Annotated in this window: 61 protein-coding genes, 1 pseudogene and 3 other annotated features (2 of these 65 only partly in view); of the genes and pseudogenes, 47 read left to right on the top strand and 15 right to left on the bottom strand. The window is 36.5% G+C overall.

All coding sequences use genetic code 11. The features are described 5' to 3' along the window. Positions 1-348, top strand: partial view of a tRNA threonylcarbamoyladenosine dehydratase gene (locus LCF45_RS21740; protein WP_000903181.1) — the final stretch only. 420 nt of this gene lie to the left of the window's left edge; the window shows 348 of its 768 coding nt (coding positions 421-768); its start codon lies off the left edge, out of view; the stop codon is at positions 346-348. 156 nt (positions 349-504) lie between these two features. Here LCF45_RS21740 and LCF45_RS21735 read toward each other — a convergent pair whose 3' ends face one another. Next, positions 505-1146: an RsfA family transcriptional regulator gene (locus LCF45_RS21735; RefSeq protein ID WP_002034101.1), complete on the bottom strand. Its 642-nt coding sequence runs from the start codon at positions 1144-1146 to the stop codon at positions 505-507. A 37-nt stretch (positions 1147-1183) separates the two neighbouring features. After that, positions 1184-2470, bottom strand: a complete 1287-nt coding sequence (locus LCF45_RS21730; protein WP_078206292.1) for a replication-associated recombination protein A — start codon at positions 2468-2470, stop codon at positions 1184-1186. Positions 2471-2864: 394 nt separating this feature from the next. On the opposite strand from LCF45_RS21730, the gene cymR reads away from it, so the two are divergent. The 7 genes from cymR (at position 2865) to LCF45_RS21695 (ending at position 9271) form a co-directional block, all read left to right on the top strand. Then, positions 2865-3281, top strand: coding sequence for a cysteine metabolism transcriptional regulator CymR (cymR, locus tag LCF45_RS21725; protein WP_000704117.1), 417 nt, complete (start codon positions 2865-2867; stop codon positions 3279-3281). A gap of 35 nt (positions 3282-3316) precedes the next feature. Further along, positions 3317-4462 carry a cysteine desulfurase family protein gene (locus LCF45_RS21720; protein ID WP_002129219.1) on the top strand — a complete coding sequence of 382 codons (1146 nt, stop codon included), beginning with the start codon at positions 3317-3319 and terminating at the stop codon, positions 4460-4462. Between the two features lie 16 nt (positions 4463-4478). After that, positions 4479-5594, top strand: a complete 1116-nt coding sequence (mnmA, locus tag LCF45_RS21715; RefSeq protein WP_002088752.1) for a tRNA 2-thiouridine(34) synthase MnmA — start codon at positions 4479-4481, stop codon at positions 5592-5594. A 110-nt stretch (positions 5595-5704) separates the two neighbouring features. Further along, positions 5705-6364, top strand: coding sequence for a tetratricopeptide repeat protein (locus LCF45_RS21710; RefSeq protein ID WP_002088750.1), 660 nt, complete (start codon positions 5705-5707; stop codon positions 6362-6364). A 107-nt stretch (positions 6365-6471) separates the two neighbouring features. Beyond that, on the top strand, positions 6472-8808 hold the full coding sequence (locus LCF45_RS21705; RefSeq protein ID WP_002184924.1) for an SF1B family DNA helicase RecD2: 2337 nt from the start codon (positions 6472-6474) through the stop codon (positions 8806-8808). 127 nt (positions 8809-8935) lie between these two features. Then, entirely contained in the window at positions 8936-9124 is a 189-nt protein-coding gene (locus LCF45_RS21700) for a hypothetical protein (protein ID WP_002015288.1), read from the top strand. A gap of 18 nt (positions 9125-9142) precedes the next feature. After that, positions 9143-9271: a YrzQ family protein gene (locus LCF45_RS21695; protein WP_002015286.1), complete on the top strand. Its 129-nt coding sequence runs from the start codon at positions 9143-9145 to the stop codon at positions 9269-9271. 36 nt (positions 9272-9307) lie between these two features. On the opposite strand, the gene LCF45_RS21690 is transcribed toward LCF45_RS21695, so the two are convergent. After that, positions 9308-9520, bottom strand: coding sequence for a hypothetical protein (locus LCF45_RS21690; RefSeq protein ID WP_002015285.1), 213 nt, complete (start codon positions 9518-9520; stop codon positions 9308-9310). A gap of 176 nt (positions 9521-9696) precedes the next feature. Here LCF45_RS21690 and LCF45_RS21685 point away from each other — a divergent pair, with 176 nt between their 5' ends. Further along, positions 9697-10764: an AI-2E family transporter gene (locus LCF45_RS21685; protein ID WP_002129216.1), complete on the top strand. Its 1068-nt coding sequence runs from the start codon at positions 9697-9699 to the stop codon at positions 10762-10764. Between the two features lie 38 nt (positions 10765-10802). Here LCF45_RS21685 and LCF45_RS21680 read toward each other — a convergent pair whose 3' ends face one another. Then, positions 10803-11147 (bottom strand): PH domain-containing protein, encoded by a 345-nt coding sequence (locus LCF45_RS21680; protein ID WP_002129215.1) that lies wholly within the window; start codon positions 11145-11147, stop codon positions 10803-10805. A 237-nt stretch (positions 11148-11384) separates the two neighbouring features. Then, positions 11385-11603: a binding site (T-box leader), on the top strand. Positions 11604-11644: 41 nt separating this feature from the next. Here LCF45_RS21680 and alaS point away from each other — a divergent pair. The 12 genes from alaS to LCF45_RS21620 all read left to right on the top strand — a co-directional run bounded on the left by alaS (position 11645) and on the right by LCF45_RS21620 (position 23774). Beyond that, complete coding sequence (gene alaS, locus LCF45_RS21675) at positions 11645-14287, top strand: alanine--tRNA ligase (RefSeq protein ID WP_002015283.1); 2643 nt, start codon at positions 11645-11647, stop codon at positions 14285-14287. A gap of 78 nt (positions 14288-14365) precedes the next feature. After that, on the top strand, positions 14366-14632 hold the full coding sequence (locus tag LCF45_RS21670; RefSeq protein WP_000348591.1) for an IreB family regulatory phosphoprotein: 267 nt from the start codon (positions 14366-14368) through the stop codon (positions 14630-14632). A gap of 3 nt (positions 14633-14635) precedes the next feature. Continuing rightward, entirely contained in the window at positions 14636-15049 is a 414-nt protein-coding gene (gene ruvX / locus LCF45_RS21665; protein WP_001221204.1) for a Holliday junction resolvase RuvX, read from the top strand. Positions 15050-15061: 12 nt separating this feature from the next. Continuing rightward, positions 15062-15340, top strand: a complete 279-nt coding sequence (locus LCF45_RS21660; RefSeq protein ID WP_002034112.1) for a DUF1292 domain-containing protein — start codon at positions 15062-15064, stop codon at positions 15338-15340. A 241-nt stretch (positions 15341-15581) separates the two neighbouring features. After that, positions 15582-16652, top strand: coding sequence for an endolytic transglycosylase MltG (mltG, locus tag LCF45_RS21655; protein WP_002129212.1), 1071 nt, complete (start codon positions 15582-15584; stop codon positions 16650-16652). A gap of 215 nt (positions 16653-16867) precedes the next feature. After that, the gene (locus tag LCF45_RS21650) at positions 16868-17509 is read left to right on the top strand and encodes an O-methyltransferase (protein WP_002129210.1); all 642 of its coding nucleotides are present in this window, start codon (positions 16868-16870) and stop codon (positions 17507-17509) included. A gap of 7 nt (positions 17510-17516) precedes the next feature. Then, the gene (locus tag LCF45_RS21645; protein WP_002129209.1) at positions 17517-18446 is read left to right on the top strand and encodes a peptidase U32 family protein; all 930 of its coding nucleotides are present in this window, start codon (positions 17517-17519) and stop codon (positions 18444-18446) included. Positions 18447-18464: 18 nt separating this feature from the next. Beyond that, positions 18465-19745: a peptidase U32 family protein gene (locus LCF45_RS21640; RefSeq protein ID WP_002015275.1), complete on the top strand. Its 1281-nt coding sequence runs from the start codon at positions 18465-18467 to the stop codon at positions 19743-19745. Positions 19746-19762: 17 nt separating this feature from the next. After that, the gene (udk, locus tag LCF45_RS21635) at positions 19763-20401 is read left to right on the top strand and encodes a uridine kinase (RefSeq protein ID WP_002015274.1); all 639 of its coding nucleotides are present in this window, start codon (positions 19763-19765) and stop codon (positions 20399-20401) included. Positions 20402-20677: 276 nt separating this feature from the next. Beyond that, positions 20678-21154 carry a transcription elongation factor GreA gene (gene greA, locus LCF45_RS21630; protein ID WP_078213491.1) on the top strand — a complete coding sequence of 159 codons (477 nt, stop codon included), beginning with the start codon at positions 20678-20680 and terminating at the stop codon, positions 21152-21154. A gap of 92 nt (positions 21155-21246) precedes the next feature. Next, complete coding sequence (locus tag LCF45_RS21625; protein ID WP_002129205.1) at positions 21247-23001, top strand: peptidoglycan D,D-transpeptidase FtsI family protein; 1755 nt, start codon at positions 21247-21249, stop codon at positions 22999-23001. A 116-nt stretch (positions 23002-23117) separates the two neighbouring features. Then, positions 23118-23774, top strand: coding sequence for a YrrS family protein (locus tag LCF45_RS21620; RefSeq protein ID WP_263894279.1), 657 nt, complete (start codon positions 23118-23120; stop codon positions 23772-23774). Positions 23775-23810: 36 nt separating this feature from the next. On the opposite strand, the gene LCF45_RS21615 is transcribed toward LCF45_RS21620, so the two are convergent. Continuing rightward, positions 23811-24026: a YrzA family protein gene (locus LCF45_RS21615; RefSeq protein WP_002015268.1), complete on the bottom strand. Its 216-nt coding sequence runs from the start codon at positions 24024-24026 to the stop codon at positions 23811-23813. A gap of 137 nt (positions 24027-24163) precedes the next feature. On the opposite strand from LCF45_RS21615, the gene LCF45_RS21610 reads away from it, so the two are divergent. From LCF45_RS21610 to LCF45_RS21550, 13 genes are all read left to right on the top strand, one after another. Beyond that, the gene (locus tag LCF45_RS21610; RefSeq protein ID WP_002129200.1) at positions 24164-24802 is read left to right on the top strand and encodes a class I SAM-dependent DNA methyltransferase; all 639 of its coding nucleotides are present in this window, start codon (positions 24164-24166) and stop codon (positions 24800-24802) included. A 14-nt stretch (positions 24803-24816) separates the two neighbouring features. Then, a complete protein-coding gene (gene mtnN / locus LCF45_RS21605) occupies positions 24817-25512 on the top strand; it encodes a 5'-methylthioadenosine/S-adenosylhomocysteine nucleosidase (protein WP_002015266.1) in 696 nt (231 codons plus the stop codon). Between the two features lie 82 nt (positions 25513-25594). After that, a complete protein-coding gene (locus tag LCF45_RS21600) occupies positions 25595-26518 on the top strand; it encodes an O-acetylserine dependent cystathionine beta-synthase (protein ID WP_002129198.1) in 924 nt (307 codons plus the stop codon). Between the two features lie 3 nt (positions 26519-26521). Continuing rightward, positions 26522-27655, top strand: a complete 1134-nt coding sequence (locus tag LCF45_RS21595) for a bifunctional cystathionine gamma-lyase/homocysteine desulfhydrase (RefSeq protein ID WP_002067265.1) — start codon at positions 26522-26524, stop codon at positions 27653-27655. Between the two features lie 259 nt (positions 27656-27914). Next, complete coding sequence (gene adhE / locus LCF45_RS21590; RefSeq protein ID WP_078422008.1) at positions 27915-30518, top strand: bifunctional acetaldehyde-CoA/alcohol dehydrogenase; 2604 nt, start codon at positions 27915-27917, stop codon at positions 30516-30518. Positions 30519-30644: 126 nt separating this feature from the next. Further along, complete coding sequence (locus LCF45_RS21585; protein WP_002034123.1) at positions 30645-30881, top strand: YrhC family protein; 237 nt, start codon at positions 30645-30647, stop codon at positions 30879-30881. A gap of 147 nt (positions 30882-31028) precedes the next feature. Continuing rightward, entirely contained in the window at positions 31029-31976 is a 948-nt protein-coding gene (locus tag LCF45_RS21580; RefSeq protein ID WP_002015260.1) for an ABC transporter substrate-binding protein, read from the top strand. A gap of 5 nt (positions 31977-31981) precedes the next feature. Further along, positions 31982-33010, top strand: coding sequence for a FecCD family ABC transporter permease (locus LCF45_RS21575; RefSeq protein ID WP_002015259.1), 1029 nt, complete (start codon positions 31982-31984; stop codon positions 33008-33010). Then, the gene (locus tag LCF45_RS21570) at positions 32997-33815 is read left to right on the top strand and encodes an ABC transporter ATP-binding protein (RefSeq protein ID WP_002129193.1); all 819 of its coding nucleotides are present in this window, start codon (positions 32997-32999) and stop codon (positions 33813-33815) included. The genes LCF45_RS21575 and LCF45_RS21570 overlap by 14 nt, the downstream gene beginning before the upstream one ends. After that, positions 33782-34177, top strand: coding sequence for an ankyrin repeat domain-containing protein (locus tag LCF45_RS21565; RefSeq protein WP_002129192.1), 396 nt, complete (start codon positions 33782-33784; stop codon positions 34175-34177). Before LCF45_RS21570 ends, LCF45_RS21565 begins: the two co-directional genes overlap by 34 nt. A 294-nt stretch (positions 34178-34471) precedes the next feature. Next, positions 34472-34999, top strand: a complete 528-nt coding sequence (locus tag LCF45_RS21560) for a GNAT family N-acetyltransferase (RefSeq protein WP_002129191.1) — start codon at positions 34472-34474, stop codon at positions 34997-34999. Positions 35000-35057: 58 nt separating this feature from the next. Next, complete coding sequence (locus tag LCF45_RS21555; RefSeq protein WP_002129190.1) at positions 35058-35516, top strand: GNAT family N-acetyltransferase; 459 nt, start codon at positions 35058-35060, stop codon at positions 35514-35516. A 110-nt stretch (positions 35517-35626) separates the two neighbouring features. Beyond that, on the top strand, positions 35627-36004 hold the full coding sequence (locus tag LCF45_RS21550) for a hotdog family protein (RefSeq protein ID WP_002129189.1): 378 nt from the start codon (positions 35627-35629) through the stop codon (positions 36002-36004). A 38-nt stretch (positions 36005-36042) separates the two neighbouring features. Here LCF45_RS21550 and LCF45_RS21545 read toward each other — a convergent pair whose 3' ends face one another. Continuing rightward, positions 36043-36588, bottom strand: coding sequence for a helix-turn-helix domain-containing protein (locus tag LCF45_RS21545; protein ID WP_002015249.1), 546 nt, complete (start codon positions 36586-36588; stop codon positions 36043-36045). A 156-nt stretch (positions 36589-36744) separates the two neighbouring features. On the opposite strand from LCF45_RS21545, the gene LCF45_RS21540 reads away from it, so the two are divergent. Then, positions 36745-37149, top strand: a complete 405-nt coding sequence (locus LCF45_RS21540; protein ID WP_002015248.1) for a DoxX family protein — start codon at positions 36745-36747, stop codon at positions 37147-37149. A gap of 21 nt (positions 37150-37170) precedes the next feature. Beyond that, positions 37171-38028, top strand: coding sequence for a VOC family protein (locus tag LCF45_RS21535; protein ID WP_002015247.1), 858 nt, complete (start codon positions 37171-37173; stop codon positions 38026-38028). A gap of 16 nt (positions 38029-38044) precedes the next feature. Here LCF45_RS21535 and LCF45_RS21530 read toward each other — a convergent pair whose 3' ends face one another. From LCF45_RS21530 to LCF45_RS21520, 3 genes are all read right to left on the bottom strand, one after another. Next, complete coding sequence (locus LCF45_RS21530) at positions 38045-38359, bottom strand: 4a-hydroxytetrahydrobiopterin dehydratase (RefSeq protein ID WP_002167644.1); 315 nt, start codon at positions 38357-38359, stop codon at positions 38045-38047. Next, entirely contained in the window at positions 38340-40094 is a 1755-nt protein-coding gene (locus LCF45_RS21525) for an aromatic amino acid hydroxylase (RefSeq protein ID WP_002167645.1), read from the bottom strand. Before LCF45_RS21525 ends, LCF45_RS21530 begins: the two co-directional genes overlap by 20 nt. A gap of 162 nt (positions 40095-40256) precedes the next feature. Next, positions 40257-40484: a binding site (T-box leader), on the bottom strand. Positions 40485-40535: 51 nt separating this feature from the next. Next, positions 40536-40764: a binding site (T-box leader), on the bottom strand. A 70-nt stretch (positions 40765-40834) separates the two neighbouring features. After that, a complete protein-coding gene (locus LCF45_RS21520) occupies positions 40835-43582 on the bottom strand; it encodes a S8 family peptidase (protein ID WP_088045153.1) in 2748 nt (915 codons plus the stop codon). 229 nt (positions 43583-43811) lie between these two features. Here LCF45_RS21520 and LCF45_RS21515 point away from each other — a divergent pair, with 229 nt between their 5' ends. Next, positions 43812-45050 (top strand): TolB family protein, encoded by a 1239-nt coding sequence (locus LCF45_RS21515; protein ID WP_002167647.1) that lies wholly within the window; start codon positions 43812-43814, stop codon positions 45048-45050. Between the two features lie 43 nt (positions 45051-45093). Here LCF45_RS21515 and LCF45_RS21510 read toward each other — a convergent pair whose 3' ends face one another. Further along, on the bottom strand, positions 45094-45216 hold the full coding sequence (locus tag LCF45_RS21510) for a DUF4023 domain-containing protein (RefSeq protein WP_000071861.1): 123 nt from the start codon (positions 45214-45216) through the stop codon (positions 45094-45096). Between the two features lie 72 nt (positions 45217-45288). Then, positions 45289-45627 carry a hypothetical protein gene (locus tag LCF45_RS21505; protein WP_002167648.1) on the bottom strand — a complete coding sequence of 113 codons (339 nt, stop codon included), beginning with the start codon at positions 45625-45627 and terminating at the stop codon, positions 45289-45291. Positions 45628-45796: 169 nt separating this feature from the next. Here LCF45_RS21505 and LCF45_RS21500 point away from each other — a divergent pair, with 169 nt between their 5' ends. The 3 genes and pseudogenes from LCF45_RS21500 (at position 45797) to LCF45_RS21490 (ending at position 47482) form a co-directional block, all read left to right on the top strand. Further along, positions 45797-46372, top strand: a complete 576-nt coding sequence (locus LCF45_RS21500; protein ID WP_263894278.1) for a histidine phosphatase family protein — start codon at positions 45797-45799, stop codon at positions 46370-46372. Beyond that, positions 46373-46657, top strand: a pseudogene (locus LCF45_RS21495) (delta-aminolevulinic acid dehydratase); the annotation flags it as partial. It abuts the gene before it with no gap. A gap of 324 nt (positions 46658-46981) precedes the next feature. Beyond that, complete coding sequence (locus tag LCF45_RS21490) at positions 46982-47482, top strand: DoxX family protein (protein WP_002015237.1); 501 nt, start codon at positions 46982-46984, stop codon at positions 47480-47482. A gap of 36 nt (positions 47483-47518) precedes the next feature. Here the strand turns inward: LCF45_RS21490 and LCF45_RS21485 are convergent, their stop codons facing one another. Both LCF45_RS21485 and LCF45_RS21480 read right to left on the bottom strand, forming a co-directional pair. After that, on the bottom strand, positions 47519-48403 hold the full coding sequence (locus tag LCF45_RS21485; protein WP_002129173.1) for an alpha/beta fold hydrolase: 885 nt from the start codon (positions 48401-48403) through the stop codon (positions 47519-47521). A gap of 15 nt (positions 48404-48418) precedes the next feature. Next, positions 48419-49258, bottom strand: coding sequence for a GNAT family N-acetyltransferase (locus tag LCF45_RS21480; RefSeq protein WP_002129172.1), 840 nt, complete (start codon positions 49256-49258; stop codon positions 48419-48421). A 269-nt stretch (positions 49259-49527) separates the two neighbouring features. Here LCF45_RS21480 and LCF45_RS21475 point away from each other — a divergent pair, with 269 nt between their 5' ends. Together LCF45_RS21475 and LCF45_RS21470 are read left to right on the top strand one after the other, a co-directional pair. Then, positions 49528-50913, top strand: coding sequence for an alkaline phosphatase (locus tag LCF45_RS21475; protein ID WP_002129171.1), 1386 nt, complete (start codon positions 49528-49530; stop codon positions 50911-50913). Positions 50914-50967: 54 nt separating this feature from the next. Next, on the top strand, positions 50968-51432 hold the full coding sequence (locus LCF45_RS21470) for a hypothetical protein (RefSeq protein WP_002129170.1): 465 nt from the start codon (positions 50968-50970) through the stop codon (positions 51430-51432). Between the two features lie 75 nt (positions 51433-51507). On the opposite strand, the gene LCF45_RS21465 is transcribed toward LCF45_RS21470, so the two are convergent. Beyond that, positions 51508-52158 carry a GTP pyrophosphokinase gene (locus LCF45_RS21465; RefSeq protein ID WP_002015229.1) on the bottom strand — a complete coding sequence of 217 codons (651 nt, stop codon included), beginning with the start codon at positions 52156-52158 and terminating at the stop codon, positions 51508-51510. 304 nt (positions 52159-52462) lie between these two features. On the opposite strand from LCF45_RS21465, the gene LCF45_RS21460 reads away from it, so the two are divergent. The 3 genes from LCF45_RS21460 (at position 52463) to LCF45_RS21450 (ending at position 55936) form a co-directional block, all read left to right on the top strand. Next, complete coding sequence (locus tag LCF45_RS21460; RefSeq protein ID WP_263894277.1) at positions 52463-53959, top strand: DUF4901 domain-containing protein; 1497 nt, start codon at positions 52463-52465, stop codon at positions 53957-53959. Positions 53960-54142: 183 nt separating this feature from the next. Then, a complete protein-coding gene (gene sigK / locus LCF45_RS21455; RefSeq protein WP_000051382.1) occupies positions 54143-54856 on the top strand; it encodes an RNA polymerase sporulation sigma factor SigK in 714 nt (237 codons plus the stop codon). A gap of 291 nt (positions 54857-55147) precedes the next feature. After that, entirely contained in the window at positions 55148-55936 is a 789-nt protein-coding gene (locus LCF45_RS21450; protein WP_002129166.1) for a phosphatidylserine decarboxylase, read from the top strand. A 152-nt stretch (positions 55937-56088) separates the two neighbouring features. Here LCF45_RS21450 and LCF45_RS21445 read toward each other — a convergent pair whose 3' ends face one another. Further along, positions 56089-56244 carry a sporulation histidine kinase inhibitor Sda gene (locus tag LCF45_RS21445; protein ID WP_002015226.1) on the bottom strand — a complete coding sequence of 52 codons (156 nt, stop codon included), beginning with the start codon at positions 56242-56244 and terminating at the stop codon, positions 56089-56091. A 246-nt stretch (positions 56245-56490) separates the two neighbouring features. Between LCF45_RS21445 and LCF45_RS21440 the strand changes: the two genes are divergently transcribed. Together LCF45_RS21440 and yqeH are read left to right on the top strand one after the other, a co-directional pair. Further along, complete coding sequence (locus tag LCF45_RS21440) at positions 56491-57003, top strand: YqeG family HAD IIIA-type phosphatase (protein ID WP_002015225.1); 513 nt, start codon at positions 56491-56493, stop codon at positions 57001-57003. Positions 57004-57006: 3 nt separating this feature from the next. Then, on the top strand, positions 57007-57671 hold the 5' portion of the coding sequence (yqeH, locus tag LCF45_RS21435) for a ribosome biogenesis GTPase YqeH (protein WP_002167651.1). The gene runs 442 nt beyond the window's last position; the window shows 665 of its 1107 coding nt (coding positions 1-665); the start codon lies at positions 57007-57009; the stop codon falls past the right edge of the window.

Here is a 57671-nt window from a genome sequence, read left to right as displayed (position 1 = left end):
ATTATCTCATGTATGGGTGCGGCAAATAAAATGGACCCAACTCGTTTCCGTATTGCGGACATTTCTAAAACACATACAGATCCAATTGCGAAAGTAATTCGTACGAAGCTTCGTAAAGATGGTATTAAAAAAGGTGTAAAAGTTGTCTTCTCTGACGAAAACCCAATCGTAATTCGTGAAGAAGTACGTAAAGAAATCGTACCAGACGAAAATGCAAAAATTCGTAAAGCGAAATTACCACCTTCTTCAAATGCGTTCGTACCATCTGTGGCTGGTTTAATTATGGCAAGTCACGTTGTACGTGAGCGTATTAAAAACGTAGAAGTGAAGCGTGTAGGGCAAGAATAAAAAGGAAGCATATATCGTTTAGGATATATGCTTTTTGTATGTTTTAAAGAAATGTCGATGTCGAATCGTTAATATAATTTCATTTACTGTGGTGCTTTTTCACTAAGGGAAAATAAACAGGGATGTCACTTAGTTGAAAAAGTGGCATCCCTGTTTTTAGTTTTCTGCAGAATATATAATATCTAAATTTCCATTTTGATCGGTTTTGAAAATCGGAGCAATTTGCTCTTCTTGTTCTTCGACCGAAACAAGTTTTCGAGCACGATCCATAATTCTAACAAGCATTGCATAATCTTCTTCGATTGCTTGTTGTTTTTTTGTGAGAACAGCTAATTTTGCTTCAAGTTCATTATTCATTTTTTGCAGGGAAGTGAGCTGATCTTGTAATACGTCATTTTCAGTTTGTAACTTTGCGAGTGAAGGGTTATTGTGCTCCAAGTTTTGCAAAAATGAGATGACATTTTGCATTGTAAGATCTTGTTTATTTGGGACAATATCTTCTGAAAACTCGGCATCGATTACGAGCTGCCGAGTTTGTGTGAACTGCTCTTTTTCTATTTTAGCTTCCGAACGCTTTAATTCTTTACGTTGTTTTTTTGCGATTTGCACCGCATCTTCATAATATGGTCTTACTTCAGCATTCCATCTAAAGCCACAAGCTGCTGAAGTTCGGTTTAATGTATCACCAACTTCATCGAATGCTTTTATTTGTGTACTTCCGCTGCGAATATGTCGTAAAACAGTTTCTGCTAAAAGGAGATCGTCTTCTTTTGTCCATGCATCTTGACGTGTTTTCATAAGCGAACCCTCCGTAATGGTGACGTTTTCGCTTATATTACCCTTTATTCTTCGTTTTATGCGAACTTTGTAATCTTTCATAAACAGTAGAAAGTACTTGTTCAAATTTTCCTGTCGTTTTCGGTTTATAATATTGCTTGTTTTTAATTTTATCAGGTAAGTATTGTTGTTGTACCCAACCGTTTGGGTGATCGTGTGGATATAAGTATCCGATGCCTCTTCCTAACGATTCGGCTCCTTTATAATGACTATCTTTTAAATGACTTGGAATATCGCCTGTTTGGCCATTACGTAAATCGTGTAGTGCGGCATCGAGTGCTTTATAGGCCGAGTTTGATTTCGGTGATAGACAAAGTTCAATAACAGCATTTGCAAGTGGTATGCGTGCCTCTGGGAAGCCGACCCGTTCAGCTGATTCAATCGCTGCAAGTGTACGTTGTCCAGCTTGTGGGCTAGCAAGTCCGATATCTTCATATGCCATAATAAGCAGACGTCTACCGATGCTTTGTAAGTCACCAGCTTCAATAAGACGTGCTAAATAATGAAGTGCGGCGTTCACATCACTTCCGCGTACTGATTTTTGAAAAGCAGATAAAACGTCATAGTGAGCATCGCCACCTTTGTCGTGAACGAAACTCTTTTTCTGTAAGCATTCTTCTGCGATTTCAAGTGTAATTTCCGCGGCTTTGTCGTCAGTTGTAAAGCTAGATAAAACAGCTAGTTCAAGTGCATTATAAGCTGAGCGCATATCTCCGCCTGACGCATTTGCAAAGTGATGTAATGCTTCATCCGTAACAGTTACATCATATTCCCCAAGCCCTTTTTCTTTATCTTCAAGCGCTCGTTTTAAGCCAATTAAAATATCATCTTCTGTTAATGCGTGTAATTCGAAGATTTGACAACGACTTCGAATAGCAGAATTAATAGCATGGAACGGATTGCTTGTCGTTGCACCAATTAAAGTAAGAAGTCCGCTTTCTAAATGGGGTAATAGAAAGTCTTGCTTCGCTTTATCTAGCCTATGAACTTCATCCAAAATTAAAACGAGGTGCTGATGCATCTTCGCTTCCTGTACGACAACTTCCATATCTTTTTTATTATGAGTAACAGCGTTTAAGAGGCGAAACAGGGTTCCAGTACTTCCTGCAATTGCGCTAGCGATTGATGTTTTTCCTGTGCCTGGAGGACCGTATAAAATCATTGATTGAAAATGATTTGCTTGGACCATACGCCATAAAATCTTGCCTTCACCAACTAAATGCTGTTGTCCGATAATTTCTTGAATATTTGTAGGGCGCATTCGATGTGCGAGTGGTTGTTTCATTTGACCCTCTCCCTTAATGTATAATCTCATTCTATCGTACCATTTTTTTTGATGAACTTTGAAATAGGATGCTGTTTTGTGGGGGGGATGAATATGAATATTCCTATTTTTCTTTCAATTGTAATAATTTCCGAGTTTTTCAATGTGATTTTATGTTATCATTTTGATACACAAGTTGAAATTTCTTATAATACTATATTATGCTATAATTTCATAGGATTTTAAATTGTGTTCTTTTATAAAGTGAAACTTTAATTAGTGGGGGTTTTGTTCATCCCCCACCTAACTTCTTTGCTCCAGCCGAATTTTGAGGTGGGAGTTTTACTGCCCGCAAATAGCGGGATAAATAAGATATAACCAATAGAAGTGAAAATTTGAAATGAGGTGCAAATAGATGAAGATTTCAACGAAAGGCCGCTACGGCTTAACAATTATGATCGACCTTGCAAAAAAGTTTGGTGAAGGCCCAATTTCATTAAAATCAATTGCACAGGCACATGACCTATCTGAGCATTACTTAGAGCAATTAATTTCACCACTTCGTAACGCTCGTCTTGTAAAGAGTACGCGTGGTGCATATGGCGGATATGTATTATCTGATCAGCCAGTCAACATTACAGCTGGAGATGTAATCCGTGTACTAGAGGGTCCAATTAGTGTTGTAGAAATGATAGAAGAAGAAGAACCAGCACAACGCCAATTATGGATGCGTGTTCGTGATGCAGTGCAAGAAGTATTAGATAGTACAACTTTAGAAGATTTAGTACGTTATGAGGAAGAAAATCACGGGGGCTATATGTTTTACATTTAATTCCTTGTGAAACGATTTGGAAAGAAGGAGATTTAATGGAACGCATTTACTTAGATCATGCTGCGACATCTCCGACTCACCCAGAAGTGGTCGAAAAGATGATTCCATATATGACAGAAACATTTGGAAACCCGTCTAGTATTCACTTTTATGGGCGTCAAACGCGCCATGCGGTAGATGAGGCGAGACGTGTGTGTGCACGTAGCATTCACGCGAGTCCAAATGAAATTATATTCACGAGCGGTGGTACAGAAGCTGATAATTTAGCACTTATAGGTGTAGCGCGTGCGAATCGTCATAAAGGTAACCACGTTATTACAACGCAAATTGAACATCATGCGATTTTGCATACGTGTGAATTGTTAGAGCGTGAAGGATTTGAAGTGACGTATTTACCTGTTGATGAAACAGGGCGTGTTCAAGTTTCTGACATACAAAAGGCACTAACGGAAGAGACGATTCTTGTATCTATTATGTTCGGGAATAATGAAGTAGGGACAATACAACCAATTGTGGAAATAGGTAAGCTGTTAAAAGAGCATCAAGCTTATTTCCACACAGATGCTGTACAAGCTTACGGTTTAATAGAAATAGATGTGAAAGAGTTTGGTATTGATTTATTATCGATTTCCGCTCACAAAATTAACGGCCCAAAAGGTGTAGGGTTCCTATATGCTGGTGCAAATGTGAAATTTGAACCGTTATTAATAGGTGGAGAGCAAGAAAGAAAACGTCGTGCTGGTACTGAAAATGTACCTAGTATTGTTGGACTTCAACATGCAGTTTCGCTAGCTGAAAAAACTCGTGAGCAAAAAAATGCCCAATATGAAGAGTTTAAAGATATAATGGTATCTGTCTTCAAAAATGAGGACATTCATTTCGAGGTAAACGGAGACTTGGAATATCGCTTACCACATGTGTTTAATATAAGTTTTACAGGAATGAATATTGAACCGTTTCTTGTAAACCTAGACTTAGCTGGTATTGCAGTATCAAGTGGTTCTGCTTGTACAGCTGGTTCGATTGATCCATCACATGTATTAGTGGCGATGTTCGGAAAAGACTCCGATCAAATACGTTCATCCGTACGCTTTAGTTTCGGACTTGGAAATACGAAAGAGCAAATTGAAAAAGCGGCGTACGAAACAGTGAAAATCGTGAAGCGATTAACACAAAATTAGCATGGGAGGTGACATGATGAACAAACTACCTCAAGAAACACGCGTTGTCATCGGGATGTCCGGTGGCGTCGATTCATCTGTAGCAGCTCTTTTATTAAAAGAGCAGGGTTATGATGTAATCGGAATTTTTATGAAAAACTGGGATGATACAGATGCAAATGGTGTCTGCACAGCAACAGAAGATTACAATGATGTAATTGAAGTGTGTAACCAAATCGGCATTCCGTATTATGCAGTAAACTTTGAAAAACAATACTGGGATAAAGTATTCACGTACTTTTTAGATGAGTACCGAGCTGGTCGTACACCAAACCCAGATGTAATGTGTAACAAAGAAATTAAATTTAAAGCATTTTTAGAGCATGCAATTGCACTTGGTGCTGATTATGTAGCAACAGGTCATTATGCACGCGTTGCTTATATGGACGGCGAATATAAAATGCTTCGCGGCGTTGATGACAATAAAGATCAAACATATTTCTTAAATCAATTAAGCCAAGAGCAACTATCAAAAACAATGTTCCCATTAGGTGAATTAAAGAAACCACAAATTCGCGAAATGGCGACAGAAGCTGGTTTAGCGACAGCGGCGAAGAAAGATAGTACTGGTATTTGCTTCATCGGTGAGCGTAACTTTAAAGATTTCTTAAGTAACTATTTACCGGCGCAACCAGGTGTGATGCAAACATTATCTGGTGAAGTGAAAGGGAAACATGATGGTTTAATGTATTATACAATTGGACAACGTCATGGCCTTGGTATTGGTGGTAATGGTGATCCGTGGTTTGCTGTGGGGAAAAACTTGAAAGAAAACATTTTATATGTTGATCAAGGATTCCATAACGAACTTCTATATGGTGATGAAGTTATTGCTACGAATGTAGGCTGGGTAAGTAATAAAGCGAAGGAAAAAGAATTTACGTGTACAGCGAAATTCCGTTATCGTCAAGCAGACAATAAAGTAACGGTTCAAATCGTTGATGAAAATACAGTTCGTATTCTTTGTGATGAGCCAATTCGTGCGATTACGCCAGGCCAAGCAGTTGTTTTCTATGATGGAGATGAGTGCTTAGGCGGCGCTACAATTGATGAAGTATATCATAGTGGTAAGAAATTAGATTATTTAGGATAACACGAGAAGCCTCTGCCGATTAGCGGTTAGAGGTTTCTTTTACATAAAGCGAATTTTTGTTCGCTTGGAAAATACATTCTTTGTTATAATTTGTTGTAGAGGTGAAGGATATGTCAAACAAACTTGAAACAGGTATTAAATATATGCAAGAAGGAAACTGGGAAGAAGCAGCTGAAAATTTCACAGAAGCAATCGAAGAAAACCCGAAAGATGCGCTTGGATACATTAACTTTGCGAATTTATTAGATGTATTAGGTGATAGTGAGCGAGCAATTTTATTTTATAAACGTGCATTAGAATTAGATGGTAAATCTGCGGCTGCTTATTATGGCTTAGGAAACGTATATTACGGTCAAGAGCAATTTGCAGAGGCGAAGGCTGTATTTGAACAAGCGATGCAAGTGGGATTACAATCAGCTGACGTAACATTTATGTTAGGTATCACACATGTGCAACTTGGAAATGATCGTCTTGCACTTCCATTTTTGCAAAGAGCGACGGAATTAGATGAAGGCGATGTAGAAGCTGTTTTCCAATGCGGACTTTGCTTCGCACGACTAGAACATATTCAAGAGGCAAAACCTTATTTTGAAAAGGTGTTAGAAATGGATGAAGAGCATGCAGATGCGTATTATAATTTAGGTGTTGCGTACGTATTCGAGGAGAATAACGAGAAAGCTCTTACTTTATTTAAGAAAGCGACTGAAATTCAAGCAGACCACTTTTTAGCTGGTAATGGTATTCGTTTATTAGAGCAAGAAGCTGAATAAAGTGAAATTATAGTTTAATGCGCAGTTACCCCTCATCTAAAGATTGTGAAAGAGGTGGGGGATGTACTGCTCATTAAAGTGAAAAGAACTCGGAAAGGAGAGGAAATATGGGAAATCAACATGCAATGGATTTGTTTGAGGAAGAAAAAAAATTTATAAAAGCGCAAGTTCTTCATACCATTTTCCACAACGAAGAAAACCTCTATTCCGTTGTCAGTATGAAAGTCATTGAAACGAATGAAACATACGACGAAAAAAAAGTAATGATAAACGGTCATTTTCCCCGTATGCATGAAGATGAAGTGTTTACATTAACAGGTCATTTTAAAGACCACCCAAAGTATGGAAAACAATATTTAGTTGAAACGTTTAAAAAAGAATTGCCACAAACAAAAGCAGGTATGGTGCAATATTTAGCGAGCGATTTATTTAAAGGGATTGGAAAGCGTACAGCCGAAAAAATCGTGGACCATCTTGGTGAGCATGCGATTTCTAAAATTATGGATGATCCGGATGCGTTAAGTGGTGTTGTAAACAAGCAAAAAGCGCAGGAAATATATGAGACGATTATTGAGCATCAAGGGCTCGAGAAAGTGATGAGTTTTTTAAATGGTTACGGTTTTGGAACAAAACTTTCTATTAAAATTTATCAGCAATATAAAGAGATGACATTAGAAGTGATTCGTAATAATCCGTATAAACTTATTGAAGAAGTGGACGGAATTGGATTTGGAAGAGCAGATGATATAGGGCGTGCAATCGGAATAACGGGCAATCACGACGACCGTGTACGTGCAGGGTGTTTTTATACGTTAGAGAATATTTCATTACAACTCGGTCACGTGTATATGGAAAAAGGTCAGCTTGTAAGAGAAACGATGTCACTTTTAAATAATCAAGAAGGCGGAGTGACTGAGGAAGATATTGTAGGCTGCGTTGAAATGATGCAAGGTGAAGGGAAAGTCATCATAGAAGAAGAGCGTGTGTATTTAGCTTCGTTATTTTACTCTGAAAAAGGCGTTGTAAAGTCCATTCGCAGGCTTATGAATCAAGAGGAAACCCCTGCATTTCCTGAAGCAGAAGTGTTAAAGACATTAGGTGAAATTGAAGAACAGCTAAAGGTACAGTATGCACCGCTTCAGCAAGAAGCAGTTCAAACTGCACTTCATAAGCCGATGATGTTATTAACAGGTGGACCAGGAACGGGGAAAACTACAGTTATTAAAGGAATTGTTGAAATGTATGCGTCGCTTCACGGGCTATCACTAAATCTAAATGAATATAGTGATGACAATCCATTTCCAATACTATTAACGGCTCCAACAGGAAGAGCAGCGAAGCGAATGAGTGAATCGACGGGGCTTCCGGCGTGCACGATTCATCGCCTGCTTGGATGGACGCCAGAAGGGTCTTTCCAGCGCAATGAAACAGACCCTGTTCAAGGGAAGCTCCTTATTATTGATGAGTTTTCGATGGTAGATATTTGGCTGGCAAATCAATTGTTTAAATCCTTGCCGACGAACATCCAAGTAATCGTTGTAGGTGATGAAGACCAATTACCATCGGTAGGACCTGGACAAGTGTTGAAAGATTTATTAAATGCAGGTGCCATTCCAACGGTAAAACTCACAGAAATTTATCGTCAGGCAGAAGGTTCGTCTGTTATTCAGCTTGCCCATGCGATAAAAGACGGGACGCTCCCGCCAGATTTAGCACAAAATAAAAAAGATCGTTCATTTATCAGCTGTGCAGGTGCTCAAATTGTTGAGGTTGTTAAAAAGGTTTGTGAAAATGCTAAGACAAAAGGCTTTAGTGCAAGAGATGTACAAGTATTGGCACCAATGTATCGCGGACCAGCAGGTATTAATGTGTTAAATGAAGCTCTTCAAGAAGTGTTTAATCCGAAAAAAGAAAAGAGTAAAGAAATTGCCTACGGTGACGTTGTATACCGCAGAGGTGATAAAGTACTTCAATTAGTCAATCAGCCGGAAAGCCAAGTGTTTAATGGTGATATTGGAGAAATTGTTTCAGTATTTTATGCGAAAGAAAATGTCGAGCAACAAGATATGATTATCGTTTCATTTGATGGAATTGAAGTAACATATACAAAGCCGGATTTAAATCAAATTACGCATGCCTATTGCTGCTCGATTCATAAATCGCAAGGTAGTGAATTCCCAATAGTTATTATGCCGATTGTAAAGAGCTACTACCGTATGTTACGTCGTAATTTAATTTACACGGGTATTACAAGGAGTAAGAAATTCCTTATTATTTGCGGGGAGGAAGCAGCGTTTCAATCCGGTGTAAATCGCCTTGATGATGCAATGCGTCAAACGACTTTAGCTGGCCGATTGCAAGAATCACAAGGAGAAGTGCAGATGGTGACGGTTAATGGTGAAGAAATGGACGTGGAAAACATTTCACCGTATGATTTCATGTAACAAGGTGAAATTATATAGTGAAACTTTCAAACGTATAACGTTGAAAGGCTCTAGCAATGTATAAATGAATGCAGTTTGGACATAATGGCGAATAGAATCTGGGAGACTGTAAGGAGATGAAAGCCATATGTTCAGTTGTCCAAATTGCAAAGGGAAAGACATCGGAAAAATAGGTGTCAACCAATTTTATTGCTGGAATTGTTATATCGAATTATCGGTTTCAAAGGGGAAAATCCATACACATCAAGTAGAGGAAGATGGTTCATTAAGCTCTCTTGATGATTTATTTGATGATAATGAAAGAACGATCGGATAACGAAAAGGGGGATTTACTTTGAATCTACGCAATTCATTAATCGCATTAGGTGTTGGAGCTGCAGCATATCAATATGCTCGCAAACAAGATGTATTCTCAAAACGCAATGTGAAAAAAGCACGTAAGATGATTAAGTCTTATTTATAAGGCGTAAAAAACTCCCTTCATGATAAGGGAGTTTTTTTATGCGCTTGTATGCAAATATAAAAGTCCGATTTCAGAGAAGAGATAAGATAAACCGTAGCATCCAACGCCAAGCATTCCATAATGCCATAAGTGCTTAGCTCTTTCCTTTCGCGAGGAACGAATAAAGAAGCCTTTCCAAATACCAAACCCGATACAAATCCATTCAAGAAGCATAAAAAGTGCGGATAATGCAAGCATAAATAAGATCATTATGAGCCCTCCTGATTATATTTTGACATTTTGTATTTTCAGGGGTGGTTGTCCTTATTATGTTAAATATATGTACGTCTTTAAAAAACAGTATGGTCTGTATAAAAAGATTTTAAAACTTTTGCACATAACCTAACCTATTTATTTTCAAAATAAAGGTGGAGGAGGTTTTTCGTGTGAAGAATCTTAAAATCATTTGGATATATCGTTTAGGATTATTGTTACTCGTTTTTCTTTGTTTGCTCGTCTTTTTAAAAATCAAGCCACTATGGGCGCCGATTATTTTTGTATTTAAAGTGGCGATCACACCGTTCTTTATTGCTTGTTTTATTGCTTATTTATTACACCCTTTAATTGAAAAAATCCATAAGGAAGGAATGCCACGCACACTTGCTATTTTGCTCATTTATATTCTTTTCTTTGGCGGAATTGGCTATGGAATTTATAAAGGAACGCCAGTTGTTATTAAACAGTTACAAGAAATTAATGAACAATTTCCGCAGTTTACAAAAATGTACGATTCTTGGATGGATGGAGTTACAGAACAAACAGCGAATTTCCCATCATTTATTCATGAAAAGGTGAAACAAATTTTTGGTGGTGTAGAAACGAAGATTCAAGCGCTTTTAAATAAAGTCATGAGCACAGCTCGTGGTGTACTGGATTCATTGCTCATTATTTTCTTAATTCCGTTCATTGTATTTTACATATTAAAAGATTACGGTGAGTTTTATCATATTTTTTGGAAACTAGTTCCGAGTAAGTGGCGTAGTACGGGTCAAATGCTTGCGAAAGAAATTGATAAGTCACTCGGAAGTTATATTCGAGGACAGTTATTTGTTTGCTTAGTATTAGGAGGAGTATCTGTTCTTTCTTTTTGGTTTATCGGTATGAAATATCCGTTATTACTCGGTATTATTATTGGGGTAACGGATATAATCCCGTACTTTGGTCCTATTTTAGGGGCGATTCCGACGTTGATGATTGCAGCAACGGTATCAACGAGTTTACTCATTAAGGCGGGAATTACGATTGCTATTTTGCAATTTTTGGAAAGTAACATTTTATCGCCTTACATCGTTGGTAAGTCGCTTCGTATGCATCCTGTGATTATTATGTTTGCATTACTAGTAGGGGGAGAAGTTGCGGGGATTGTAGGATTACTAATATCGGTTCCTATTTTAGCGGTCATTCGGACAGTGGTCGTTCATGTGAGGCCTCTTTGGAAAAAAGAAGATGTGTAATATGATAGCCCTCTACTTATAAAAGTAGAGGGCTATCATTATTTAGAGAGTTGCTCGTGTATTTGTTGAACGAGAGAGCTTATATCATTTGTTTGAATATGTTTTATTTTTTTCCATTCATTATCGTACATAAATATAATTTGATTGCTGAAAAGACGCTTTTGCTCTTTTAGATTAGAAATGTTTGCAAAAGAGTACTCTTCAAATATTGGGTTCTTACTTACATCTGGTCCATAAAAGAAGAGCCGTTTGTTCGTTAAAATTAACAGTCCTGGTCTTGCGACGGAACGATATATAAATATATTTAATGAGCATGCTGCATAAAAAAGGATTTTTTCATCAGTTGTTAACATTTCTTTAGCTTGATTCAATAAGGTTGTCATTGTAATCGCTCCTTTATTGTTAATAATTTAATTATAACAAATAATGTAATATTTAGAAATTTGCATAAAGTATTTTTTGAGAGGAGATTCCTATTTAGTAATAAATGCATAATATATTTAAAGGCTGTTAAGAATGAATAGTAGAATAACTATGATTAATAAGCAATTGATACAATATAAATGATTATCTACATTGACAAACTTAAGAGAATTCTATTATATTTAGTCATATAATACATTAAATCAATGACGGAACAAGTACGTTACAGTCCATTTGTAGAGAGAAGCTTCCACTGGCTGAAAGGAGCTTTAAATGAAGGGTAACAGAAAGCTAATCCTGAGAGCAGCTAATCACTGCCGTCTTGCCACGTTACGGCACCATGAGGTGATGAATTGATTGTTATAATAATCAATTCATAATTAGGGTGGTATCGCGAGTTAACTCTCGTCCCTTTTATTAGGGGCGGGAGTTTTTTATATTTAAGGAGGAAAATACAATGAAACAACTAACAGGCGCACAAATTCGTCAAATGTTTTTAGACTTTTTCCAAGAAAAAGGACATGCAGTAGAACCAAGTGCATCACTAGTTCCTCATGAAGATCCATCTCTGTTATGGATTAATAGTGGTGTAGCGACATTAAAGAAATATTTTGATGGTCGTGTAATCCCACAAAATCCACGTATTACAAATGCACAAAAATCAATTCGTACAAACGATATTGAAAACGTTGGGAAAACGGCTCGTCACCATACATTCTTTGAAATGTTAGGGAACTTCTCAATCGGTGATTACTTCAAAGAAGAAGCAATTACTTGGGCTTGGGAATTTCTAACGAGCGACAAATGGATCGGATTCGATAAAGAATTACTATCTGTTACAATTCATCCGGAAGATGAAGAAGCATTCACAATTTGGAATGAGAAAATGGGTGTTCCAAAAGAACGCATCATCCGTTTAGAAGAAAACTTCTGGGATATCGGTGAAGGACCAAGTGGACCGAATACAGAAATTTTCTATGACCGCGGTGAATCTTACGGTAATGACTTTAGTGACCCAGAATTATATCCGGGCGGAGAAAACGAGCGTTACTTAGAAGTATGGAACCTTGTATTCTCTCAATTTAACCATAATCCAGACGGTTCATATACGCCACTTCCTAAGAAAAACATCGATACAGGAATGGGGCTAGAGCGTATGACATCTATCGTTCAAGATGTACCTACGAACTTTGATACAGACCTATTCATGCCGATGATTGGTGCAACAGAATCAATTTCTGGTGAGAAATATCGTAATGGCGATTTAGAAAAAGATATGGCGTTTAAAGTAATTGCTGACCATATCCGTACAGTAACATTCGCTGTTGGTGACGGTGCTCTTCCATCTAACGAAGGCCGTGGTTATGTATTACGTCGTTTATTACGCCGTGCTGTTCGTTATTCTAAGAAATTAAACATCAACCGTCCGTTCATGTTTGAATTAGTACCGGTTGTTGGAGAAGTAATGAAAGACTTCTATCCAGAAGTACTTGAAAAGAAAGATTTCATCGCAAAAGTTGTGAAGAATGAAGAAGAGCGTTTCCATGAAACACTTCATGATGGTGAATCAATTTTAGCTGAAGTAATTGCAAAAGCGAAAGAAGAAAAAACAACTGTTATTTCTGGCGTAGATGCGTTCCGCCTATACGACACGTACGGTTTCCCAATTGAATTAACAGAAGAATATGCAGAAGAAGCTGGTATGACAGTTGATCAAGCGGGCTTTGAAAATGAAATGGAGAAACAACGTGAGCGTGCACGTGCTGCTCGTCAAGACGTTGATTCTATGCAAGTTCAAGGCGGTGTACTTGGTGAAGTTAAAGTAGCGAGCGAATTCGTTGGTTACGGTACAGTTGCAACAGAAAGTAACGTTGTTGCCCTGGTGAAAAATGGTGAGTATACAGATAGCTTACAAGCAGGTGAAGAAGGACAATTAATGCTTGATGTAACGCCATTCTACGCTGAGAGCGGTGGGCAAATTGCAGACCGTGGTTACCTTCTTGCTGACGGCGTGAAAGTTGTTGTAAAAGACGTACAAAAAGCACCAAATGGTCAAAACTTACACAAAGTAGTTGTGGAAGAAGGTACATTAACGAAAGAAGCGGCTGTAAAAGCTCTTATCGATACGAAAAACCGTAGTAGCGTTGTGAAAAACCATACAGCAACTCACTTACTGCACCAAGCATTAAAAGATATACTTGGAACGCATGTTAACCAAGCTGGTTCTCTTGTAACATCTGAACGTTTACGTTTTGACTTCTCTCACTTCGGTCAAGTACAAGCTGATGAATTAGAAAAAATTGAGCGTATCGTAAACGAAAAAATTTGGGAAAGTATTGATGTTGCGATTTCTCAAAAAGCAATCGAAGAAGCGAAAGAAATGGGCGCAATGGCATTATTCGGTGAAAAATATGGTGATGTTGTACGCGTTGTGCAAGTAGGCGATTACAGCTTAGAGCTTTGCGGTGGTTGTCACGTTGATAACACAGCTTCTATCGGTATTTTCAAAATCGTTGCTGAGTCTGGTATCGGTGCAGGAACTCGTCGTATTGAGGCGGTAACTGGTAAGTCTGCATACGAATTAATGAACGATCAAGTAGGTTTATTAAAAGAAGCAGCAGGAAAAATGAAAACAAATCCAAAAGATATTTTAACAAGAGTTGATGGTTTATTTACTGAAGTAAAACAACTTCAAAAAGAAAACGAATCTCTTGCTGCGAAATTAAGCAATATCGAAGCTGGAAACTTAACTGATTCAGTAATGACAGTTGATGGCGTGAACGTATTAGCGGCGAAAGTAAATGTTGCAGATATGAACAACTTACGTACAATGATGGATGACCTTAAAAATAAATTAGAGTCTGCAGTTGTTGTATTAGCGTCTGTAAATGACGATAAGGTAAACATTTTAGCTGGCGTAACGAAAGATTTAATTAGTCAAGGTTACCATGCGGGTAAACTTGTGAAAGAAGTAGCTTCTCGTTGTGGAGGCGGCGGTGGTGGCCGTCCTGATATGGCACAAGCAGGCGGTAAAAACCCAGCGCAAGTAGAGGAAGCTTTAGCGTTTGTACAAGAGTACGTTAAATCTGTTTCAAAATAAAGAGATAGTAGTGTACAATGGTAGGGAGAGGAGAAGTTCTTCTCCCTATACTTACTACTTACAAGTGAGGTGCTTGAAATGGACGGTTTTGATAAGACAATGAAGTTTAGCATTCAAGATGAAAAACAGAGTGTCCATGTAAATGATGTACTTTTAACTGTGTATGATGCACTTCAAGAAAAAGGTTATAATCCGATTAACCAAATCGTCGGTTATTTATTAAGTGGAGATCCAGCATACATACCTCGCCATAAAGATGCACGAAGCATCGTTCGCAAGCTTGAACGTGATGAGATAATTGAAGAGCTTGTGAAGTCTTACTTGAAACATCATCGTGAGGAGTAGTTTATGCGGATATTAGGTTTAGATGTTGGTACTAAAACAGTCGGTGTTGCAATGAGCGATGAAATGGGCTGGACAGCACAAGGGCTGGAAACAATCAGGATTAACGAAGAACGAGGCCACTTTGGTTTTGACCGTATTTCTGAGTTGGTAAAACAGTACAATGTGGACAAAATAGTAGTAGGTTTACCTAAAAATATGAATGGTACAATCGGCCCTCGTGGTGAAGCGTGCCAGCAATTTGCAGAAAACCTGCGAAATCTGTTACAATTAGAAGTTGTAATGTGGGACGAGCGTTTGTCGACGATGGCAGCGGAACGTCTGCTCATTTCAGCTGATGTGAGCCGTAAGAAGCGAAAACAGGTAATCGATAAGATGGCTGCAGTCGTGATCTTACAAGGATTTTTAGATAGTAAATAAGAGGTGACCAAAATGGAAGAAAATCAAATTACAATTGTAGACGAAAAAGGAAACGAACATTTATGTGAAATTATTTTCACTTTTGATGCTGAAAAATTCGGCAAAAAATCTTACGTAGTCTTCTCTCCAATCGGTGAAGTAGACGAAGATGGAGACCAAATCTTCGATGCAATGGCATATGAGCAAAGTGAAGAAGAGGGTGGAACATTACTTTCAATTGAATCTGAAGAAGAGTGGGAAATGGTACAAGAAATGTTTAACACTCTTGCTGATGAGCAAGAAGAAGAATAGTAATGGATAAAAAGGCGAACTGTGTACACAGTTCGCCTTTTTTGTATTCATATGCAAAATGACAGATTTTTTGTCGAAACTACTTAATTGTTTATAGTATAATAAGACGGGTTGTATGAAAAAAGGCTTTAAATAAGTAGCTGTCACCGATTATTTAGAAATGATTGGTTTTGCTTTATGTTTGTAGGGCATTGTATAGAGGAAGTGTATACGGTCTACAATTGAATAAGGAGGAAGAATTTTGGTAGAGAATCAAGTGAAGAAGAAGCGTAGACGCATTTTTTTAATTTCGATTATCGCACTGCTTTTAGTTTGTGGATCAGTCTATGCGTATATTTCATCTGCATTAGGGCCAGTTGATAGTGGAAATAAAAAAGAGATTGAGGTAGAGATTCCAAAGGGGTCATCTACAAGTAAAATCGGTGAGATTTTAGAAGAAAAAGGTGCTGTGAAAAGCAGTACAGTTTTTAGTTTTTATACGAAATTTAAGTCGAAAAGCTTACAAGCAGGTACATATTTATTAAATCCTTCGATGAGCGCCAACGATGTCATTGAACAAATGTCATCTGGCAACGTACATCGTCCGGCTCTTTATAAAGTGACGATTAAAGAAGGGGCGCAAGTAACTGAAATTGCTGAAGTGATTGCGGCAGAATTAAAGTGGAATAAAGATGAGGTTGTGCGTCAATTAAACGATAAAGCATTTATCCAAAAAATGCAGCAAAAGTATCCGAAGCTATTAACGGATAAAATTTTTGATAGTAACATTAAATATCCACTAGAAGGATACTTATATCCAGCAACGTATTCTTTCTATAAAAAGGATACAAAATTAGAAGAAATTGTAATCCCGATGCTTGAGAAAACAAATGCAATTATTGTTCAAAATGAGGCGAAAATGAAAGCGAAGAACTGGGATGTTCATCAACTTCTCACGTTGTCTTCACTTATTGAAGAAGAGGCTACTGGCTTTACTGATCGCCAAAAAATCTCTAGTGTTTTCTATAATCGTTTAGCGAAAGGTATGCCGCTTCAAACGGATCCGACGGTATTATACGCACTTGGAAAGCATAAACAACGTGTATTATACGAAGACTTGAAAGTAAACTCACCGTACAATACGTATGTTGTGAAAGGGTTGCCGGTTGGACCGATTGCAAACTCTGGTAAACATTCAGTGGAAGCAGCGTTAGATCCTGCGCAAACAGATTATTATTATTTCTTAGCTGCACCAAGTGGTGAAGTGTATTATGCGAAAACATTAGAAGAACATAATGCATTAAAGCAAAAATACATTACGAAAAAACAGTGAAATGGGGAGGGATAGCGAAAAGGGTCGCATATCCCTCTTTTTTGTGGTAAAATATATCGGGTTAAAAACTGGCAGAAGAATCGTTTTTAATATCAAAACGGGACGTACAAGCTAAGGGTGAAACTGGCTTGTATTTTTATTGCATTCTATGTGTGAAAAGACAAAGGTTGACGCGTCATAGAGGCACTTCTCCATGTAAATAAGGAGGACCAATTATGGAGGATACAGTTAACGAGTACCTATTATCATTTATTGATCCAAAAGATAAATTAATTCTTGAAATGGAAGAGTATGCAACTGAAAACCATGTGCCGATTATGGATCGACTTGGAATGGAATTTATGCTGCAATTTTTACGTTTAATTGGACCGGAAAGTATTTTAGAACTTGGAACAGCAATCGGTTATTCTAGTATTCGTATGATGCAAGCTATTCCGAACTCTCGCATTGTGACAGTAGAGCGCAATCGTGAACGATATGAAAAGGCACTTGAATATATAGAATGTTCCTCGGTAACAGACCGTATTTCTGTTATTTACGGTGATGCTTTAGAAACGGGCGAACAAGTGAAAGAACATGGAACATTTGATGTTATTTTTATTGATGCAGCGAAAGGGCAGTATCGTCGCTTTTTTGACTTATACGAACCGTTATTAAATCCTGGTGGCGTTATTATTTCAGATAACGTTATGTACCATGGTCTTGTGACGACAAAAGAGAAAATTGAAAATAGACGTACCCGTGGTTTGATTCGTCGTATTAAGACGTACAATGAATGGCTTATGAATCATGAAGGATATGATACAACGATTTTCCCAATTGGCGATGGAGTGGCTGTAAGTAAAAAGAGAGGGTGACAAAAGTATGAAGAAACCTGAATTGTTAGTAACGCCTAGAGCGGTGGCGGATATTGAACCTCTTGCGAAAGCAGGGGCAGATGCAGTAATGGTTGGTGAACAAAAGTTTGGTTTACGTTTGGCAGGAGAGTTTTCACGTGAAGATGTGAAACAAGCTGTAAACATTGCGCATGAAAATGGTGTGAAAGTATACGTTGCAATGAATGCGATGTTCCACAATGATAAAGTAGAAGAATTAACGGACTATGTTGCCTTTTTAAATGAGGTAAATGTAGATGCGATTGTTTTCGGAGATCCAGCGGTATTAATGGCTGTTCGTGAAGTTGCACCAAATATGCAACTTCACTGGAATACAGAAACGACAGCAACAAACTGGTTTACTTGTAACTATTGGGGGCAAAGAGGAGCGAAACGCGCTGTATTAGCTCGTGAGCTTAGCTTAGATGAAATTGCTGAATTAAAAGAAAATGCTGAAGTGGAACTTGAAGTACAAATTCACGGTATGACTTGCATGTTCCAATCGAAGCGTTCACTAGTAGGAAACTACTTTGAGTATCAAGGGCGTAATCTCGACATCGAAAAGAAAAAGTATGAAGAGAATATGTTCTTATACGACCCGGAACGTAATAACAAATATCCAATTTATGAAGATGAAAATGGTACTCACATTATGAGTCCGAATGATATTTGTTTCATCGATGAGTTAGAGGAACTAATCGATGCTGAAGTCGATAGCTTAAAAATTGATGGTGTCCTAAAAAGTTCTGAGTACATTATTGAGGTAACGAAGAAATATCGTAAGGCGATTGATTTATGTGTAGAAGATCGTGATGTGTATTATGACGTGAAAGATGATTTATTTAAAGAGATAGAAGAAATACAACCGGTAAATCGTCCGTTAGATACAGGATTCTTCTTTAAAGAAACGGTTTACTAAACGAGGAGGGTGTAGGAAATGACTGTACAAGAAATTTCACGAGTGATCGATGGCAAACGCGTTATTGTGAAAAAACCTGAACTGTTAATCCCTGCGGGTAACTTAGAAAAATTAAAAGTAGCTATCCATTATGGGGCAGATGCTGTATATTTAGGTGGACAAGAATTTGGTCTTCGTTCTAATGCAGGTAACTTTACGCTGGAAGACATGGCAGAAGGCGTTGAATTTGCAAAGAAATATGGAGCAAAAATATACGTAACAACAAATATTTTTGCACATAATGAAAATATGGATGGGCTAGAGGAATATTTAAAAGGGATTGAAAAAGCTGGCGTAACGGGAATTATCGTTGCCGATCCGCTTATTATTGAGACATGTAAACGTGTGGCGCCTTCTGTTGAGGTGCATTTAAGTACACAACAATCACTATCCAACTGGAAAGCAGCACAGTATTGGAAAGAAGAAGGTTTACATCGTCTTGTATTAGCTCGTGAAGCAAGCTATGAAGAAATGAAAGAAATTAAAGAAAAAGTTGATGTTGAAATTGAAGCATTCGTCCATGGTGCAATGTGTATCGCGTATTCAGGGAGATGTACATTAAGTAACCATATGACAGCGCGTGACTCTAACCGTGGTGGTTGTTGTCAATCTTGCCGCTGGGATTATGATTTAGTTCAAACGGTATCACAACATAAAGATGCAAAAGAGCTTCCTCTATTCCAAGAAGAAGATGCTCACTTTGCGATGAGCCCAAAAGATTTAAATTTAATCTTATCAATTCCGAAAATGATTGAAATTGGAATTGATAGCTTAAAAGTTGAAGGACGTATGAAATCTATCCATTACGTAGCGACTGTAGCAACTGTATATCGTAAAGTAATTGATGCGTATTGTGCGGATCCGGATAACTTTGAGTTTAAACAAGAATGGTTAGATGAACTTGATAAATGTGCAAATCGTGATACAGCTCCTGCATTCTTTGAAGGGGTTCCAGGACATCAAGAGCAAATGTTTGGAAATCATAGTAAGAAAACAACGTATGATTTTGCTGGTTTAGTGTTAGATTATAATGAAGAAACGGGCATCGTAACGCTTGAGCAACGTAATCACTTCAAACCAGGACATGAAGTGGAGTTCTTTGGGCCAGAAATAGAAAACTTTACGCAGACGGTGGAGAAAATTTGGGATGAGGATGGAAACGAATTAGATGCAGCGAGACATCCGTTGCAAATCGTGAAATTCAAAGTGGATCAACCAGTGTATGTGAATAATATGATGCGCAAAAACATACTTCAATAAGAAAGAGTGGTAGTCGAATGGGGACGAATAAGCCTGTTGTAATTGGAATCGCTGGTGGTTCAGGATCAGGAAAAACAAGTGTAACGAAAGCGATTTTTGACCATTTTAAAGGTCATTCCATTTTAATCTTGGAGCAAGATTATTATTACAAAGATCAAAGCCATTTACCAATGGAAGAACGTTTAAAAACAAATTACGATCATCCGTTAGCGTTTGATAATGATTTGTTAATTGACCATTTGCAGCAGTTGCTTGCATATGAGCAAGTGGAAAAGCCTATATATGACTATACATTGCATACGCGTTCAGAAAAAATTATTCCAGTTGAGCCGAAAGATGTAATCATTTTAGAAGGAATTCTTATTTTAGAAGACCCACGTCTTTGTGAGTTAATGGATATTAAGGTGTTCGTTGATACAGATGCAGACCTTCGTATTTTACGCCGCATGCAGCGCGATATTGAAGAGCGCGGTCGTACAATGGATTCAGTTATCGACCAATACGTAAACGTTGTACGTCCAATGCATAATCAATTTATTGAGCCTTCTAAGAAATTCGCGGATATTATTATCCCTGAAGGTGGACAAAACCATGTTGCAATTGATATTATGGTTACAAAAATTGCAACAATTCTTGAACAAAAAGTAAATTTGTAATAGCATAGTAAAAGATATACGATAGGAAGGGATTTTTTCCCTTCTTATCGAATACAATGAAACATGAAACCTCACCTACCAATAGGTGAGGGCATATTTATATCAACTTTCCATACATACCTTCTTTATATAAGGAAGAATTGGAGAATAAGGGGTTGTATGTGACAACTCCACTAGTGCTACGTGTGCTAGAAACCTCCGCTATATAAGCGGAGGAGTTTTCATATGGAACTCCTCTTTTTTTCGGGGGATTGGTATATAAAAGGAGTGGAAAACATGGCAACAGAAAAAACATACCCTATGACGCAAGAGGGTAAGCAAAAACTAGAGAACGAAGTTGAACAATTAAAAACAGTAAGACGTAAAGAAGTTGTAGAGCGTATTAAGATCGCACGTAGCTTCGGAGATCTTTCTGAGAACTCTGAGTACGATGCAGCGAAAGATGAGCAAGCATTCGTAGAAGGACGTATTACACAACTTGAAAACATGATTCGTAATGCGGTTATCATTGAAGACAATGGTGAAGAGTCTACAGTTGTAACATTAGGTAAAACAGTAATATTTAAAGAGTTACCAGGTGGAGACGAAGAAGCGTACATAATCGTAGGTAGCGCAGAAGCCGATCCATTTGAAGGGAGAATTTCTAACGATTCTCCAATCGCAAAAAGCTTATTAGGTAAGCAAATTGGTGAGAAGGTAGCAATCCAAACACCAGGTGGAGAAATGCAAGTAGAGATTATCTCTGTAAAATAACGTAAAAAATCACTCGTGTAAAAACGAGTGATTTTTTATTTGTATAAAAGGTGAAACACCTCGTCTAAACTACAATAGACGAGGTGTTTTTTATGAAAATGAAACGGAGAATTATAATTGTTTTAATTTGTTTTATGGGTGTGATTTTTTTATTACTTTGTCGTTTAATCCAAATACAGATTATAGATACGGAATCATTTACTGACCGAAATATCAATCTGATTGAAAAAAGTGTTACGCAACGAACACAATCACTTACAGTAGATAATGGAAGAGGGCATTTTACAGATCGAAATGGTAAGGAAATTGGTGAAGAGAAATATCCAGTCTTAATTGTTTTTCCATTTTTACAAATAAAAAATGACATGTTAGAGAAAATTGCGCATATCATTGGTGTGTCGAGACAAGAGATAAGACTGCAAATGAAAAATAAGAATCAAGCATTTATATTACGAAGGGAGAATACCCCATTTCAATTAACGCTCGAGCAGATGAAGAAGGTAAATGAATTAGATATTTTAGGTATTGTAGCAGCAGAAGTTCGACTGAAGCAAATGGGAGAGGCAGATCATTTAATTGGTGATGTGGGAGAGAATGAACAGGAATTTCAAAAGCGTTATGGAGAAATGAAAAAAACTTCGAAACAAACGCCAATTGGTATTTCTGGATTACAACAATCATTTGATGAATTTTTACTGACTGATGGAGAAGCGAAAGTACTATATCAAGTGGATCGACAAGGAGAACCGATTTTTGGGAAGCAGGCGAAATACACTTCACCAGGAAATCCATTTTATCCAGTTACTATTCAAACAACAATACATAAAACGTTGCAACGACGAGCAGAGAAGATTATAGATGAAAACGGAATAAAAAAAGGTGGGTTAGTATTACTAGACATAAAGAATAGTGAAGTTGTAGCAATGGTAAGTAGGCCTTCTTTACAGATGAATGATAGGAGGATATATAAAGCTACACTTGAAAATCAAATGTTAATTCCTCATTTTCCGGGGTCTGTTTTTAAAACAGTAGTTGCAGCAGCAGGAATTGATGAGAATTTGGTGCGGTTTAATCGTACATTTAACTGTAATACGGATTTATACGGTGAAAATCTTCCACAAGTTATGATGGGGTCATTAAACTTTAAGGAAAGCTTTGCTAGAAGCTGTAATCGAACGTTTGCCGTATTAGGTGGTGAACTAATGCAAAAGGATAGGGAAGTGTTAGAAACGTATTTAGAGGCCTTAGGAGCACGTGAGAAGGTAGGTTGGAAAGGTTCGGTATTTCATACACCAGAATTTGAGCAATTGCCAGAAGAAAAGAGTGCTATTATTTGGGGAAGCGAAGAAAATAAAGATAGTAGAAAAGCGATTGCTCAAACGATGGTCGGACAAAAAGATGTACGTGTGTCACCTCTAGCTATAGCGAATATGATGGCGACAATTGCTAGAGGTGGAGAGAAGATGGAAGTGAAAGCTGTGAAAAAAATAGTGTATAAAAATGGAACCGACTTTTTTACATTTGAAAATCATAAATTAAATGGGAAACAGCTTTCTTATGAAACGATGAAAAAATTACAACAGTTGTTAAGAGCCGTTGTAACGATGGAGAAAGGAACGGGAACCGCATTCCGTTCGTTGCCACTAACTGTCGCTGGAAAATCTGGGACGGCACAAACAGGAAAAGGAGAGAGGGTGAATCGCTGGTTTGCAGGTTATTTTCCATATGAAAACCCAAGATATGCTTTAGTTGTAGTTGATATAGAAACAGATAGTAATGAAAATGTAGTCACACCAGTTTTTGCAGAAATGGTAGAGGCAATTCATCAATTAGAAATTGAAAAGTAATCTTGCAATTATTTATGAAATGTTTTCATTTCGTGAAAATATTATTGTAAATGTTCAACCTTTCTAGATTTAATGTTACAATAGCAAGTATGAAAAACTGCATGGAGGTTTGAAGAATGGCAGGAGGATCTAGATTCCAACAGAAACAACAAAAACGTCGTCAAAACGGTGTTTTAAATATTGCAATCGCTATTGTATTAGTAGCAGTAGCTATTGTAGCATATCAATTGTTTGTTCCTGACACAAAAGAGCAAGCGTCTTCTAATGATAAAAAGGTAGCTCAGCAAACAACAAAAGAGAATAAAGCTGAGAAAGCAAAAGGTAAAGAAGAGACGAAGAAGAACGAGCAAGAGAAAGAGAAAACAGAGGCTAAGAAGAAGGAAGAAGAAGAGAAGCAAAAGGCTGAGGAAGAAAAGAAAAAAGCTGAAGAAGAAGCGAAAGCTAACGAGAAAGCACCAGCTGAAAAAACACAGTCACAGGCAACAGATGCTTATACGAAATCTTCTTGGAAGCCAGTAGGTACAGAGCAAGGTGCAGCACCTGCGATGACGTTTAAAAAAGGTACAGCAGATTGGAATGAGATGAATCAAGCGATTTCAGCTGCAATTGACGTTCCAGTAAATCAATTAGTTATCCATAGAATTGGAAATAACGGTAAGAATAAAGCTTACGGTAACGTACAAGATAAACAATCAGGTAAAAAATATTATGTGAATATTGATTGGGTAGAAAATGAGGGCTGGAAACCAGTACTCGTTCAAACTCTAAACTAAAAAAAGAGAGGCTCTTAAGAGCCTCTCTTTTTTTAGTTAGCGTAATTTCTTTAATTTAAAATGAACAACCGCACTATAATAAGGTCTTTTGCTTTCAGGATCCATAATCATTTGGTGAGAAATATGATGAACTTCGAGCATAAGTGCTTTATTATTATCAATTTGTTCGTTAATTTTTTTTTCTAGAGAAACTAAGTTTGCAGCCTCGAAAAATTCTACTTTATCTTCTAACATTTCAAAGGTAAATGACACGAAGATGCCCCCTCTCCTATGATAATCACCTATAGTGTAACAAAGAAAAGAAGGAAATACTACGTACATTTCAATTGACATTTTTAGAAAGAGAGAATATCATACTGATAAAACCGATAAGAAAAAGGGGAATTTTTATGGGAACAGAATTTAATGGTTTATTTGATGAATGGGCTCATACGTACGACTCATTTGTACAAGGCGAAGATATACAATATAAAGAAGTTTTCGCCCATTATGAGGACATTTTAGAGGATGTAGTTAACAAGTCATTTGGCAACGTATTAGAATTTGGTGTTGGTACTGGCAATTTAACAAATAAATTATTACTTGCTGGTCGCACAGTTTACGGTATAGAACCGTCACGCGAAATGCGTACTATTGCAAAAGAGAAATTACCAAAAGATTTTTCAATTACAGAGGGTGATTTTCTTTCATTTGAAGTCCCAAATTCAATCGATACTATTGTGAGCACTTACGCATTTCATCATTTAATAGATGAAGAAAAAGACGTAGCAATTGCGAAGTATAGTCAATTGCTAAACAAAGGTGGTAAAATAGTGTTTGCTGATACGATATTTGCAGATCAAGATGCATATGATAAAACTGTCGAAGTAGCAAAACAAAGAGGTTTTCATCAGTTAGCAAACGATTTGCAAACAGAATACTATACACGTATTCCGATCATGCAATCTATTTTTGAAAACAATGGCTTCCACGTAACGTTTACGAGATTAAATCATTTCGTTTGGGTAATGGAGGCAACTAAGCAATAGAAAGAGGGATTAGATTGAGAATTGCTGTAATTGGAGCAATGGAAGAAGAAGTACGTATTTTACGTGACAAACTAGAACAAGCAGAAACAGAAACTGTTGCAGGTTGTGAATTTACGAAAGGGCTATTGGCAGGACATGAAGTAATCTTGCTAAAGTCTGGTATTGGTAAAGTAAATGCAGCGATGTCAACGACAATTTTATTAGAAAAATATAAGCCTGAAAAAGTAATTAATACTGGTTCAGCTGGTGGATTCCATCACTCTCTAAATGTTGGTGATGTAGTTATTTCAACAGAAGTTCGTCACCATGACGTAGATGTAACAGCATTTAACTACGAATATGGTCAAGTGCCAGGAATGCCACCTGGATTTAAAGCTGATGAGGCATTAGTTGCATTAGCTGAGAAATGTATGCAGGCAGAAGAAAATATTCAAGTTGTAAAAGGTATGATTGCAACAGGTGATTCATTTATGAGTGATCCGAACCGCGTTGCAGCAATTCGTGATAAATTTGAAGACCTTTATGCAGTAGAAATGGAAGCAGCAGCTGTTGCGCAAGTATGCCACCAATATGAAGTTCCGTTTGTTATTATTCGTGCACTTTCTGATATTGCTGGTAAAGAATCAAATGTTTCATTTGATCAATTTTTAGATCAAGCAGCTCTTCATTCTACAAACTTTATCGTAAAAGTACTAGAAGAGTTAAAGTAATGTAACAAAAAGGCAACTGTCTCATATAAAGAAAATACATACAGTTGCCTTTTCTTTATTGGCAAATAAGGGGGAGAACACGATGAATGTATATCGTGGAGTTCATGAGTTGATTGGCCATACACCAATCGTAGAAATTACTCGTTTTTCACTTCCGAAAGGAGTCCGTTTATTTGCAAAGCTTGAATTTTACAACCCAGGCGGAAGCGTTAAGGATCGTTTAGGAAGAGAATTAATTGAAGATGCGCTAGAAAAAGGGCTTGTTGCAGAGGGCGGAACAATTATTGAACCGACGGCTGGAAATACCGGCATTGGACTGGCACTTGCAGCGTTAGAACATGATTTACGCGTTATTGTTTGTGTACCAGAGAAATTTAGTATTGAAAAACAAGAAATAATGAAAGCGCTAGGTGCAAAGGTCGTGCATACACCGACTGAGCAAGGAATGACCGGCGCAATTGCAAAGGCAAAAGAATTAGTAAATGAAATACCGAATTCATACTCTCCAAGTCAGTTTGCGAATGAAGCAAACCCTCGTGCTTATTTCAAAACATTAGGTCCTGAACTTTGGGATGCATTGAATGGAGAAATTAACATATTTGTTGCAGGGGCAGGAACTGGCGGTACGTTTATGGGAACTGCGTCTTATTTAAAAGAGAAAAACATTGATATTAAGACGGTTATTGTAGAACCAGAAGGATCTATTTTAAATGGTGGTAAAGCTGGTTCACATGAAACAGAAGGGATTGGTCTTGAATTCATCCCGCCATTTTTAAAAACATCTTATTTTGATGAAATTCATACAATTTCTGATCGACATGCATTTTTACGAGTAAAAGAGTTAGCGCAAAAAGAAGGCCTTCTCGTTGGGAGCTCTTCAGGAGCAGCGTTTCATGCAAGCTTACTTGAGGCAGAGAAAGCAGCACCAGGTACGAATATTGTAACGATTTTTCCTGATAGTAGTGAGCGCTATTTAAGTAAAGACATATACAAAGGATGGGAATAAAAAATGAGAGCAAAGACAAAATTAATTCATGGTATTCGCATAGGAGAACCTTCAACTGGATCTGTAAATGTACCGATTTATCAAACAAGTACGTATAAACAAGAAGCAGTTGGTAAGCATCAAGGATATGAATATTCACGTACAGGCAACCCAACACGTGCAGCTTTAGAAGAAATGATTGCTGTATTAGAAAACGGTCATGCTGGATTTGCATTTGGTTCAGGAATGGCTGCTATTACAGCAACAATTATGTTGTTCTCAAAAGGAGATCACGTCATTTTAACAGATGATGTTTATGGCGGAACGTACCGTGTTATTACGAAAGTATTAAACCGCTTCGGTATTGAGCATACATTTGTAGATACAACAAACCTAGAGGAAGTTGTAGAAGCGATTCGTCCAAATACGAAAGCGATTTATGTAGAAACACCAACGAACCCATTACTAAAAATTACTGATATTAAGAAAATATCTGCTCTTGCTAAAGAGAAAGATTTATTAACAATTATTGATAACACATTCATGACGCCATATTGGCAGTCGCCAATTTCTTTAGGAGCAGACATTGTGCTTCATAGTGCAACGAAATATTTAGGAGGACATAGTGACGTAGTTGCAGGCCTAGTAGTTGTAAATAGCCCGCAATTAGCAGAAGACCTTCACTTTGTACAAAACTCAACAGGAGGTATTCTTGGCCCACAAGATAGCTTCTTACTACTTCGTGGTTTAAAAACATTAGGAATTCGTATGGAAGAACATGAAACGAATTCACGTGCGATTGCCGAGTTTTTAAATAACCATCCAAAAGTAAATAAAGTATATTATCCAGGTCTTGAATCCCATCAAAACCATGAACTAGCAACAGAACAAGCAAATGGATTTGGTGCTATCATCTCATTTGATGTAGATAGTGCGGAAACGTTGAATAAAGTACTTGAGAAACTGCAATACTTTACACTTGCTGAAAGCTTAGGAGCAGTAGAAAGTTTAATTTCTATCCCATCTCAAATGACACATGCATCAATCCCAGCAGATCGCCGTAAAGAATTAGGAATTACAGATACATTAATTCGAATCTCTGTTGGTATTGAAGATGGAGAAGATTTAATTGAAGATTTGGCACAAGCACTAGCATAATAAAAATGCACTGCTAATATAGAGCAGTGCATTTTATTATATTAATTTGTGAAATATTTCACAAATTAGACATACACAAATGAAATGATTTCATGTATATTGAATTCATGAAATGTTATTCACGAACAAAATTGTAAAATGTTTCACAATCAATGGGATTCATGTAGGAAGGTAACTCTATTTTTTTACGCTAATCGGGACTTTTTATGACCTATAGGGACTTATAAAGTCCAGAATAGCAGAATAGGAGGAAATTTACATGGTAGTCAAAGAGAAAGTTGTAAATGAAATGCAAGAGGTAAAAGAGATGATTGATACGTTAGTAGATAACGGTCAAAAAGCTTTACAAGCATTAGAAAGTTTTACACAAGAGCAAATTGACAACATTGTTCATGAAATGGCGCTTGCGGGTGTCGATCAACATATGCCGCTTGCGAAGTTGGCTGTTGAAGAAACGGGCCGTGGCGTATATGAAGATAAATGCATTAAAAATATTTTTGCCACTGAATATATTTGGCATAGTATAAAGAAAGATAAAACGGTAGGGATTATTCATGAAGATCCTCATGAAGAAATAATAGAAATCGCAGAACCTGTCGGTGTAGTAGCTGGGGTAACGCCAGTAACGAACCCAACATCGACAACAATGTTTAAAGCATTAATCGCGATAAAAACGAGAAATCCAATTATTTTCGCATTTCATCCTTCTGCACAAAACTGTTCCGTTGCAGCGGCAAAAACAGTATATGATGCAGCAGTGAAAGCTGGTGCACCAAAGCATTGTATTCAATGGATTGAAAGACCTTCTGTGGAAGCAACGAAACAATTAATGAACCATGATGGTGTCGCACTCGTTCTAGCAACTGGAGGGGCTGGTATGGTGAAATCGGCTTATTCTACTGGTAAACCGGCGCTAGGTGTAGGGCCAGGTAATGTACCATGTTATATAGAGAAATCGGCACATGTAAAACGTGCTGTTAATGATTTGATTTTATCGAAAACATTTGATAACGGTATGATTTGTGCGTCAGAACAAGCCATCATTGTAGATAAGGAAATCTATAATGATGTTAAAGCAGAAATGATTGCAAATAATTGTTATTTTGTAACAGAGGAAGAGAGAAAGAAATTAGAAAAGCTTGTTATTAATGAAAATACATGTGCAGTAAATAGTGATATTGTTGGGAAATCAGCACAGTATATTGCTGAATTAGTAGGAATTACTGTACCTGAACATACAAAAATGCTTGTAGCTGAAATTAAAGGCATCGGAGCAGCGTATCCACTATCTCGTGAGAAACTGAGCCCAGTGTTAGCTTGTGTAAAAGCAAATTCATTAGAAGAAGGATTTACATATTGCGAAGAAATGTTAGAGCTTGGTGGCCTAGGGCATTCAGCGGTTATCCATTCTACAAATAAAGAAGTACAAAAACAATTTGGGTTACGTATGAAAGCCTGCCGTCTCATTGTAAATGCACCTTCATCACAAGGTGGAATTGGTGATATATATAATGGATTTATTCCATCACTTACGCTTGGTTGTGGCTCCTACGGGAAAAACTCAGTTTCCCAAAACGTAACGGCGACTCATTTATTAAATATAAAAAGGTTGGCAAATAGAAAAAAGAATATGCAGTGGTTCAAATTACCACCCAAAATTTATTTTGAAAAACATGCGACAGCATATTTAGCAAACATGCCTAACATTTCCCGCGCATTTATTGTAACGGATCCAGGGATGGTTGAGCACGGTTATGTAGATACAGTTACGCACTATTTGCGTAAGCATACAAATGATGTGAAAGTTGAAGTTTTCTTTGAAGTTGAGCCAGATCCATCAGATGAAACTGTATTTAAAGGTGCGGACATGATGAAAAGCTTTAAACCAGATGTAATTATCGCGCTTGGTGGCGGTTCAGCTATGGATGCAGCAAAAGGGATGTGGCTATTCTATGAGCACCCAGAAACGACATTCTATGGAATAAAACAGAAGTTTTTAGATATAAGAAAACGTACATGTAAGTATCCGAACTTGGGAAATAAAGCACAATTTGTTGCCATTCCAACAACATCAGGGACGGGATCAGAGGTGACGCCATTTGCGGTTATTACAGATAAGAAAAATAATATTAAATACCCGCTTGCGGATTATGAATTAACACCAGATGTAGCGATTGTTGATCCGCAATTTGTAATGACAGTACCACCTCATGTGACGGCAGATACTGGTATGGACGTATTAACACATGCAATTGAAGCGTATGTGTCTGTTCTGGCAAATGACTATACTGATGGTTTAGCATTAAAAGCAATTGATCTCGTATTTAAATATTTGCCGAGAGCATATAAAGATGGAAATGATGAAGAAGCACGAGAAAAAATGCATAATGCTTCCGCAATCGCAGGGATGGCATTTGCAAATGCTTTCCTAGGTATTAATCATAGTTTAGCGCATAAAATTGGACCGGAATTCCATATTCCGCATGGACGTGCGAATGCAATTCTTATGCCGCACGTAGTTCGCTATAATGCTATTAAGCCAAGAAAACACGCATTGTTCCCAAAATATGAGCACTTTGTGGCTGATGAACGCTATGCACATATTGCGAGAATGCTCGGGCTTCCAGCAAGCTCAACAGCGGAAGGTGTGGAATCACTCGTCCAAGCAATTATTGAGCTTGGAAAAAGCTTAAATATAAATATGAGTATTGCAGGACAAGGAGTTGCTAAAGATCAATTTGAAGGGGTTGTTGGATTATTAGCAGAAAGAGCTTTTGAAGATCAATGTACAACAGCTAATCCAAAATTACCGCTCATTTCAGAGCTGAAAGAAATCTATATAGAAGCATATAAAGGCGTATAATAGATAAAAAAGAGCCGCGAGTAAGCGGCTCTTTTTTACTTTGGAAAACATCTCCCAGATTGGTTCTATTTACTTGTCTTTAAGCTTGATAGAATGTGATAAAGTGAGGATGGGAGTGATAAGCAGATGAAAGAATTACAAGAAAAAATAGCAGATTATACCCGGTTTGCACAAGTACTTTTAGCTATAAGTACATTTTTAATGATCGGTTTATTAATTCCAAGTGGAATAAAAAGTATGGTACAGTCTTTTGTTATGATGGGGAGTATTATTGTATTTTTAGTTCTTGCTTTTTTCTTCTTTAAGCGTGTTAGAACGATGCGTGATCAATTAGAGGAGAGCGAATATGAAGAAAATTGTTAAATAGGGCGCTACGAAAAGAAGAAATCTTTTTGTAGCGTTTTTTCATTTTTGTAGAAAATGTATGCGTTTCATATTGACAATGATAATCCTTATCAATTAAAGTAGAATAGTAGTTAATGATTATTATTATCAATTAGAGGTGAAAGAATGAACAAATCTATTACGCTGTTCACAGCGATCTTATCTATTTTTTTCTTATTAATAGGTTGCAGTGCAAAAGAAAACGAAAAAGCATCCGCAACAAAAACAGACAAAGGAACAGACAAAATCGAAATTACCGATCTCTCAGACAGAAAGATAACATTCAATAAAGTTCCTGAAAGTTTTGCTACGTTGAGTATGGGAGACATGGATATTATTCATGCTTTAGGTGGAAAAATAGTAGGTCGTCCGGATACAAAATTAACTCTCCCAGAGGAATTAAAGAAAGCACAAGTAATCGGGAATGCACATCAACCGAATTTTGAGCAAATTGCTAGTTTAAAACCGGATGTACTTGTTGCTAACAATGGATTCCAAAAGAACATTCCAACGGTCGAAGGACAAGGAACAAAAGTAATCATTTCTTCAGCCAACTCTGTAAAAGATATTCAAAAGGGTATTGAAATGTATGGAACAGTAATGAAGAAAGAAGATAAAGCAAAAGAGCTTAACCAAAAAATTAATGATCAAATGAAGAAATATGAGAAAAAGAGTGACGTTAAAGCGTTGCTAGTTTATGGAGCACCAGGCACTTATTTAGCAGCATTACCAACATCTCTATCAGGGGATATTTTAGAAAAAACAGGCGGGAAAAATATCGCAGCTAGTTTTCCAGAAATGAAAGAGTATCCGCAATATGCACAGCTAAGTGTAGAACGTATTATTGAAGCAAATCCAGATGTGATTTATTTAATTACACATGGAGATCCCAATAGTGTGAAAAAAGCATTTGAAGGCGAAATGATGAAAAATGAAGCATGGAAAAATTTAGATGCAGTAAAACAAAATCGTGTAGTTATTTTACCACCAGATTTATTTGGATCAAATCCTGGGACAAAAGTTACAGAAGCGATGGACTTTATGTATAAAAGTATACAAGATGTAAGGAAATGATAAGTATGGAGAGTAGTGAAATAGTAAGAGAAAAGGAACATCCTTTTGCGAGAAAAAGGTGGATAATAACAGTTACTTTAGTCGTATTAACTGTTCTAGGTCTTTTTTATGGCCTTTTTGCAGGGAGCTTATCTTTTTCTTTACGAGACATTATAGAAGGTATACAAGATGAAGGTTCGACAGTTCATCGAATTGTATGGGATCTTCGTATACCGAGAGTGCTCGTTGGTTTTATAGTAGGAACGTGTTTAGCTGCATCAGGAGCATTATTGCAAGGGGTTATGAGAAATCCTCTTGCAGATCCTGGAATTATCGGAGTTTCATCAGGAGCAGGTCTTGTAGCAATTATAATCATGATTTTATTTCCTCAACATATGGCATTCTTACCACTAGGAGCGTTTTTAGGAGCTTTTATTACAGCAATGGTCATTTACGCACTATCATGGCAAAAGGGGGCGCCACCTTCACGAATTGTATTAGTAGGTGTTTCAATAAACGCCTTAATTGGTGCAGCGACTTCAGCGCTAATGTTATTACATAGCGACAAAGTACAATCAGTTTTACCGTGGTTAGCTGGTGGTATTGGTGGTGTTAGTTGGGCACATTTAAATATGATTATTTACTATGCGATATTCGCTATTATATTAGCTTTCTTCGGTATTAAACATATTCGAGTATTAATGCTTGGGGATGAAATGGCAAAATTATTAGGGTATAACGTGGAAAGAAGTCGGTTTTATTTAATAGTAGTAAGTACAATGTTAGCTGGAATAGCAGTTAGTGTTTCTGGTCTTATTGGATTTGTCGGTCTTGTTGTACCGCATATGTTACGTTTATTAGTTGGAAATGACTATAAATATTTACTGCCATTATCATGCCTTGGCGGTGGGATATTACTTGTTTTTGCGGATGCGATAGCTCGAAGTTGGTTCGATCCAATCGAATTGCCTGTTGGTATTTTATTGTCCTTCTTAGGTGGTCCGTTCTTCTTATATTTAATCCATAGAGGAGGAAAACAACGTGATTTCCGTTAACAAGGTGTTTTACGCACATTCTGAAAGATTTCAAATGCAAAATATGAATGTACATATTAAAGCTGGAGAAATCGTTAGTTTAATCGGCCCGAATGGATCGGGGAAATCTACTTTGCTTCGTTTAATAGCACGGCTACTTAAACAAAGCGAAGGAGACATCATTTTAGATGGGGAAAATATTTATACGATGAAGAGTGCAGATGTAGCGAAGCAATTAGCGATGTTACCACAAATGCACGATCATCAATTAGATTTAACAGTGAAAGAACTAATAGAGTTCGGAAGAGGTCCTCATAAATCATGGAGTAGTCGCTTAAATAAAGAAGATGAAGAAATTGTTGATTGGGCATTGTCTGTTACAAAGCTTGAAGGGTATGAATATCGTCTTTTACAATCCTTATCAGGAGGAGAAAGGCAACGTGCTTGGATTGCAATGACGCTTGCACAACGCACAAATGTCTTACTATTAGATGAACCAACAACCTTTTTAGATATCGTCCATCAGTTAGAAGTAATGGAACTTGTTAAACGATTAAACGAAGAGTTTGGTATGACGATTGTAATGGTTTTACATGATATTAATCAAGCGGCTCAATATAGCGATCGTTTACTCGTATTAAAACAAGGGAAGATTCAGTATGATGGCGTACCAGAAGAAGTACTATGTCATCAAATGTTTCAGCGTGTATTTGGAATTGAAGTTGATATATTCCAAGGGAGTGACAAGCCATTTTTTACACCGAAACGAATTTGTGAAAAGGGAGAAGAGAGATGCAAACAGACGAGCGTATTACCACTGAGTTAGTAAGGGAATTTGTTATGGCAGCTCACGGAGATCTAGAAAGAGTACAGGAGCTTTTGGCCGAATCACCGAGCTTACTTCATGCTTCTTATAATTGGGGTGGCTCAGATTGGGAAAGTGCCTTAGGAGCAGCGGCCCATGTAGGCCGTAAAGATATTGCTCTTTATTTACTGGAAAAGGGAGCTCGGATGGATATTTTTGCAGCAGCTATGCTGGGTGAACTTGAAGTCGTACAAGCCATTTTAGTAGCACAACCAGAAGCATTACGTGCATCTGGCCCACATGGCATCTCTCTTCTTCAACATGCACGAATGGGTGGAGAAAAAGCTCAGCGTGTATTTGAGTACTTAACAGTGCTTTCTTAATGACCGCAAAGTTCTTATGTGCGGTAAACTTTCCACTCAAAGGATTGGAAGGTTTACCGCCCGTTAGAACGGGATAAGTATCTAGTATATTTGAAAATCCTACACCCCCTCAATTGTAGTTTTCTTTATACTAGTTATGATATGGATGCAGTAGACACTCTTTTGTCTACTGCTTTTTTTTGATATAATACACTTTTATAAGATTGAATTTTCTTTCTTTTTGGTAACTTTCTTGATATGAATTATTCAACACTTACGTAGTTTGAAATATGTTGTTATGTAATGAGGTTCAAAATGATGGGAGTGAATAAAAGAGTGTTCCATACAGATCGCTTACAATTTCGCAAATATACAATGGATGATTTACCATTTTATGCTTCTTTATGGGGGGATGAGAAGGTAATGCGCTATATTGGAAATGGAACGTTAAAAACATTTATGCAATGTAAAAAAAGTTTGGAGGAGAGGGTACTTCCAAATTATAAAAATGGTCTCGGTTTATTTGTAATGATTGAAAAGGAAACAGGGATAAGAATTGGTCATGCAGGACTTGTCAAGCAGAAGGTAGATGGAAAAGAGGAAATTGAGATTGGCTATTGGCTACTTCCTAAATATTGGGGGAAAGGGTATGCGAAAGAGGCCGCGGCGGCTTTTCGAGACTATGGTTTTCAAGCATTACAAATGAATAAATTAATTTCACTTATTAATCCGAACCACCCAGCTTCAATATTTGTTGCTAGAAAAACAGGGCTTAGTTATGAGAAAACAACTTCATTTCATGAGATGGAAGTTCTCGTTTATTCCATTAAGCGGGTTGGATGAAAAAAGGTGAATTGCATTTTTTGGAGAATGGTATATAAAAAATAAAGGGAGGGATTACATGTATATTTATCATAATGGATTAATTATTCGTGAAGGAACGAATGGAGTGCCAGCATATGCGATTAAGACATTATTTGAAGATGCTGGCTGGAGTAATGATAATATCCCTTCTTGGCAAATTGAAAAGTTTACGATTGCATTTGAAAATTCAACATGGGCTTTCACAATTTGGGATGAAGAAGAAATGGTCGCGATGGTTAGAGTGATTTCTGATCAAATCATGGTTGCTAACATAGTAAATTTAGTTGTGAAGTGTGAGTATAGGGGGAAAGGGTTAGGTAAGAAACTTGTAGCTCTTTGTTTACAAAAGCTTCCGCATGGCGATTGGTTTGCGCATACGTCCGCTAACAATTTTGATTTTTATAGAAGTTGTGATTTTGAAGTAAGAGAGTTATCAAGAAATGGAACATGTGCGTACTATGGGTATCAAGTGGCCAAAGAGGAAGGGCATCGATAACTTATAAGGTAATAAAGAAAAAGGATTGCTATTTTAATAATATAAACTGAACTGAGACTCATTTTGTGATAAAATAAAAGAAAATTCAGTTTATTAAATGGGGGATAAAAATGAATGTAAAAGTTGGGGATATATTTAAATACGAAAGAAGATTTACCGAGGAAGAAGTTTTTGAATTTGCAAATATTACAGGCGATAAAGGTAGACATCATATGGAATATGATGAGAATGGACGATTAATGGTCCATGGTTTATTGACTGCTAGCATTGGGACGAAAGTAGGCGAAGAGTTACATTACATAGCGAGGGAATTAGTAAGTGAGTTTATTAGACCAGTTTTTACAGGGGATACGGTTACTTGTGAATTAACTTTAACAAATATTGAGCAAATGGAAGGATATAAAAAAGTTTCAATTGAGTCAGTTTATCGCAATCAACATGAAAAGACCGTACTAGTTGGGACGAGTTATGGAATTATAAGGGGATAAAAAAGAAGCCTGTTACGAAACAGGCTTCTTTTTATCGTTTAGTAAACACGTTTTCGATTTTCCGCATGACTAGAGATAAGTAATAATGCAGATTCTTCACCTATATTGCGAACAATATGAGGAACGCATGCATTCCAAGAGAAAGAATCACCTTCTTCTACAATCGCAATATCTTCTCCATGTTGAACTTCTAGTTTTCCGCGTAATACAAGATGACACTCTTCACCTTCATGAGCATTTGGTGAGTTTTCTTTCGGGAATCCGGCAGAAATTTCTACTAGAGATAGGCGGAGACCACCTTGCTCCGCAACATGTTCAATTCTTTGTTCATCTTTTCCATACACACTGTATTTACGCTCTTCTTTTTTTACAATTTTCAAACGATCTTTTTGTTCTAACAATAAATATGGAAGGGGGACATTTAAAAAATTAGCGATCATTTCTAAAGTTGAGATAGATGGTGATGTTTTATTGTTTTCAACCTGACTCATAAAGCCTTTAGAAAGACCTGTTCCTTCACAAATTTGGGCAATCGTAATTCCTCTACGTTGACGAATTTCACGAATCGCAGAACCGATATTCATAAAATCATGCTCCTTTTTGTAAACAACTATTTGTATCATAGCAAAAAAAAAATATTTTTTCTCATGAAAAATGAATTGACGAATAAAAATAATTAGTGTATGTTTTGTTGTGTAAATAAAAGTTTTGTATAACAAAACTATAAAGGAGAGAAAGAAATGAATCAACATATTGGTAACTTAATTATTCGTATCGTGTTAGGGGTAACGTTCTTTATGCACGGTTTAACAAAATTCCAATCAGGAATTGACAATATTGCAGGGTGGTTTACAAGCATTGGTTTACCAGGAGGACTTGCATACGGTGTAGCAACAGTTGAATTAGTTGGAGGTCTATTGTTAATTCTAGGTTTAGGCGTAAGGTATATTGGCTTATTATTTGCACTTGTTATGGTTGGAGCGATTGTGAAAGTAAAATGGTCAGCTGGTTTGTTAGGAGACGGGAAAAATCCTGGATTTGAGTTAGAACTTGCATTATTAGCGATGGGTGCTTACTTATTTGTTGCGAAAGCTAATGGTTTTGTAGATAATTTCTTAAAAGAGAAAATGTTAAAGAAGAATTAATTAAAATGGGGGTATAACAAAATGGGCTTTCCACTTCATCCCGAAACAACACTTGGGGTTGTTCATTTATATGTATCAAATTTAAAGAAATCGCTAGAGTTTTATACAGAAGTATTGCGTATGAAGGTACTGGAAGAAAAAAGTACAATCGTTACGTTTGGTAATGAGGACAATGAGCCACTTCTCATAATAGAAGAAAAGGAAGACGCTCTTCCGAAGCAAAGAGGTCGAACTGGTTTATATCACTATGCAATTTTATTACCAAACAGACAAGACTTAGCAAATATTCTTCGTCATTTTGTTGAGAGAGTACACCCATTACATGGTGGGGCTGACCATTACTTTAGTGAAGCTCTTTATTTAGCTGATCCAGATGGAAACGGGATTGAAATTTATCATGATCGCCAAAAAGAAGTTTGGCATGATGAAAATGGAGAGCTACCATTTGTTAGTAACCCGTTAGACGGCGAAGGATTATTACAGCAAGGAAGTACATGGAATGGGTTCCCGGCTGGTACTGTGATGGGGCACATTCATTTACATGTAGCTGACTTAGAAGAAGCGAAACGTTTCTATGTAGATGGCCTTGGTTTTGATGTAACGATTCCAGCTCGTAATGGAGCGTTGTTCGTATCAGCAGGTGGTTATCATCACCATATCGGTTTAAATACATGGCAAGGTGAAGGTATACCACCACAAATGCCAAATTCCGTTGGTTTGAAATATTTCACAATTGTACTAGCAGATGAAAAACAAAAAGAGCAAGTGTGTGAAAGTTTAAAATATATTGGCGTAGTTGCTACGTATAAAGATGGAATATTACAGGCCAAGGATCCGTTTGGACATTGTATACATTTTAAAGTGAAAGGAGAAGCCTAAAAAGGCTTCTCTTTTTTCACTTTCTTATAATAGCTTTTTCATTTTGTAAAAATAGTTCATCAAATTGCTTTGCAAGGTCAAAATCTAGTTTCGTTAAACCTTTTGCATTCCATGATGACAAAGTAATAATGACTGCTTTATACTGGATAAGGATAAATGGGTGGTGATTATGTTCTTCTGATAGTTTGGCGGCTTCAGAGACAAATTCGACTCCTTTTAAGTAGTCGGAAAACATATATTTTCTTTCAATCCATTTTTCATCTTTCACTGTCCATTTATCCAGCTTTGTTAATTCCTCTTGTACTTCTTCATTAGTTAATCGTAGCATCATTTTTCACATCCTTTACCTGCAGTAACGCAAGACCATTGTTAATAAGACGTGTTACAGATTCTTCAGTTGTGAAAGTAGAAAGTTGTTGTAATAATGCTGCTGATGCTTCGTGTCCTTTGTTATGTTCTAAAAGCAATTCTAAAATTTCAAGACGAAGCAACCATTCTTTCGGATGAAATTTATTTAATACTTCTTGAATAGCTATTAATTGATCAGTATGAGTATCGTGTAAAATACTATCGTTACGTATATCTCGAACTGTTTGATACATACGTTCAAGCTTATTCAGTACAAGTGGATCAGGCGTTTCTTGTACTTCTTCATTCATCGGGAAAAATGCAGCCGCATCTGCCGCTCCTGGGAATACAGAAGTGATTTGTGAGCCGACAGCCATATCAAATGCTCCCCATGAAGGATCAAATAATAAGCGATCTTTATGAGTAACTGCACAATTTATAAAGGAGATAAGAGCAATTTTTTTATCATTCTTTACAATGTCTGTTACTGTTCCTTTTACATGAATGCCACTTGCAAAAGTAAACTCTGCACTGCTTCCAATTGTAATGCCTAATGATTGTAATTGTTCTTCTGTACAATTTTCTAATGCAATATCTCCATCTAGTAATCCGATTGGTGTCCCGAATCCATCGCTGTGCACAGATGTAGAATGATTTGCTAGTTGTTTATTATGAATTGCTAATGCAGTTGGTGAGCTTGTTCGTGTGTAAATAACTTCACCAGTATCATTTTTAATTGTCTCTGTAAATGTACCCGTAATTTGTAATCCACTACTTAGCTCAGTTGTAGCATGATTTTCGGAGCGGATTGCTTTTTCTAATCCTTCTGTTCCACCTGTTTTAAATGCCATCGTTGTAGAGAACTGCTCAAGGGCCTCAGTCAATTCTTCAAATGATTCACAAACAAATAGCTGTGGTTGCATTTTTGTTACATCATAAGTTGTCCCGGTGCAAGCTTCAATTGAGAATGGGACTTTCTTTACAGCGTTTGTTAAGCAATGCTTACTTTCACCGACAGAGGAAAGGAGACCAGCACCGTAAATTTTCGGATCATTTATATTGCCGATTAAGCCGTATTCCACTGTCCACCAGAATAAACGTGAAATTTGTTCTGCTTCTGATAAACCAGAAACTAAGTTTTGTTTTTCGATTACAGCATTTTCAGCAACTGCAACTTCTTCAGGTGTAGAAGTAGGGCTTTCTTTTACGATCGTTAATGTACGAACGGCTTCAAAAGCATCATGTTCTTCTTTTGTGGAGAAAGCTTTCGCTCCAATTTGTCCAAAGCGTTTCACATATTTTGCATATGTAGAATCAAGCAAAATCGGTGCGTGGCCTGCAGCTTCATGAACGATATCAGGAGCGGGTGTATACTCGATATTTTCTACTTTACGAATATCTGTTGCGATTGGTAGTAATCCATGCCCCTGAAAATCGAAGAATGCGACGCCGGGAATAAGTCCGTCAATCGTTACGGCACCCCAGCCGCTTGGTGCTAAACAGTCATTCATTTCTTCTACTTTTGGAATTGCATCTATATTAATACCAGATGATTGTAGTCCGTTAACATAGGATGGATGAGCAACATCTTTTAAGAAGCTATGGTTTTGTCTCATAATGTAACGCCAAACAGCGTGATTCACCGGTGTGTATTGATCATAATGCTGTGTGGATACGAATGGTTTTAAATGTGATGGAATTTCTTTTTTCTTTGTCATTTAGACGTCCTCCTTTTTCTCTATAAAAATGAATACCAGTTTTGTATAGCTTGTACCACCTCCTTTCAGAATTGTAAGCGCTTATAAAATTTTATCATAACATTCGAAATTCTTTAACAACTGTTTGCGTGAGAAATAGAAAAATCCCCTATCGGAAAATCCGATAGGGGCGAAAAAATCGCGGTACCACCCTATTTGTAAGTGAAAATATACTTACATCTCAACTAATGATAACGGAAAAATCCCGTCTTTTCCTTCATGCATAAAAGCACTACGAAAAAGAAGCTCCAGAATTGTAATTCGTACTTATATATGTGCTAATTCCCACCGACCATTAGCTCTCTGAAACAGGGATACAAGATACTACTGCGATTCTTTCAACGCGTATATATGAAGTTATTTAAAAGGGAAGGACGCAAAAAATCCCCTATCGGAAAATCCGATAGGGACGATAAAAATCGCGGTACCACCCTATTTGTAAACAATTAATTGTTTACCACTTACTTTAAGATAACGGAAAGATCCGTCTTTCTCTTCATGCATAAAAAGCATTACGGGAAAGAAGCTCCAGAATTGTAATTCACGCTTGTATATGTACTGATTCGCACCAACCATCAGTTCTCTGAGACAGGGATATAAGTCGCTACTAGTATTCCTTCAAAGCCGATATATAATTCGTTCAACTAAACTATGTTTTGTATTATAAAACTATATTTAAAAGCTTGTCAACAATAATTTTATTATCTCACTTCTAAATCGACGTTTAAATTAGACTTATTTCCAGCTGCATCGGTTGCTACAATATGAATTGTATTCTTTCCTTGTTGTAATTGACTACGATCGAAATAAATTTCATAGTTTTTCTCCCAAGGATTTAGGTATGCACTTTCCCATGCTCCATTTCCGTTAATTTCATACTGTATCGTTACGGGATGTCCTGGAGCAACCCATCCGGATTCTGCCATCCAATCCAAAAGTATATCATCTACTTTACCTCTAATTACGAGGTTTTCTTGATCTACTTCAGACGATAATTTCGGTGCAGTACGATCGACAAAAACAGCTCCTGTCTGTTTCGTTTCTCCACCAGAGTTAGAAGCAACAGCTTCGATTTGGTATAAGCCATCAGGTAGAGGAGATCCGTCGGTTTTCGTACCATTCCATTTGAAAGATTTATAACCAGGTGTTTCGTTTTTACCTTGATGTATCATGCCTTGATATGTTACACGGTCTTTCGTAATTAAATTAGCGTGAAATGTTACATCCTCCACTGGTGTAACTAAATAGTAATTGATCAGGTTGTCATCTAGTATTCCATCATTATTTGGACTAAAAGTAGAATTAACGATTTCAAGACCATCAATACGTTTGTATTCTTTCGGATCAATGCTAAACGTAAATGGAATACGCATTTCTTCAGTCTTACCTTGCTCTTTCACATATAGATTTCCCGTATATACACCTTGTGGTAAGGAGCTATCTACATTAATAGTAAAAGGCTTTTCGATGTTACTATTAGGTTTCACACTAATAGAAGAAGAGAAAGAAGTCTGGACTTTTGTTTTTGTATCTAGTAATTCAATGCGAGTTGAAAAGTTTTTCTTTTTGTTAGAAAGATTTTGTAATGTAATATTTTGTGTTAACTTCACTTTGCCGCTATTAGGTTTAATAAGACCGAAACTTACATTGTTAGGTTTCACTAATGCATCTGTTTGGGCTGCTTTTGGAATGTTAATTAAACCAGATCCTTGTGCCATGACAGGATATGTATTTTCATTGACATCCTTTAATGTTTTTGCAGTGTTGGCAAGAGCTGCTTTCAATTGTTCTGTCGTCCAATCAGGATGCATTTGACGCAGCAGGGCAACGGCTCCCGCCACTTGTGGCGCAGCCATACTTGTTCCGTTGTGAGATTCATAGCCACCTCTCGGCACTGTACTAGTAATTTGTACTCCAGGTGCAACAATATCAGGCTTTATTAGCCAACTACCTTGTGATGGTCCTCTTGAACTAAAGTTACCAATAAGTTCTGTTTGCTTTGGTTGTCCAATTTTTATATTTTTCTTTCGTTTTGTAATTAAAGTTTTTAACTCTTCGCCATTTGTATTTGATAGTTGCATAACTGGAAGAGCTACATCTTCACGTACAAAATATTCGGGCATAAGATTAATTTCTTTTTCGTTAGAAATTAGTAGCACGCCAAGAGCGCCAGCTTGTTTCGCTTGTTCTGCTTTTACTAACGTGCTTGAAGTTCCTTGTAAAACAAGGGCGAACTTACCTTTCACATCTTGTTTAGCGTAATCACTTGAATTACCGTAGCCAACATATACAAGCTGAGCATCGTTGCCTACTTGGAAATCTGATTTTGATAACGGTAATCCTTGGTAAGATTTATTGGAACCAGCTACTTGGAATGTTGGAAATGGAATAGAAACAGTAGATGCACCAACAGAGATGACACTACTTGCGTTACCAGGAGCGTCAACAGACCAAGGTTTTGGTCCATCATTTCCATTTGAGACGACTGCAGTAACACCAAGTTTTGCTGCGCGTTCTAACGTCATTGTTACAGGTTGATCAGGTACATTCAAATCTTGACCAAGAGATAGATTTAAAACATCAGCACCATCTTGAATAGCTCGCTCAATACCTTGAATAATATCATCGGTCGTACCGGTACCACCATCATTCATGACACGGTAAGCGAGTATAGAAGCATTCGGAGCAATCCCCTTTATTTTTCCGTTACCCGCAATAATTCCAGCAACATGGGTACCGTGGACATTTCCATCCATCGGATCATTATCTTCATCGACTGTATCATAGCCACCGATATAATTTGCTTGTAAATCAGGATGGGTATAGTCGACACCTGAATCGATAATAGCGACTTTCATCCCTTTTCCATCAAGGGGTTTGCCAGTCGGATCTTTTAAATTCCAAGCTTCAGGTGCACCAACTGTAGGGCCTCCAACGTTTGGTGTTTCTTGATCTGCTAGGCTTTTTGACGTTTCATGTAATTTATATGTTAAGTTCGGATAAATTGCTTTTACTTCAGGTAAAGAAGCTAGAGCGGCAATTTGATCCCCTGGGATAGAAATAGAAAATCCAGAAAATAACGTACTATACGTTTCTTTTATGGTTGCTTTTGGTGCTTTTTCTTTTATTTTCTTTGTTGTATCCTCTTGTGCTTTTTTTAGTTGTGCATGGTATGATTGCACATTGCTATTTTGTAGGTCCGGAGCATGTTGAATGTTACTTTGTGAAGCGAGTGGAGCCTGCTGCAATTCTACAATAACTGAAATTTCTTTTGATGTTTTTGTTTCAACATTTTGCGCGATTTTGTTTTCTCCCCATTGTTCAATATTTGCTTTTAACTGTGGACTAAATTGCTTCTCTTTTTGCAGTGATTCAGCATGGGCGCTTAATGCTCCAAAGCTCGAAAAGACGAGCGCCATACTTAATAGTGTTGATGTAGTTTTCTTCATTGAAACTCCCCCTAATAAAAAGTGCCAATTTTCTGAAAATAAATATTACATTTTTATCGTTAATTATAGGAACGGATGTTGGCTGAACTATACATTCGACATAATTCATACCAATCCTCTTTGAATTAAAAATTTCTTGGGAAATTTTTTGGAATTATGTCGAATGGATAATATTTGCATATAGTAAGCGGAATATGAGGAATGCTAAAGGGGGAAATGGGGGTGCTATATGAAAAGGTTTATAGTAAGTGGAATCGTGGTTTTGTTCCTTTTTTTCTATTCAAGTTCTATTACTAGCGCAGAAAACAATGGAGTAAAAGTTGCCTTTATTCGTAATCATAATCTATGGATTAAAGTCGGTGAAAAAGAAAAACAAATTACAAAAGGAGAGTACATAACAGGACCGAAATGGTCACATAATGGAGAATGGCTTGCATATGCAAAAGGAAAGAAGCGAAATCACTTTGAACTGTATCGGCTAAAAGATGGAAAGAAAGTTAGACCATCTCAATCAGAAGTATCGAATTATCAATGGTCACCAACAGAGAATATAATTGCATTTGTATTTGCACGCACATTAAATACATTTGATGCTGAAAAAAAGAAAGCAGATTTTGAAAACATAGCTAATGGTGTAGGTGACTATGCATGGTATCCTGATGGTAAGAAGTTTCTTGTATCATCAGAAGCGTACTTGCTTCCAACAGGATGGACAGGTGCTCAGTTATATGAAATACAAAAGGATGCAAATATGAATCCTCATAAGATGAAGCATTTATCTGCACTACCGAATGAGCATGATGACTTTTTAGCATTAGTTGGAAGTGGATTTAATTGGTCGCCAGATCAAAAATGGATTTCGTTTTTGGCAGTACCAACAGCTTCTTTGTCAGCTGATAGTAATACCCTTTGCTTAATTCGATCAGACGGCAGTCGTTTTGAAACAGTAGATCAAATGTTATTAAACACACAATGGTTCAAATGGGCGCCATCAAAAAATATATTAGCCTATATTGAAGGAAGCGGGAGGGTTGCTTTAGAGAATAAGCATTTAAAAATAAAAGAATTGCCGGCTCTCCAGCAAAATACATTTACTCCAAAAGGCTATGTTGATTGGGATTTCACATGGAAGAACGAGAATGTAATTATCGTTTCAAGGGCAAAGGAAGCAGAGCTATCGGTCCCTCTAGAAAAAAGGCCACTACCATCTTTATATGAAATAAATAGTACAACAGATGAACAACATCAAATTACAAAGCCATCCAATAGCCAAGGCGATTATAACCCTATTTTTAGTAAGAAAAGCAACCAATTAATGTGGCTCCGTTCAAATCGTAAGAAAGCTGATGTATGGCTTGCTCATAACGATGGAAAACATGAAAAGAAATGGATTGAAAATATAGATGTACCAGAGTGGTATTATGAGAAATGGAATTGGGAAGATGTCGTTTCGGTTAAAGACGAGTAAAAAAACCTGCCTGAAATATAATTTCCAGGTAGGTTTTTCAATGTTATTTATGTGTTTTATTTGGCTTTTTTTTCGCAGGGTTTCCGTTCCCTTGGCGCTTTCTATTTTGTTCATCTTTTGCTTGTTTTTCATGTAATGTATCTAAAAAGTCATTTGAGTTACTCATTTTTATATCTCTCCTTTTTTCATTGCGTCCTAGTTACTATAACCATTTAGGAGGATAATCATGAGATAAAAGTTAAGCGCTTAGTTTTCTTCGGTAGTATAAGTAAAATAGTCCATACGTAATGAATAACATAAGTAAAACTTGTAACTCTACATTTTCTTTTAAAATAGTTGCGACAGAAGATGGTAAGTAAGGTGATGTATCGCTCGTTCCTAAACCTAACCATTTGTTTAAGAGGTTAATGATACAAAATATGAAAACACCGGACCAGCTTGCGATAATTGCTTTTTGTTTAATTTTTGTTTCACGCTCATCATCTGTAATCCAAGGATTAGCAGTTTTATCACTATTAAAAAAGCCATTTATGTATCCCCATATGATCATTCCCATAAAGACGATAATCCATTTCATATTTGTAATCCTCCTCTTCTTGTAAAAAATATTTTACATATATAATTGTAATATTTTCCAAATGTTGATGTCAAACACTTTTTACATTCTACTTTTTAAAATAGCAGGAGTAAAGAAAAAAATAGGGAAGAAATATGTGAGACCATTTTCTAGTGAGAGGAAGAGGAGAATGAAACTTATTTTTGTTCGGCATGGTGAAGGTGAACATACGAAAGATTTACCATTAAGTTTACAAGCTGTGAATCCGCCATTGACGGGCGTGGGAAAGAAGCAGGCTGAATTGCTTCAGTGCGATGTACCATTACAAGAAAAGGATATATTAATCGCTAGTCCTACACTTCGAACTTTACAAACTGCGACAATATGGAGTGCGGAAGTTGCTTGTCAAAAAATTGTTCACCCACATATATCCCCGCGAATTTTTCCTTATCGGGAATCCGCCAAAACATTACCGTGCGATCAATTGTTAGAACGAAAGATAATACAAAACTTATTTCCACATTTTTCATTAGAAGAAAGTAGAAATGAATTGTTATGGAATGAGGGAGTCAATATCATCTTGGAGATGGAATTTCAGCAAATAGTAGATGAATTTCTGCACTGGTGCTATCAGTTAAAAGCAGAAAAAATTTGTATCGTTGCACACGATGGAACAATTACAGCGTATAGGCAATATTTACAGAAAGTCGCTTTAACTAGAGCTGATTTTTTGAAAGAAACGGGTATATATGAAATGGACTTATAGGAGAGGAAATTTGTAATGGAAGAGTTAGGAGAAGATGTGTACGACTTAAATGAGCCGAGAGTATACTTTAGCGTAGCGGAAATTAAGTGATATGCAAAATTGCATATTACACATATTGTAAATGGTTGGTATAAGTTTTGGGGGGTGAAACTAGTAGAATCCTTTTTATATAGTGGTGTAAAATCATATGTTGGATTGATAGATTATGTAGATGGAAATGTAGCACTTATGTTTACAATACGCCTATTTTACGGGTTTGTTAACCATGACCAAACGTTAGAATAAGTTGTTCGAGAAGCGAGATTAACCGATGAGGAGACATGTACATTTGGAGTATATAAACAATATGAAACGGATTTATTCTATATTCGAATGAATGCGTTTCACATTTAACTCACAGTTTTTTTACATTTTCTTCAATGAAAATGATTATCACATGTGGTATGATATGTTCAAGTTTTTACAGGTAATAAAAGTTACTATATAAACGTTAGTATGTAATGTTTTTTATGTATGTCACAAATTATTCACGATTAACGTTTTAAAAGTAAGTAACTAATGTTATTATATTATCTGTAACTGAATTAATTACAACTTTAGGAGGAAGATATGATTATTCAATTTTTAAGAGAAAACAAAGCAGTTTCTTTTGTATTAGCGATAATTCGAGTGTATCTTGGTTACACATGGGTAATGGCTGGAATCGGTAAACTACAAGGGAAAGGCTTCGATGCAACTGGTTATTTACAAGGTGCAATTGAAAAATCTAAAGGAGCACAACCAGCTGTTCAATCTTGGTGGGCATCATTTTTACAAGATTTTGCAATTCCAAACGTTGATTTATTTAATACACTTGTGACGTGGGGAGAAATTTTAGTCGGAATTGGTTTAATTGTAGGCTGTTTAACAAAAACAGCGGTCTTTTTCGGTCTTGTAATGAACTTTTCCTATATGTTTAGTGGGTCAATTGGTGTAAACCCTGAAATGGTTATCTTATCCATGTTCGTTCTTGTTTCTGGTATGAATGCTGGAAAACTTGGAATTGATGGCTTAGTTATTCCAAAAGTACTAGGATCAAAAATTCAAAAACGCCAAAAGCAAGCTGCTTAATATATGAAAACGGGTATCTCAAAAGGAGATACCCGTTTATTTTTCAGCACTTATAGGATTTTTCTCGAAGAAATCTTTTACATACCCTACAAACTCTTGTGGCTCTTGACGAAATGGAGCATGATAACCTTTTTCAATAATATGGAAAGTGCTATTTTTTAAGAATTGATGATAAGTTTCTCCTTCTTTCCAAGAAACGCTACTATCATTTCTTCCCCATATAATTAAAGTTGGTTGCTTGATTTCAGTTGCATTGATTTGAAGACGCCTAGGCCATAATTTCATTTTATTATAATGCTCTTCATCATTACGCTTGAATTTAACTTTGCTCTCATCATAATCTGCAATAGAAGAAACGGCACTTAAATCAGTCGACAACTTTGGTTTTGGTGAACCTTGTTTATTAACGAACGTATGAGGGCCGCCTGTAGCATCAGTTAAAATAAGGTGGGTAACCGCTTCGGGGTATAAATATGTTAAATTAAGAGAAATTTCTCCGCCCATAGAATGTCCCAGTATTGCGAATGAGTCATACCCTAATTTTTTCATTAACTTATAATACAAATTTGCATGAGTTGGGAAAGAATAATAAAAATCCATCGGTTTAGAGGAACGTCCGAATCCTAAAGCATCAACAGAAATAATCGTATGATCTTTTGCTAAATCTGAGTAAACCTTTTGAAAACCATTGGATGATCCTCCAAATCCATGGATCATAAGTAAAGGTGGTTTTTCATCACCAATCTTTTTAAAGTAAATCGTTTGACCATCTATCTCTACCATTTTTTCCTCGGTAGCTAGTTTCGCTGTAATTGTATTTTTAACTTGTTTTACTTGTTCTACTGGCTTTTCTGCTGCACTACATCCTACTAATAGTGTAAGAGTAAGACAACCTACCATAAAATAGCTAAATCGCTTCAATTAGGTGTCCCCTTTCTAACATAACGCTGCATCTATCATAGCAAATAGTATATTACGATTTCCAGGAAGTTGATTACCATTCTTTATCATAAGAGGTGAAAGGAGCGTTTCCTGGAAATTTTCTGTTTGAAGAAATTGACGGAAAATGAATTGTGAGTGCGGAACATCAATGCGTATTGTCCCATTCCACGAGTTGCAAATTATTTCTAATAACTGAATAGCGTCTTTTTCTTTTTTTGAAATAAGTGGAGTGATACATAGTACATCTCCTTTTTGTATGCATAAAGCAAAAGCATCTATTTGATTATCCCGCTCTATTTTAAAGGAGTAAGTTGCTCTCGATAGTAGTGATAAATAAAGCTTAGAACGATCTGCACCAGTCGCAGTTTGATCAAGAAAAATGAGAGATTGAAGATCGGCTTGCTGAATTTGTTTTATGGGAAAAGAATTTGTACTTATATGAGCCGCTTGTTTTTCGAAACGATGAATTGTTGTTATTGATTGAAATCCATAAGATACATATAAGGATTCACCAGCTTTTGTTGCAATGAGTGTAATAGGGAGCGATGGATAAGTTACTTTTAAGCTATTGTTTAACAAAATACGGCCAATTCCTTTTCTTTGAAAATCAGGATGCACGATTAACATACCGATAGAAGAAAATCCAGGGGCAAACGAAAAGACCCCGCCCGCTGCAATAAGTTTATTCTCATGTACATAGCCAAAAATTGTGCCAATGGAAAGGTACATATGGAATTGCTCTTTCATAAAACTCGCATGCTGTAACCACCCAACTGATTCGCAAAGAGAGAGTAAGGCTGGAATGGAAGATTCGTCTAGTTTTACTGTTTTCATAAAGTTCACCATATTTCTATTTAAATTAGAAAAAATAAGAATAATATTAAGAAATGTAAAATAATAGGTTCGTATTAAAAGAAATCCAACATGTTTATATTTATCTTTGTAAAGGGGAGTATGCTTGATATGAAAAGACAAACTTATACAAATTATAACTTAAATTTACATAAGTTAACAAAAAATTTACATATAACTCATTTTCTCTTAACAGTCTTCTATTAAATTTGATAGTGGGAAATGAATAACCTAATTAGGGGGACAAGACAGTGAAAAAGTTTGTAAAAAAAGCATGGCCATTTGCAGTTGTGGCGTCGTTAGCAGTTACTTCGGTAGCAACATGGAATTTTACGCGTTCTAGTGAGGTTAATGCAGATGAGAACGGAAACAATGCAAAAATTAAAAATGTCATTGTATTAATTGGGGACGGTATGGGGCCTTCATATATGACAGCTCATCGTTATATGAAAGATAATCCAAAAACATTTGAGATGGAATCTACAGAATTTGATAAGCATCTTGTAGGAACACAAAAAACATATCCAGAAGATGAACATGAAAATATTACAGACTCTGCATCGGCAGCTACTGCGATGTCAGCAGGTATAAAAACATATAACGCAGCTATTGCAGTAGATAATGATAAAGCTGAAGTGAAAACAGTATTGGAGCAAGCGAAAGAAAAAGGGAAGTCAACGGGACTCGTTGCAACTTCTGAAATTACGCATGCAACACCAGCTGCATTCGGTGCACATGATATTAGTCGTAAAAATATGGACGCAATTGCAAATGATTACTTTGATGAAAAAATTAAAGGTAAGCATAAAATAGATGTTATGCTTGGCGGGGGCGTAAAGAACTTTGTTAGAAAAGACCGCAATCTTACAGAAGAATTTAAGAAGTCTGGTTATAGTTATGTAACAGATCGTAATCAATTATTAAATGATAAAAGCGATCAAGTTCTTGGCTTATTTGCACCAGGTGGTTTAGACAAAATGATTGACCGTACTGACAAAACACCTTCATTAGAAGAGATGACAAATGCAGCGATTGAGCGCTTGAACAAAAATAAAGACGGTTTCTTCTTAATGGTCGAAGGTAGTCAAATTGATTGGGCTGGACATGATAATGATATTGTCGGTGCAATGAGTGAAATGGAAGACTTCGAAAAAGCGTTTAAAGCAGCAATTGAGTTTGCGAAAAAAGATAAGAACACATTAGTTGTTGCAACTGCAGACCATGCTACTGGCGGATTATCTTTAGGTGCGAATGGTGAGTATAACTTTAAAGTAGATCCGATTAAAGCTGCGAAACGTACGCCAGACTTTATGGCAAATGAGATTGTAAAAGGTGCAAATGTAGAAGAAACATTGAAAAAGTATATTGATCTACAATTAACACCAGAAGAAATTAAAGCTGTAAATGATATAGCTCCATCAAAAGATGTAACAAAGATTGATAATGCAATTGAAGATATCTTCAATAAGCGTTCGGTTACAGGTTGGACAACGGGTGGACATACAGGTGAAGATGTGAACGTATATGCATTCGGACCAGGTAAATACTTATTCTCTGGCGTTCAAGAGAATACAAATATAGCTAAACGTGTCTTTGACATCGTTGGCGGCGGCGATCCGAATAAAGGAAGACGCTAATTATAAATGAAAGTGAGGCGAAATGCCTCACTTTTCTTTTTAGGAGATGGAAAGATGAGCGTTTTTTTAGGGAAATTAAGATTCCTTCTAGTATTCGTATTATTGCTAGTTGGATGTCAATCTCAAGAGAATAATATAGAACAAAAATCTGCTGGGAAAACTGAGGAAAAGGTACATATAACGAAAGAAGAAGAGAAATCCATTCAAGATGTTATTGAGGCATTTGTACGGACAACGAATGAAAAAAATCTTGCTGAACATATGGAGTTATTTTCAAAGAAGATGCCTAGTGCTGAAGACTTAAAAACACAAAAGGAAGCGGCATTTCAAAAGGGAAATAAGAAAATAGAGTTAGAACATATGAATATGAAAGCTCTTAAAGGTGGGCTTGTTATTGTTGAAACGGAGGAAAAAGAAGTAGATGGAGGGGTTACTCTTCAGAAGAAAATGCAGTACGCACTTGGAAAAGAAGAAGAAGGGTGGAAGATTGAAGAGGTTCGTACGATAGAGAAGAAATAAAGTGAAACTTTAATCAGTGGGAGTCTTACTGCCCGCAAATAGCGGGATAAAAAGGTTCTCATAGGAGAGAACCTTTTAAAGTGGTAATAAAATTTGATTTGAACATGCTTCAATGTCATCAATATCTTGACGGATTGTTGCCATCTTATTATCGAGGTCTTCAGCTTTCATAGCAGCGTCATGTAGTTCATCTTTCAAATAGTCAGGTATATTTCCTTCATATTTGTAGTAAAGCTTATGTTCTAAACTTGCCCAAAAGTCCATGGCAAGTGTACGTAATTGAATTTCTGCAAAGACATCTTTCGTACCAGAATTTAGTGACAATGGATATTTAATAATCATATGCAAACTTTTATAGCCATTTCCTTTTGGATTAGCAATATAATCTTTTACTTCTACAATTTCCATATCTCCACGATTTTCAATAACTTCTTTTAAATGATAAATATCTTCTACAAAGCAACATGTAATACGGATGCCAATAATATCTTGTAATTGTGTTTGAGCATTTTCAACTGTTGGTGATAAGTTTTTACGCTCAAGCTTCCTAATGATACTTTCGGGTTGTTTAAGTCTTGTTTTTATATGTTCAAACGGGTTGTAGTCTTCTAAAAATTGAGCTTCCCGGTTCATAATTTCAAATTTAGTTTTTAACTCTTCTAAAGCGAATGTATAAGGTAATACAAAAGCTTTCCAGTAGTTAACTGTTGATTGGTTATATTCCATTTATATACACACCTTTTCTTATTTACAAGTGAAGTTGTTATTATACTAAACACCAAATCATGTAGGCGCAAGCAGCAAATGATGAGATCATAAAGCGATATTTAGTTTTCATCTTTTCAACCCCTTTCAAATGAAATTATATATGAATAAACGTCATTGTTAGTAATTTCACTATGTACAATTCCTATAGTAATAGATTCATGTGAAATTCGTATGAACTAATTGTTTCAGCTTTTTGTCTTTTTGCTAATGGTTTTTGGTTTTGTTTGTTATAATTACCTTAAATTGTAATAAAGGAGAGGGTATGATGAATCCAAAAGATAAAGAAAGAAAAGAGAAAGTGGCTCATATTTTTGAAATTCCAGATGAATATAGGCTTGTTGTAGATGATCAAGAAGGAGTGGATGATCCTCATCATTTATTATGGTGGGGGCATAAAGAGGATGAGGAGAAACAGATACAAATTTCATTAAATAGGCATACTGGTAATTTATTTGAATTCAGGATAGATGATGAAAATTATTTTTCGAGTGATAAAGAAGCGATAGAGGAGAATAAGGCAAGAGAGATTGCAAATGTATTTATAAAAAAACATGTGGAAGAAGGATTAGAATTTTATACATATGTGTCAGTTAAGGATGACTGGCGTGTTTGGAAAGAAATAAATTATATGCAGGAAGTGAATGGATATCCATTGCCGAATACAGGATGTGTTGTGCGAATTCATCCTTCAGGTAATGTTGTGCATTTTCATTACAATGGACAAAAAGCTATAGAGAAAAAACCGTTATGGCCAATTGAAATTGTTGAGGAGAACGTCGTTTTAGAAACTTTGAGAGCTAGACAAGATATGAGACTTGTATTTGTGGATTTAACACATTCTTCATGTAAATATGAAAATGGTGAGGAAGTAAAAGGCTATCATCTTGTATATGAACCAGAACCTAGTCATGCGTTTATTGATGCAAGTACAGGTAAAGATTTGTTTGACCCAGATCATTATAAATTGCCTCCAACTGTAGCTGTTGAAAAACCGAAAAAAGGTAGTCAACAAGATGATATATTCGATTTATTTGACTGGGATAAAGAAAGTTTTACAAAAGTGGCTGAGACAGAAAATGAAGATGGAATAAGGATGAAATTTGTTTCGAAAGAGGAATTACAAAAACAGAAAGAAGAAAAGAATCCATATTTAATGAATGAATTCTTTAAAAAGCATTTACCGATGTTAAAATATAATAATTTAGTTGGCATTACGATTGATAAATCAACCAATGAATTAATTGGTTTTATAAAACTGGCAGACGATAAAGAAGTAAAACAAATACTGTCTAGAGAGGAATGTTTACAAAAAGCACTTCAATTTTTAGAACATGTTATTCCAGATGTTACACAATATCTTCGCCTTTGGGATGAACGTGACGAAGATGAAGGGATTGAAAGATTTGTCTTTTCAGTATATGTGAATGAAATTCCGGTAGAGTATAGGGAATTCATGGTCAACATTAATACAGAAAATGGTGCTGTGATGCACTACTCGGGAAAACCTAGCAATATAATAGAAGAGTTACTTGCACATGAAACAGCACCAAAAGTAACAAAAGAAAAAGCGTTAGAAATATATAAAGAGGTCATTCGAGTAAAATTAGAATGGTGTATAGATCATGATGCAGAGGAAATGAAATATAAACTGCTGTATAAACAAACGAGGAGTGAAAATCATAAAGAATCCGTCGATTGTAGTCGGAAAATTCGTTACATAGATGCGCAGACTGGAGAGAAAATTTGGAGTGAATATTAGTAAAAGCCAATCGATACGTTTCGATTGGCTTTTACTATGTTTATAGAAAAATTTAATGATTAGCGTTGAGTGATTTAAGAATGCCATTAAGTTAAGAGTTCCATATTTACATCGTACAGACACAAACAACCTCATGCCCACATACACATAGTAAAGACCACTATTTTGGCGGAGGTGAAAGGTTTGAGTCTATTCGCCGCAATTGGATATATGGTTCGAGAAGTGTTTGTATTTGTTTCTTATGTGAAGAACAATGCGTTCCCGCAGCCGTTATCATCAGATGATGAGAGAAAGTACTTAGAGTTAATGGAGCAAGGTGATGCTCAAGCGAGAAATCTTTTAATTGAACATAATTTACGGCTTGTAGCTCATATTGTTAAGAAATTCGAAAACACTGGTGAAGATGCAGAAGATTTAATTTCAATTGGTACCATTGGGCTTATTAAAGCGATTGAAAGCTATTCAGCAGGGAAAGGAACTAAGCTTGCAACATATGCAGCACGCTGTATCGAAAATGAAATTTTGATGCATTTACGTGTGCTAAAGAAAACGAAAAAAGACGTTTCACTTCATGATCCGATTGGGCAAGATAAAGAGGGTAATGAAATATCACTTATTGATATATTAAAATCAGAATCTGAAGATGTAATTGATATGATTCAGCTTAGTATGGAGTTAGAAAAAATTAAAGAGTATATCGATATTTTGGACGAACGAGAGAAAGAAGTAATTGTGAAGCGTTTTGGACTTGGGCTTGATAAAGAGAAAACACAGAGGGAGATTGCGAAGGCACTCGGTATTTCAAGAAGCTACGTATCGCGAATTGAAAAGCGTGCTTTAATGAAAATGTTCCATGAATTTGTGCGGGCTGAGAAAGAGAAAAAAGCAAAAGAATAATGTGTATTGTAAGCAGCTACACTTTAAAAGTGGCTGCTTTTCTTTCGGGAAAACGGAAAGAAAACGAGCTGTTCTAAGAAGAAATACATGTTCACTGTTGAAAATGGCGGGTTCTATCTGTAATATTAGAAGGTGCTAAACAATTTAAGAATAAAAATTATACTTAGTTTTTCTTCGTGTATAACGAGAAGGCTCCATTCTATATGTGGGAATAAAAACCAATTTTACATATGATATAGAGAGAAAAGAAGGGGAAACTAAAGTTATAGGCTGATTAGGAGGTTTCGTAATTTGCGACGGACATTATATCGACTTATGATCGAACTTACAAATGGTCGTTTTACTTCTTATATATTACGTAAATTTGCACAATCTCGTTTGAGCTCTATCATTATTCCATCGTATGTGAAAGTTTTTCAAATTAATCAAGATGAGATGGAAAAGGGTTTGAAGGAATATGGAACATTGCATGATTTATTTACACGTAGGCTAAAAGAAGGAAAGCGTAGTATTGATACTGATGCATCGAGTATCGTTAGTCCTGTTGATGGTGTTTTTGCTGATCAAGGTCCTATTGAGGATACAAAAACATTCGATATAAAAGGAAAGCGTTATTCAATTGTGGATATGCTAGGTAATGAAGAGCGTGCAAAGCGATATGCAGGCGGTACATATATGGTGATTTATTTGAGTCCAAGTCATTATCATCGCATTCATAGCCCGCTTTCTGGCTCTGTGACTGAAAGATTTGTACTCGGTAGAAAATCATATCCGGTAAATGCAGCGGGTATGGAGTATGGGAAAGAACCATTGTCAAAAAATTATCGCTCTGTTACAGAAGTAAATAGTGACGGCGAACATATGGCACTTGTAAAAGTAGGTGCTATGTTTGTTAATAGTATCGAGCTCCTTCATGAAAGAAGTACTGTTCAAAAAGGTGAAGAGATGGCATACTTTACATTTGGCTCAACAGTTGTTTTATTATTTGAAAAAGATATGATTAAAGCAGTGCAGGAATTGACAAGTGGGCAAGAGCTGCGTCTTGGTGAAAAAATTGCAACCCGAGTATCTCATAAGTAAAGAAAAGGTTTTATAATATACTTATGAAGCTCTAATTAAGAAATGTGGACAAAGATGCTTAATGAAGAAATCCCCTAGATGGGAGTACTTGTTTATTCGAGAGCCATCGCAGGATGGCTCTTTTTACAGGTCAATCAGCAATCTATATGTACTCAAGAAGATTTGACGAGCTTGTCCTCTAACGAGCGTCTAATAATTTCTTGTTTTATAAGTAAAATGAAGTCGGGATTTAATTTTAGTTCTTTTGCTTTATAATAAGACTCAGTGAGTAAATCAGTAGATAACTGTTCCATATGTTTTGTTTTCAAGGTGAGTCACCTCCTAATAATATAAGGATTGATTCGTTGTTGCATTTAATGTACCAAAAAAATATGACAGTCACAAACAAGAGGTTATCCACATAACTCAGTGGATAAAATGTGGATAGATTGTTAGTAAATTCCAAATTGACTGAAAAATTAACGTGGAAAGTGTGTACAAGTTTATCCACAGGTTATCTATCGAAAAATGTTGTCGAAAAATTTTATGAAAAATCCTCAAAGAGGTGAAAGAAATTGAAGTTATTTTTACCAAATGAATATGTGAAAAATATATATCATATTCAACCAGAAGATTTGAAAAAACGTGGAATTAAAGGAGTTATTACTGATTTAGATAACACTTTAATTGAATGGGATCGTCCAAACGCAACGCCACAGCTTGAAGAGTGGTTTTTGAAAATGAAAGAAAATGATATTCAAGTAACGGTCGTTTCAAATAACAACGAGCAACGCGTTAAAGACTTCGCTGACCCATTAGGTATTCCGTTTATTCATAGTGCGCGCAAACCGTTTGTTCGCGCATTTAAGCGTGCGATACATGAGATGCACCTGCAGCCAGATGAAGTTGTAGTAATTGGAGATCAGTTACTAACGGATGTGCTCGGCGGAAATCGTGTGGGACTTCATACAATTTTAGTTGTACCGGTAGCGCAAACGGACGGATTGGTGACACGATTTAATCGGAAAATTGAACGAAGAATTATGAGAAACATGAAGAAAAAAGGCTTAATTAACTGGGAGGAATAAAGTTTGACTGAAACAATTAAATGTATTGGTTGCGGTGTAGAAATTCAAACAGAAAATAAAAATGAAGTAGGATACGCTCCTGTATCATCTTTAGAAAAAGAACAAGTAATTTGCCAACGTTGTTTTCGTTTGAAACATTATAACGAAATTCAAGATGTATCTTTAACAGATGATGATTTCCTTCGTATTTTGAACGGAATTGGACAATCAGACGCACTAGTGGTTAAAATCGTAGATATTTTCGATTTCAATGGTAGCTGGTTACCGGGCTTACATCGTTTTGTAGGGAACAATAAAGTATTACTTGTAGGGAATAAGGCTGACTTAATTCCAAAGTCAGTTAAGCATGATAAAGTAAAACATTGGATGCGCTATAGTGCAAAGCAACTTGGTTTAAAACCAGAAGATGTCTTTTTAATTAGTGCAGCTAAAGGACAAGGAATCGCTGAACTTGCTGATGCAATTGAGCATTACCGCGAGGGTAAAGATGTTTATGTTGTTGGATGTACGAATGTTGGTAAATCAACATTTATTAATCGTATGATTAAAGAGTTTAGTGATGAGACTGAGAATGTAATTACAACATCACATTTCCCAGGAACAACGCTTGATTTAATTGATATCCCATTAGACGAAACGTCATCTTTATACGATACACCAGGTATTAT

Origin of the sequence: Bacillus sp. 41-22 (assembly GCF_025809295.1) — a bacterium.
GTDB lineage: Bacteria > Bacillota > Bacilli > Bacillales > Bacillaceae_G > Bacillus_A > Bacillus_A mycoides.
The sequence above is the reverse complement of the archived record's forward strand: the minus strand, read 5'-3'. Positions and strand labels throughout refer to the sequence as shown.

Coding starts and splice junctions, on each gene's coding strand:
- LCF45_RS21660 (WP_002034112.1), top strand. CDS start 15,062: ATGGAAGAAAATCAAATTACAATTGTAGACGAAAAAGGAAACGAACAT.
- LCF45_RS21550 (WP_002129189.1), top strand. CDS start 35,627: ATGAATGTAAAAGTTGGGGATATATTTAAATACGAAAGAAGATTTACC.
- LCF45_RS21580 (WP_002015260.1), top strand. CDS start 31,029: ATGAACAAATCTATTACGCTGTTCACAGCGATCTTATCTATTTTTTTC.
- cymR (WP_000704117.1), top strand. CDS start 2,865: ATGAAGATTTCAACGAAAGGCCGCTACGGCTTAACAATTATGATCGAC.
- LCF45_RS21525 (WP_002167645.1), bottom strand. CDS start 40,094: ATGACAAAGAAAAAAGAAATTCCATCACATTTAAAACCATTCGTATCC.
- LCF45_RS21490 (WP_002015237.1), top strand. CDS start 46,982: ATGATTATTCAATTTTTAAGAGAAAACAAAGCAGTTTCTTTTGTATTA.
- LCF45_RS21505 (WP_002167648.1), bottom strand. CDS start 45,627: ATGAAATGGATTATCGTCTTTATGGGAATGATCATATGGGGATACATA.
- LCF45_RS21680 (WP_002129215.1), bottom strand. CDS start 11,147: ATGACAACCTTATTGAATCAAGCTAAAGAAATGTTAACAACTGATGAA.
- LCF45_RS21520 (WP_088045153.1), bottom strand. CDS start 43,582: ATGAAGAAAACTACATCAACACTATTAAGTATGGCGCTCGTCTTTTCG.
- LCF45_RS21500 (WP_263894278.1), top strand. CDS start 45,797: ATGAAACTTATTTTTGTTCGGCATGGTGAAGGTGAACATACGAAAGAT.
- LCF45_RS21470 (WP_002129170.1), top strand. CDS start 50,968: ATGAGCGTTTTTTTAGGGAAATTAAGATTCCTTCTAGTATTCGTATTA.
- mnmA (WP_002088752.1), top strand. CDS start 4,479: ATGAACAAACTACCTCAAGAAACACGCGTTGTCATCGGGATGTCCGGT.
- LCF45_RS21510 (WP_000071861.1), bottom strand. CDS start 45,216: ATGAGTAACTCAAATGACTTTTTAGATACATTACATGAAAAACAAGCA.
- LCF45_RS21600 (WP_002129198.1), top strand. CDS start 25,595: ATGAATGTATATCGTGGAGTTCATGAGTTGATTGGCCATACACCAATC.
- LCF45_RS21545 (WP_002015249.1), bottom strand. CDS start 36,588: ATGAATATCGGTTCTGCGATTCGTGAAATTCGTCAACGTAGAGGAATT.
- LCF45_RS21535 (WP_002015247.1), top strand. CDS start 37,171: ATGGGCTTTCCACTTCATCCCGAAACAACACTTGGGGTTGTTCATTTA.
- LCF45_RS21650 (WP_002129210.1), top strand. CDS start 16,868: ATGGAGGATACAGTTAACGAGTACCTATTATCATTTATTGATCCAAAA.
- ruvX (WP_001221204.1), top strand. CDS start 14,636: ATGCGGATATTAGGTTTAGATGTTGGTACTAAAACAGTCGGTGTTGCA.
- LCF45_RS21585 (WP_002034123.1), top strand. CDS start 30,645: ATGAAAGAATTACAAGAAAAAATAGCAGATTATACCCGGTTTGCACAA.
- LCF45_RS21595 (WP_002067265.1), top strand. CDS start 26,522: ATGAGAGCAAAGACAAAATTAATTCATGGTATTCGCATAGGAGAACCT.
- adhE (WP_078422008.1), top strand. CDS start 27,915: ATGGTAGTCAAAGAGAAAGTTGTAAATGAAATGCAAGAGGTAAAAGAG.
- LCF45_RS21620 (WP_263894279.1), top strand. CDS start 23,118: ATGGCAGGAGGATCTAGATTCCAACAGAAACAACAAAAACGTCGTCAA.
- LCF45_RS21575 (WP_002015259.1), top strand. CDS start 31,982: ATGGAGAGTAGTGAAATAGTAAGAGAAAAGGAACATCCTTTTGCGAGA.
- LCF45_RS21515 (WP_002167647.1), top strand. CDS start 43,812: ATGAAAAGGTTTATAGTAAGTGGAATCGTGGTTTTGTTCCTTTTTTTC.
- LCF45_RS21565 (WP_002129192.1), top strand. CDS start 33,782: ATGCAAACAGACGAGCGTATTACCACTGAGTTAGTAAGGGAATTTGTT.
- LCF45_RS21555 (WP_002129190.1), top strand. CDS start 35,058: ATGTATATTTATCATAATGGATTAATTATTCGTGAAGGAACGAATGGA.
- LCF45_RS21720 (WP_002129219.1), top strand. CDS start 3,317: ATGGAACGCATTTACTTAGATCATGCTGCGACATCTCCGACTCACCCA.
- LCF45_RS21625 (WP_002129205.1), top strand. CDS start 21,247: ATGAAAATGAAACGGAGAATTATAATTGTTTTAATTTGTTTTATGGGT.
- LCF45_RS21735 (WP_002034101.1), bottom strand. CDS start 1,146: ATGAAAACACGTCAAGATGCATGGACAAAAGAAGACGATCTCCTTTTA.
- LCF45_RS21730 (WP_078206292.1), bottom strand. CDS start 2,470: ATGAAACAACCACTCGCACATCGAATGCGCCCTACAAATATTCAAGAA.
- LCF45_RS21700 (WP_002015288.1), top strand. CDS start 8,936: ATGTTCAGTTGTCCAAATTGCAAAGGGAAAGACATCGGAAAAATAGGT.
- LCF45_RS21640 (WP_002015275.1), top strand. CDS start 18,465: ATGACTGTACAAGAAATTTCACGAGTGATCGATGGCAAACGCGTTATT.
- alaS (WP_002015283.1), top strand. CDS start 11,645: ATGAAACAACTAACAGGCGCACAAATTCGTCAAATGTTTTTAGACTTT.
- LCF45_RS21705 (WP_002184924.1), top strand. CDS start 6,472: ATGGGAAATCAACATGCAATGGATTTGTTTGAGGAAGAAAAAAAATTT.
- greA (WP_078213491.1), top strand. CDS start 20,678: ATGGCAACAGAAAAAACATACCCTATGACGCAAGAGGGTAAGCAAAAA.
- udk (WP_002015274.1), top strand. CDS start 19,763: ATGGGGACGAATAAGCCTGTTGTAATTGGAATCGCTGGTGGTTCAGGA.
- LCF45_RS21645 (WP_002129209.1), top strand. CDS start 17,517: ATGAAGAAACCTGAATTGTTAGTAACGCCTAGAGCGGTGGCGGATATT.
- LCF45_RS21480 (WP_002129172.1), bottom strand. CDS start 49,258: ATGAAAACAGTAAAACTAGACGAATCTTCCATTCCAGCCTTACTCTCT.
- LCF45_RS21530 (WP_002167644.1), bottom strand. CDS start 38,359: ATGATGCTACGATTAACTAATGAAGAAGTACAAGAGGAATTAACAAAG.
- LCF45_RS21560 (WP_002129191.1), top strand. CDS start 34,472: ATGATGGGAGTGAATAAAAGAGTGTTCCATACAGATCGCTTACAATTT.
- LCF45_RS21610 (WP_002129200.1), top strand. CDS start 24,164: ATGGGAACAGAATTTAATGGTTTATTTGATGAATGGGCTCATACGTAC.
- LCF45_RS21670 (WP_000348591.1), top strand. CDS start 14,366: ATGGACGGTTTTGATAAGACAATGAAGTTTAGCATTCAAGATGAAAAA.
- LCF45_RS21690 (WP_002015285.1), bottom strand. CDS start 9,520: ATGATCTTATTTATGCTTGCATTATCCGCACTTTTTATGCTTCTTGAA.
- LCF45_RS21465 (WP_002015229.1), bottom strand. CDS start 52,158: ATGGAATATAACCAATCAACAGTTAACTACTGGAAAGCTTTTGTATTA.
- LCF45_RS21540 (WP_002015248.1), top strand. CDS start 36,745: ATGAATCAACATATTGGTAACTTAATTATTCGTATCGTGTTAGGGGTA.
- LCF45_RS21710 (WP_002088750.1), top strand. CDS start 5,705: ATGTCAAACAAACTTGAAACAGGTATTAAATATATGCAAGAAGGAAAC.
- LCF45_RS21460 (WP_263894277.1), top strand. CDS start 52,463: ATGATGAATCCAAAAGATAAAGAAAGAAAAGAGAAAGTGGCTCATATT.